The organism is Cohnella herbarum, from assembly GCF_012849095.1.
GTDB classification, from domain to species: domain Bacteria; phylum Bacillota; class Bacilli; order Paenibacillales; family Paenibacillaceae; genus Cohnella; species Cohnella herbarum.
In genome coordinates this window covers 3,713,981-3,771,651 of record NZ_CP051680.1, presented here as the reverse complement: position 1 = coordinate 3,771,651, position 57,671 = coordinate 3,713,981, and the positions used below count along the sequence as shown (strand labels likewise).

At 51.6% G+C, this 57,671-nt stretch carries 32 protein-coding genes (2 of these 32 running past the window's edge); 25 read left to right on the top strand and 7 right to left on the bottom strand.

All coding sequences use genetic code 11. From position 1 onward, the window contains the following. The 4 genes from HH215_RS16515 to HH215_RS16500 all read left to right on the top strand — a co-directional run. On the top strand, nucleotides 1-4,637 hold the 3' portion of the coding sequence (locus tag HH215_RS16515) for a cadherin-like beta sandwich domain-containing protein (protein ID WP_169280906.1). 4,087 nt of this gene lie to the left of the window's left edge; only the last 4,637 of its 8,724 coding nucleotides appear in the window; its start codon lies off the left edge, out of view; its stop codon occupies nucleotides 4,635-4,637. 620 nt (nucleotides 4,638-5,257) lie between these two features. Beyond that, on the top strand, nucleotides 5,258-10,057 hold the full coding sequence (locus HH215_RS16510) for an S-layer homology domain-containing protein (protein WP_169280905.1): 4,800 nt from the start codon (nucleotides 5,258-5,260) through the stop codon (nucleotides 10,055-10,057). Nucleotides 10,058-10,236: 179 nt separating this feature from the next. Continuing rightward, complete coding sequence (locus HH215_RS16505) at nucleotides 10,237-13,347, top strand: ATP-binding protein (RefSeq protein ID WP_169280904.1); 3,111 nt, start codon at nucleotides 10,237-10,239, stop codon at nucleotides 13,345-13,347. Nucleotides 13,348-13,353: 6 nt separating this feature from the next. Beyond that, nucleotides 13,354-14,442, top strand: a complete 1,089-nt coding sequence (locus HH215_RS16500; protein ID WP_169280903.1) for a response regulator — start codon at nucleotides 13,354-13,356, stop codon at nucleotides 14,440-14,442. A gap of 111 nt (nucleotides 14,443-14,553) precedes the next feature. On the opposite strand, the gene HH215_RS16495 is transcribed toward HH215_RS16500, so the two are convergent. Then, on the bottom strand, nucleotides 14,554-16,329 hold the full coding sequence (locus HH215_RS16495) for an ABC transporter ATP-binding protein (protein ID WP_169280902.1): 1,776 nt from the start codon (nucleotides 16,327-16,329) through the stop codon (nucleotides 14,554-14,556). Beyond that, entirely contained in the window at nucleotides 16,316-18,091 is a 1,776-nt protein-coding gene (locus HH215_RS16490) for an ABC transporter ATP-binding protein (RefSeq protein WP_169280901.1), read from the bottom strand. The genes HH215_RS16495 and HH215_RS16490 overlap by 14 nt, the downstream gene beginning before the upstream one ends. Nucleotides 18,092-18,270: 179 nt before the next feature. Between HH215_RS16490 and HH215_RS16485 the strand changes: the two genes are divergently transcribed. Together HH215_RS16485 and HH215_RS16480 are read left to right on the top strand one after the other, a co-directional pair. After that, a complete protein-coding gene (locus HH215_RS16485; RefSeq protein ID WP_169280900.1) occupies nucleotides 18,271-18,687 on the top strand; it encodes an Rrf2 family transcriptional regulator in 417 nt (138 codons plus the stop codon). Nucleotides 18,688-18,780: 93 nt separating this feature from the next. Continuing rightward, a complete protein-coding gene (locus HH215_RS16480) occupies nucleotides 18,781-19,647 on the top strand; it encodes an SDR family oxidoreductase (RefSeq protein ID WP_169280899.1) in 867 nt (288 codons plus the stop codon). Between the two features lie 72 nt (nucleotides 19,648-19,719). Here the strand turns inward: HH215_RS16480 and HH215_RS16475 are convergent, their stop codons facing one another. Then, on the bottom strand, nucleotides 19,720-20,553 hold the full coding sequence (locus HH215_RS16475) for a metallophosphoesterase family protein (protein WP_169280898.1): 834 nt from the start codon (nucleotides 20,551-20,553) through the stop codon (nucleotides 19,720-19,722). A 472-nt stretch (nucleotides 20,554-21,025) separates the two neighbouring features. Here HH215_RS16475 and HH215_RS16470 point away from each other — a divergent pair, with 472 nt between their 5' ends. Next, nucleotides 21,026-25,855 (top strand): endo-1,4-beta-xylanase, encoded by a 4,830-nt coding sequence (locus tag HH215_RS16470; protein WP_169280897.1) that lies wholly within the window; start codon nucleotides 21,026-21,028, stop codon nucleotides 25,853-25,855. A gap of 78 nt (nucleotides 25,856-25,933) precedes the next feature. On the opposite strand, the gene HH215_RS16465 is transcribed toward HH215_RS16470, so the two are convergent. Both HH215_RS16465 and HH215_RS16460 read right to left on the bottom strand, forming a co-directional pair. Continuing rightward, the gene (locus tag HH215_RS16465) at nucleotides 25,934-26,500 is read right to left on the bottom strand and encodes a shikimate kinase (protein ID WP_375140526.1); all 567 of its coding nucleotides are present in this window, start codon (nucleotides 26,498-26,500) and stop codon (nucleotides 25,934-25,936) included. A gap of 56 nt (nucleotides 26,501-26,556) precedes the next feature. Continuing rightward, on the bottom strand, nucleotides 26,557-27,405 hold the full coding sequence (locus HH215_RS16460) for a helix-turn-helix domain-containing protein (protein WP_169280895.1): 849 nt from the start codon (nucleotides 27,403-27,405) through the stop codon (nucleotides 26,557-26,559). A 188-nt stretch (nucleotides 27,406-27,593) separates the two neighbouring features. Between HH215_RS16460 and HH215_RS16455 the strand changes: the two genes are divergently transcribed. The 16 genes from HH215_RS16455 to HH215_RS16385 all read left to right on the top strand — a co-directional run bounded on the left by HH215_RS16455 (nucleotide 27,594) and on the right by HH215_RS16385 (nucleotide 50,965). Beyond that, nucleotides 27,594-28,790 carry a hypothetical protein gene (locus tag HH215_RS16455; RefSeq protein ID WP_169280894.1) on the top strand — a complete coding sequence of 399 codons (1,197 nt, stop codon included), beginning with the start codon at nucleotides 27,594-27,596 and terminating at the stop codon, nucleotides 28,788-28,790. 40 nt (nucleotides 28,791-28,830) lie between these two features. Then, on the top strand, nucleotides 28,831-29,772 hold the full coding sequence (locus HH215_RS16450) for a sugar phosphate isomerase/epimerase family protein (RefSeq protein ID WP_169280893.1): 942 nt from the start codon (nucleotides 28,831-28,833) through the stop codon (nucleotides 29,770-29,772). An 880-nt stretch (nucleotides 29,773-30,652) separates the two neighbouring features. Next, on the top strand, nucleotides 30,653-31,024 hold the full coding sequence (locus HH215_RS16445; RefSeq protein WP_169280892.1) for a GntR family transcriptional regulator: 372 nt from the start codon (nucleotides 30,653-30,655) through the stop codon (nucleotides 31,022-31,024). A gap of 55 nt (nucleotides 31,025-31,079) precedes the next feature. Continuing rightward, a complete protein-coding gene (locus tag HH215_RS16440; RefSeq protein ID WP_169280891.1) occupies nucleotides 31,080-31,853 on the top strand; it encodes a hypothetical protein in 774 nt (257 codons plus the stop codon). Between the two features lie 31 nt (nucleotides 31,854-31,884). Continuing rightward, nucleotides 31,885-33,192 (top strand): hypothetical protein, encoded by a 1,308-nt coding sequence (locus HH215_RS16435; RefSeq protein ID WP_169280890.1) that lies wholly within the window; start codon nucleotides 31,885-31,887, stop codon nucleotides 33,190-33,192. 24 nt (nucleotides 33,193-33,216) lie between these two features. Next, nucleotides 33,217-33,921 (top strand): ATP-binding cassette domain-containing protein, encoded by a 705-nt coding sequence (locus tag HH215_RS16430; protein WP_169280889.1) that lies wholly within the window; start codon nucleotides 33,217-33,219, stop codon nucleotides 33,919-33,921. 347 nt (nucleotides 33,922-34,268) lie between these two features. Beyond that, a complete protein-coding gene (locus HH215_RS16425; protein ID WP_169280888.1) occupies nucleotides 34,269-35,396 on the top strand; it encodes a GntR family transcriptional regulator in 1,128 nt (375 codons plus the stop codon). 2 nt (nucleotides 35,397-35,398) lie between these two features. Then, nucleotides 35,399-37,756, top strand: coding sequence for a helix-turn-helix domain-containing protein (locus HH215_RS16420; protein ID WP_169280887.1), 2,358 nt, complete (start codon nucleotides 35,399-35,401; stop codon nucleotides 37,754-37,756). A 207-nt stretch (nucleotides 37,757-37,963) separates the two neighbouring features. Continuing rightward, complete coding sequence (locus tag HH215_RS16415) at nucleotides 37,964-38,893, top strand: ABC transporter permease (RefSeq protein ID WP_254450511.1); 930 nt, start codon at nucleotides 37,964-37,966, stop codon at nucleotides 38,891-38,893. 15 nt (nucleotides 38,894-38,908) lie between these two features. Then, nucleotides 38,909-39,796: a carbohydrate ABC transporter permease gene (locus HH215_RS16410; RefSeq protein ID WP_169280886.1), complete on the top strand. Its 888-nt coding sequence runs from the start codon at nucleotides 38,909-38,911 to the stop codon at nucleotides 39,794-39,796. A 72-nt stretch (nucleotides 39,797-39,868) separates the two neighbouring features. Further along, the gene (locus HH215_RS16405) at nucleotides 39,869-41,452 is read left to right on the top strand and encodes a DUF3502 domain-containing protein (RefSeq protein WP_169280885.1); all 1,584 of its coding nucleotides are present in this window, start codon (nucleotides 39,869-39,871) and stop codon (nucleotides 41,450-41,452) included. A gap of 79 nt (nucleotides 41,453-41,531) precedes the next feature. Then, nucleotides 41,532-44,183: a glycoside hydrolase family 38 N-terminal domain-containing protein gene (locus HH215_RS16400; RefSeq protein ID WP_169280884.1), complete on the top strand. Its 2,652-nt coding sequence runs from the start codon at nucleotides 41,532-41,534 to the stop codon at nucleotides 44,181-44,183. Between the two features lie 12 nt (nucleotides 44,184-44,195). After that, nucleotides 44,196-44,531, top strand: a complete 336-nt coding sequence (locus HH215_RS36410; protein ID WP_254450510.1) for an acetylxylan esterase — start codon at nucleotides 44,196-44,198, stop codon at nucleotides 44,529-44,531. Next, nucleotides 44,488-44,643, top strand: coding sequence for an acetylxylan esterase (locus tag HH215_RS36405; RefSeq protein WP_310735602.1), 156 nt, complete (start codon nucleotides 44,488-44,490; stop codon nucleotides 44,641-44,643). The genes HH215_RS36410 and HH215_RS36405 overlap by 44 nt, the downstream gene beginning before the upstream one ends. 170 nt (nucleotides 44,644-44,813) lie before the next feature. Next, complete coding sequence (locus tag HH215_RS16390; RefSeq protein ID WP_169280883.1) at nucleotides 44,814-48,635, top strand: beta strand repeat-containing protein; 3,822 nt, start codon at nucleotides 44,814-44,816, stop codon at nucleotides 48,633-48,635. Further along, nucleotides 48,626-50,965, top strand: coding sequence for an SGBP N-terminal domain-containing protein (locus HH215_RS16385; RefSeq protein ID WP_510549641.1), 2,340 nt, complete (start codon nucleotides 48,626-48,628; stop codon nucleotides 50,963-50,965). The genes HH215_RS16390 and HH215_RS16385 overlap by 10 nt, the downstream gene beginning before the upstream one ends. A 699-nt stretch (nucleotides 50,966-51,664) precedes the next feature. On the opposite strand, the gene HH215_RS16380 is transcribed toward HH215_RS16385, so the two are convergent. Together HH215_RS16380 and HH215_RS16375 are read right to left on the bottom strand one after the other, a co-directional pair. Next, entirely contained in the window at nucleotides 51,665-52,951 is a 1,287-nt protein-coding gene (locus HH215_RS16380) for an MFS transporter (protein WP_169280881.1), read from the bottom strand. A 72-nt stretch (nucleotides 52,952-53,023) separates the two neighbouring features. Further along, nucleotides 53,024-54,181, bottom strand: a complete 1,158-nt coding sequence (locus HH215_RS16375) for a winged helix-turn-helix domain-containing protein (RefSeq protein WP_169280880.1) — start codon at nucleotides 54,179-54,181, stop codon at nucleotides 53,024-53,026. Nucleotides 54,182-54,451: 270 nt separating this feature from the next. On the opposite strand from HH215_RS16375, the gene HH215_RS16370 reads away from it, so the two are divergent. Together HH215_RS16370 and HH215_RS16365 are read left to right on the top strand one after the other, a co-directional pair. Further along, the gene (locus HH215_RS16370; protein WP_169280879.1) at nucleotides 54,452-55,156 is read left to right on the top strand and encodes a S1 family peptidase; all 705 of its coding nucleotides are present in this window, start codon (nucleotides 54,452-54,454) and stop codon (nucleotides 55,154-55,156) included. Then, nucleotides 55,146-57,671 carry the 5' portion of a DUF5011/hyalin repeat domain-containing protein gene (locus tag HH215_RS16365; protein WP_169280878.1) on the top strand. The gene runs 2,811 nt beyond the window's last position, so only the first 2,526 of its 5,337 coding nucleotides appear in the window; the start codon lies at nucleotides 55,146-55,148; its stop codon lies off the right edge, out of view. The genes HH215_RS16370 and HH215_RS16365 overlap by 11 nt, the downstream gene beginning before the upstream one ends.

The window sequence follows — 57,671 nt, the reverse complement described above, 5'->3', positions numbered from 1 at the left end:
AAAACGAACCTGGTTGGAATTCCTTCATGGATTCGGGCGATCTGCACGTTCTGCTGGATGCGGTTGAAAGCGGAACATGGCTGATCAGCGCGGACGAGAGTCCGAAGGCGGCGATTAACGATGTGCCGTCGCTGACGACAATGGAACAGTTGCGGCAATGGGTGCAAGACAAGGCCTATCCTACGTATATCGAGATGAGCCGCACGAGCAGCGGTCAAGCCATCGTGGAAATTTACGGCGCGGACGAAGAGACGAAGCTTTACGCGCCTAACGGTGAGTATTACAAATTGCAGCCCGATCCGAATTTGAGCGGGATGAACGTTACGTTCGACGAAGCTCAGAAGAAGATGACCGTGTGGCTCGACAAGGTTGAATTGAATGGACAATGGAAAGCGGTGGGCAGCGCCTTTACGAGCGTCGCGGCTTACAAATTAAACAGGAAGTTCAAGTCCATCAAGCCATTGCTGGACGAAGGACGTTATTCCAAGTACTTCGAATTGGCGGAGAAGGGCGATTATATGCTCTCGGTTAGCGGCGGCAACACCGGTACGGTCGTTCTTGCGCCGAACGGCAAGCCTTATACGCTGAATTTCGCAGATCAGAGCGGCAACGCCTACTTGCAGCCGGCGGCGGATAGGGTGCTTGCCCCTTCTTCCGGAGGAGATCCGTTGGATCAAACGCAGGTCGTGACTCCGAACCCCGTGCAGGATGGACGAGACATGCTTTACGTGTCGTTGCTCAATGCACCTGCGGGCAAATGGCTCGTACAGAACAATACCAAAGTCGATCTGCAAATTCAGAAGCTGATTCCGTCGCCTGACGTCAAAGCTTCCGTCACTTCGCTTGCGGATACGGGCAATCGTATTCAGGTGACGTGGTCGACGGAGAATGCCTCAGCCGACACCGAAGTGGCTATTATGCTGACAGGAAGCAGAGACGCTTACAGCGGAGAAGTGCTTGCGGACGGTTTAACGGCTTCGGGCAGTAAAGTCATGGATATCCCGGAAATGACGATACCCGGCACTTATTATTTGACGGTAGCGGCGACAAGCGCCGACAACGCGTCAACGTATGCGGTTGCTGACAATCAGGTGGAGGTAACGGCTCCATACGCGCTAAATGCGCCTTCTCAGCTTAGCGTTCTGTCCACAGGTAACGGGGAAGTATCGCTGCAGTTTGCTTCCGTAACCGGTCAAGTGGAGCGATATCGGATTTGGGTAGGCGAAGGGGCGGATGCGCAGCCTACGACGCCAATCATGGACTTCGCTCCGCAATCCGGAGCTTCGCAGCAAGCGGTGATCTCCGGCCTGCGGGTTGATGCGGATTATACGATCGCGGTTTCGGCGATCGGCGAGCAAGGAGGACGGCTTGTCTTGAGTCCGCTGTCCGAGAACGTTAACTTGAGGCTCCCGGTACCTCAGCCGGCCGCGCTGACCGTATCGCTCGATGCGGGAGCGAAACCGGTCGTCGAGCGCACTTCGACAGCTTATGACGGAAGCGACGAGAAGCTTTTCCTTACGGCGGCCGAACAGGCAACGCTTGAAGTAACGTCGAATCAGGCGGCTGAGCTGACCCTGACGATTAACGGACGGACTTTCGATAGCGTGCAGGGATCGGCCAACGGGACTCATTCGTTCGATCTGAACGAATTGCTGGACACGAATGCATTAGGAGAGCAAGAATACAAGATGCGGATCGAAGCGGTGAACGCGCGCGGCGACCGTAGCATCGAGTACCGCAAGCTGTTCGTCGATCGCACGGCGCCGCTGCTGGTCGTTTCCGGCGGCAATGATACGGAGGGCAAGTCGATCTCGCTTAACGGTACGGTCGACTTCTCCGGCAAATTGCTAATCGAGGGGCAAACCGAAGCCGGAGCGAAGCTGGATATCGGCGGAGTTATCGTACCGATTGACGATACGGGCCGCTTCGTCTACTATGCTCCGCTCGCTTGGGACAGCAATACGGATCGGATCCTCATTACGATGAAGGCTTCCGACGAGGCTGGCAACGAGACAACGCATGGGTTCGAGGTGTTGAAGGATACTGCGGGAATCGGATTAACCTATCCGGACGACTTGGCTGCGCTGACGACGGGCGATGCGACGATGAGCGCGCCGTATCAATTCGGTACAAGCGATTATCAGGCCATAGCCTATTCAAATAAAGTTCGCGTATATGCGGTACCGATGGTTTCGTCTTCCGCCGTTTCGATTGACGGTACGCCGCTGCCGACAAGCGGGTATGTCGAAGTCGACTTGCCGGAAGGCGGGCGAACCGTACAAATCGGCGTGAAGCCTGCCGGTAATCCGCCGGAGCGGTTTTATACGCTGAGTATCGCAACCGGCTCTAACGCGGCGCTGTTGAACGCGTTGACGCTGAAGACGCAAACGGGCGAAGCGGTTGCCGCTCAACCTTTTACCGGAACGGAAGAAACGTATAACGTATATGTAGAAGACTCGGTGGAAGAGGTAACCTTGACTCCTCACGCCCAGATGGCGGGATCGGAGATTAGGGTCAACGGCCAAGCCGTACAGGGCGGCCAGGCTTCTCAGACGATTCCTTTGGACGCGAACGAGAATCCGATTCCGGTTACCGTCGTCTCGCCGGATGGCACGTCTACGCGCGAGTATCAAGTTGTCGTCTGGCGCATGCCAAGCAACAATGCCGATCTGCAGCAACTGGACATCGCCACGACCGGGGCTGTAATGTCGCCGGGCTTTGACCCGAACGTGCCGACATACCGGGTGCTTGTACCGAGCGCAACTTCTGTCCTAGAACTTCATCCTGTCGCGCAGCAAGCGAATGCCGTCGTTCAAGTTAACGGTCAAGCCGTAACCGGCGGTTCGGTGAACGTTCCGCTCAGCGGAGACAGCACGTCCGTTGTGATCGAGGTCCGTGCGCAGGACGACAGCGAACGTAAGTATACCCTGTCCGTCGTTCGACAGAAGGCGGTTCCTGCACAGGCGCCATTGCTTTCGAGTCTGGAGGCGAGCGCAATCATGGACGGCGACTTCAGTCCTTATCGATTAAGCTATGGCACCAAAGCGAACACCGACAACGGTTGGGCAACGATTACGGCGATCGCGGACGATCCGCAGACAATCGTTACGGTAAAGGGCGTATCGTTGCAGGGCGGAGGCAAATTCGCTCCTAACCTCGAGCTAGGGAAAAATAACATCGTCGTTAAAGTCGAGTCGGCCGATCTGACCGCTTCGCGGACATATTCCGTCAATGTAACCCGCGTGAGCAAGTCCGGTACGGGCAGCCCGGAAGGAACCGTGCGACAATCGACGATTGCCGGCGGCGCGGGGAAGTGGTCGGATCAGATCGAGATCGTCCGGACGATCACGAAAGAGGGAATTGCGCTCGATACCGTGAAATTGGATGCGGATAAGGCGCGAATGATATTGGCCAAATCGAAACAGAACAATGACAGCATCGCTCGAATTTACGTGACGGATATCCCTGGCGATCCTGCGGATGAGCGGATGGTGAATCTCAGCGCTGGTGCCTTGAGCTTGCTCGCGGATGGCGGGTTATCGTTGCAAATCATATTGCCCGAAGCGGTTATCGATTTGTCGGCCGCTTCGCTGCAGCAATTAGGCAAGAAAGGACAAGATGTTTACTTCCGGGTTATTCCGGTAGTGGCGGACGATGAACGGGATAAAGTGAAATCCCGCGTTCTGACCTCTGAACCGGTACGGAAAGCGACAGGAAACAAGTCGGCTTCCGTAATCGGAAATCCGGTCCGGATTGAAACCAACTCCAACGGGTTTAAGGCGGAGCTCCTGTTCCCGCTGGCGAATTCGGGGTTGCCGACGGATGAGGCGGCGGCTAAACAAATGCTGTCCGAATTGAGCGTATATATCGAACACAGCGACGGCGAGAAAGTACTTGCGTCGGGCGAGATTCGTTACGACGAGAACGGCAAAATTGCCGGAATAGCGATCGTCGTCAACAAATTCAGCACGTTTACGATCGTTAGAACGTCCGTTCAAACGAATGAAGAAGCTTCGGTACTGAAGCCTTACATTTTCGGTTACCCGAACGGCACTTTCGGCCCGACGCAATCGATCAAACGCGCGGAATTCGCAGCCATTCTTCATCGTCTTGGCGCGGATGGCTCTACGACAGGCATGTCGTCAACGCAAGCGAAAGGTTATGCGGATGTCGCGGCCAAACATTGGGCTGCGGAGGAAATCGGCTACATGCAACGCTCCGGGCTGATGCTCGGCGATCACAAAGGGCTGTTCCGTCCGGATGTCGCCGTTACCCGCGCGGAGATGGCCAAGATCGTCTCCAGGCTACTGCCATCTGACGCAGGCGATCAAGCATCTGCCGGAACATTCAGCGATACGCAAGGGCATTGGGCTGCCGACGCGATCAAGATGGCCGCGCAAGCGGGTATTCTGCAAGGCTATACGGATGGAACCTTCCGTCCGGATAACAAACTGTCTCGCGCGGAAGCGGTTAAGGTTCTGAATAAATTGTTCCAACGTCCTACCGCCAGCGCCAAGACTTCCAGTTGGCAGGACGTACCGCTAAATAACTGGGCTATCCGGGAGATCGAGTCTGCTTCCGGCACGGTGAAGGTGTTATCCGGTGGCGGCGTTATCGTAGAGCCTGCCAAGCATTAATGGAACACCGCCGCACAAGTCCTATTTGATTTAATCGGAGTTCGGGTTTAACCAAGCAACGCCCTCCTAGCTGAGATTCGATCAGCCTGGGGGCGTTGTTTTTGTTCGCGATTTAGAAAGCATAAATTTGTTTCACTTTTTTGAATCGTCTCCGGCAAAACGAGGGTTATAATTCTAACGGCAGCCAGCGCCGCTATTTCGTCGGAAATGAGCGTTATGAAATTTTAACGGAACTACACGCCTCTATTGATGCTCAAAGGCCAAATTTTCACTAGAAAAAGCACAAATAAGAGCACCCAGTTCCGTTTAAAATTTGAAAAGTGCCTTTTTGAGCAAAATAGCGTCCGCTAGCTCCGTAAGGAAGAAACGTACGTAGTGATTCTCGAATACTAAGCCATTCCTGATGCGATTTCCCTATATCCAATCCGCTATTGACAATACAGACATGTGCAGTTCACTCAGATAGCCAGAAATGGCGCTGATAGAAAAATGGTATAGCCATAAGAGTTTCTTTGTTTATTATTCGTTTATCGTGAATTTGTATAATGATGTTGGTTGTTGTCGAATAAAGGGTTCGGCAATCCTTTTTCGATGATACGTTTCATTAATAGGAGGTCAACATGAATATGAGAGCCCTGAGGAAAATGAGTATCTTCTTTATGAGTTTTACTTTGATTTTTACGTTCTTTCCTATCTTGAAGATGCCCACAAGCTATGCGGCATCGCTCCCTACCTTGGCAAATCCGACCAACAACAATGTCGGCGTTTCAGCATGGATTTTTTTCCAAGGTGATTCGGTAACGTTGACCGCCACTGGCGTTAGACAAACCGCCGATGGCATCACAATCGGAGACGAGCGGTACATTCCGGTGGGATGGGAATCGACAGAACCGGATCAGTCGGGCACGTTCGTTCTGGGCGCAGGCGGATATAAGTCAACCTATACGCCGAGTACTGGCGGAACCTTTACTGTGACGGCTACCTTCCAAAAGCAGATCTGGGACGGAACGGAGTGGGATGAGGTAGACGGGGGGAACGATACGAAGACGCGATATGTCATGGTTGTCTCCGCATCGGAAGCTCTCCCGACACATCGTTACGCAAGGGAAATCGATGAGCACAATGGGTACGTCTATACCGCTCATCGGGGAACGAACGAGATTAGTCGAACATCCGTCGAGGAACGAACCGTTGAAACCGTCGTTAATGGCGTGGCAGATGCGGCGGCCGTCGCTCTAAGCGATAACGGCGATCTTTATTTTACTAAGGATAGCGACTTCAATATTTACAAGCTTCCCGCAAGCTCGTTTGCTTCTCTACCGGTTAGTGCTTCTGTAGCGGAAGTCGTTTACACGGATTCGAGCAGTCCATATCATTATAACCTTGAAGTGAATGCAGACGGGACCATCTACTACACGTCCAAAATTAATGGGAAAACCAATCTTAACAAGCTGGCTAACGGTGAGGCCACAACCGTAATAGAAGACTTCAATCGCGGCATAAGCGGCTTAGCATTTGCGCCAACCGGGGATCTGTACATTTTGGACGGATGGACAGACGTCTATAAGGCGACTCCGGCTCAACTAGCAGGCGGGGATCAATCTCAATTGGAATTCATCATCGATGTGGAAGCCGATACGGCAGGCTTGGCCGTTCTACCGGATGGAAGAATCCTCTATACGGATTATGAGAGAGACCAATTCATTTGGTATGCCGATTCCGTCATCCCGATAGCTCAGAAGGCTAACCCGGAGAACAATCAGGTCATCGTTAAATCGAGCTATATTCCTTTGGGCAGCACGGTCGCTTTGACCGCCGCTGGCGATAGGCAAACCGCCGATGGCACAACAATCGGAGACGAGCGGTACGTTCCGGTGGAATGGGAATCGACAGAACCGGATCAGTCGGGCACGTTCGTTCTGGGCGCAGGCGGATATAAGTCAACCTATACGCCGAGTACTGGCGGAACCTTTACCTTGACGGCGACCTTCCACAAGCAGGTCTGGAACGGAACGGCATGGACCGTCGCAGCCGGGGGGAGCGATACGAAGACGGGGGATGTCACGGTTGTCTCCGCATCGGAAGCTCTCCCGACACATCGCGACGCAATGGAAATCGATGAGCACAATGGGTACGTCTATACCGCTCATAGAGGAATGGGCGAGATCACAAGAACATCCGTTGCGAATTTAACCGTTGAAACCGTAGTAGATGGCGCGGATGATGTTATGAATGTCGCTGTGAGCGATGAGGGCGATCTTTACTTTACAAGGGATAGCGACATGAATATTTACAAGCTTCCCGAAATCTCACTTGCTTCTCTGCCGGTTAATTTCGAGGAAGCGGAAGTCGTATACACGGAACCGACCATCCCAGATAGTAATCAATATCTCAAAAGTCTTGAAGTGGATACGGACGGGGTCATCTACTACGCGTCCAAAGTTAATGGAATAACCAATCTTAACAAGTTGGTTAACGGTCAGGTCACAACCGTAATAGAAGACTTCGATCGCGGCATAATCGGCTTAGCGTTTGCGCCGACCGGAGATCTGTACATTTTGGACGGAGAGACAGACGTCTATAAGGCGACTCCGGCTCAACTAGCAGGCGAGGATCAATCTCAATTGGCACCCGTCGCCGATTTGGATGCCGACCCGGCAGGCTTGGCCGTTCTACCGGATGGAAGAATCCTCTATACGGATTACATGAGAGACCAATTCATCTGGTATGCCGATTACATCATTCCATCAATCAAGAAGGCCAACCCGGAGAACAATCAGGTCATCGTTAAATCGAGCTATATTCCTTTAGGCAGCACGGTCGCTTTGACCGCCGCTGGTGATAGGCAAACCGCCGATGGCACAACAATCGGAGACGAGCGGTACATTCCGGTGGAATGGGAATCGACCGAACCGGACCAGTCGGGCACGTTCGTTCTAGGCGCAGGCGGATATAAGTCAACCTATACGCCGAGTACTGGCGGAACGTTTACCGTGACGGCGACCTTCCAAAAGCAGGTCTGGGACGGAACAGAGTGGGATGAGGTAGAAGGGGGTAGCAATACGAAGACGAGGGATGTCAGGGTTGTCTCCGCATCGGAAGCTCTCCCGACGAATCACTACGCAAGGGAAATCGATGAACACAATGGGTTCGTCTATACCGCTCATCGGTGGACGAACGAGATTAGTCGAACATCCGTTTCGGATTTAACAGTTGAAACCGTCGTTACTGGCGTGGAAAATGCGGCGGCTGTCGCTCTAAGCGCTAACGGCGATCTTTACTTTACAAAGGATAGCGACTACAGAATTTTCAAGCTTCCCGCAGGCTCGTTTGCTTCTCAATCGGTCGATGCCTCTGTGGCGGAAGTCGTATACACGGATCCGAGTAGTCCATATCATTATAACCTTGAAGTGGATGCAGACGGGGCCATCTACTACACGTCCGAAATTAATGAGAAAACCAATCTTAACAAGCTGGCTAACGGTCAGGTCACAACCTTAATAGAAGACTTCGAACACGGCATAAACGGCTTAGCATTTGCGCCGACCGGGGATCTGTACATTTTGAACGGGTGGTCAGACGTCTATAAAGCAACTCCGGCTCAACTAGCAGGCGAGGATCAATCTCCCTTGGCATCCATCACCGAAATAGATGCCGATACGGCAGGCTTGGCCATTCTACCGGATGGAAGCATCCTCTATACGGATAATGACTACGGGAGAGACCAATTCATTTGGTATGCCCATTACGTCATCCCAGTAACGCAGAAGGCCAACCGGGAGAACAATCAGGTCATCGTTAAATCGAGCAGTATCACTTTGGGCGACACGGTCGCTATGACCGCCGCCGGCGACAGGCAAACCGCCGCTGGCACAATAATTGGAGACGAACGTTACATTCCGGTGAGCTGGACCTCGAACGAATCGGGCAAGTCGGGCGCGTTCGTTCTGGACGCAGGCGGATATAAGTCCACCTATACGCCGAGTACTAGCGGAAACTATACGATAACGGCGACTTTCCAGAAGCAAACCTGGAACGGAACGGCATGGATTGTCGCAGTCGGGGCGACCGATTCAAAAACCGCAAATTTACTCGTCAGTTCGAGCGGGACCAGCACTCCATCGCCTGGCTCTGACCCTGGTCCTGCTAAACCGCCAGAAACGCCAAATAACAGTATAGAGGTATTGATTAACGGCGTAGCGGAGAAGGCAGGGACGGCAACCAAGTCGACAAGAGCGGGGCAAACCGTCACCACGATTACGTTGGACCGGCAAAAGCTGGCGGATAAACTGATCGCGGGAGGTCTCCGCACGGTCGTCACGATTCCGGTTCGTAACGGATCCGATATCGTCGTGGGAGAATTGAACGGTCAGATGGTCAAAGACATGGAGAATAAGCAAGCCGTGCTAGTCATCCAGACCGAAAATGCTAATTACACGTTACCGGCTCAGCAGATCAACATCGACGCGATTTCCGAACAGCTCGGAAAGTCGGTGACTCTCGCGGACATTAAGGTGCAGGTGGAAATCGCAACCTCTTCGTCGAGCATTGTAAAGATCGTCGAGGACGCGGCTAAGAAGGGTCAATTCGTTGTTGTTGCCCCGCCTATGGATTTCTCGATCAGAGTCGTTTACGGGGATAAGACCGTTGAGGTGAAGAAGTTTAACGCACCTGTGGAACGTATGATCGCCATACCGGATGGCGTAGATCACAGCAAAATTACGACTGCCGTCGTCGTCGATCCCGATGGTACGGTACGTCATGTCCCTACCAAAATCATCATGGTCGACGGCAAGTATTACGCGCGGATCAACAGCTTGACGAACAGTACGTATTCGTTGGTTTGGCATCCGATGGAATTCCGCGACATGGCCGATCACTGGGCGAAGGCGGTCGTGAACGATTTGGGATCGCGCATGGTATTAAGCGGCGTAGGCAAGGATACCTTCAACCCGGATGCGGATATTACGCGCGCGGAATTCTCGTCCATGCTCGTTAAAGGATTGGGTCTGGCTCCTGAGCGGGGAGCAACCGAATTCTCCGATGTGCCGCAATCCGCATGGTACAACGGTTCGGTACGCACTGCTTATAGCTATGGGCTGATCAAAGGCTTTGATGACGGCTCCTTCCGTCCGAGTAAGAAGATTACGCGAGAAGAGGCGATGGCGATGATCGCCAGAGCAATGGAAATCACGGGATTGCAAGCCAAAGTGGGTTCCAACTCGCCGGAGAAACAACTTAATGCGATTACCGACATGGAGTCGGCATCGGAATGGGCGAAGGCAAGCATCGCCGAGTGCCTGAAGGCAGGAGTCGTTACCGGAAAAGGGAACGGGCTGCTGGAGCCTAAAGCAACCGTCACTAGAGCGGAAGTGGCTGCGATGATCGGTCAATTGCTGCAAAAATCCGAATTGATCTGATCCCTAATTGGATTGTAGTTTCAACATGCAACGTCCCTCAAGCTGATTACCGATTGGCTTGGGGGCGTTATTTGTCGTTATTTGTCGGTTTTTGCAACGGAGGATCTTCTTTTATTTGTTGGAAAAATGTATTATTTCGTTAGGAACGATTTTCTTTTTTAATCAAAGGGGCGCAAACATTGCTGAATAGAGCCTTGATTATCAGTCTATTAGGGTTAATTGCGATTTCGTTAATACCGCTATCTATCTTCATGAATCACAATAGGCAAATAAAAGAATTGACGGTTCGGAGCGGAGCGCTGGATCTCTCGGCATGGAATCCTGAACGCGACAAGAGAATTAAATTGGATGGGGATTGGGAATTTTACTGGGGCCAATTGTTATCTCCGGACCCATTCAATGAACCTGGCGCGGTCAAGGGAGAGCCTGCCGATTTAATGAAAGTCCCTTCGAAGTGGAACGGCAAATTAATCGACGGAAAGCCGTTGCCGGCCCACGGTTACGCCACTTACCGGATGGTACTTCACAATGTACCCCTCAATCAGACATTTGCTTTGAAAAAAACGAATATCCGTTTTTCAAGCGCGGTTTACGTAAACGGGAAAAAATTGTTCCAGGATGGTCAACCTTCAGAGGAGGCATCGGGTTATCGGGCGGGGAACGTTCCTCAAATTGGCTTCTTTTCTTCCGAAAAAGAGGATATTGAAATTATCGTTCATGTCGCCAACTTCGATTATGCGAATTCCGGTATTCCGGCGTCGCTTTATTTCGGAGAGCAATCCGCGATGCTCGCGGCTCAACAAGTGAGCAAAGCCTATGAGCTAAGCACGTTTGCGGTGCTTGCCGCTCTCTCGTTTATTTTCTTCCTGTGCTTCGCGGTTGCCGCTTTGTACCGACAGAAAGACTACACTTTGCTTTTCTTTGGTTTGCTTTGTTCATTTTATGCGCTATATAACGGCTTGGTCGGAGAACGGGTTCTGTTAATGTTCGTGCACGGAATCTCGTTCGAACTGATATTTAAAGTAAAGGATTTATGCTCGCTGGCTTGCCTTGTCATTCTGGCCCTTTATTTTTTCCGGTTGAAAAAAGACATCCTATCGTTAAAGTTTACTCAAGCTATCATCTTCTTATTGGGCAGCTACATGATAATGGTAGTATTCCTTCCCATCTCGACTTATCAAACGATCGAACCGTTCATTATTTTGGCGTACGAGTCGATGATTCTATGGCTTCTATTGAGAACGGCCATTCTTCATATTAAGAGCGTCAGCGGAGAACGACTCAAGTCCTTCCTATTGTTTCTGGCGGTTCTCTTCATCGTTCTTTATTCCGTAGACCTTATTCTCTTTTCCTTTTCCTTGAAAGAAAATCTGTGGCTAGGGCAGGTTTATATCGTCTTATTCAATTTGATTATGCTCTCTCTTGCCGTTCTTCGTTTTTTCGAGGCTTATCGGACGGTAGATTCAATGAAAAACCAGCTCCTGCGATTGGACAAAATCAAAGATGATTTCCTTTCCAATACTTCCCATGAGCTGAAAACGCCTTTAAATGCCATCGTGAATATCGCCGATAGTCTCCTCAAAGGCGTGGAGGGACGGATTTCCGATACGCAAGCGCAAAATCTGGGAATTATCGTGGGAAGCGGAAGGAAATTAACTTACCTGGTTAACGAACTGTTGGATTATTCGAAAATGAAGCACGGAGATATTACGTTGTATAAGAGCGGCATCGATCTGAAAGCGACCGTTGATTCGGTGATGAGAATTCACATGTTTCTTCTGGGAGGCAGACAGATTGAAATCGTAAACGAAGTTCCTGAAGGGTTCCCCGCGTTGTACGCCGACAGCAATCGTCTGATTCAAATTTTGCACAATCTCATCGGCAACGCGATCAAATTCACTGACCGGGGTAAAGTCAGCATTCAAGCTGCGGTAACCGGCGATAGGATAGAAATCCGCGTAACGGATACAGGCATAGGGATCGCGCATTCGTTGCAGGAAAGCATATTCTTGCCCTTTGAACAAGCGGCTATTTCCGGATCTAACGCCGTAGCGGGAACCGGACTCGGCTTAAGTATTACCAAGAAGCTCGTAGAGCTTCACGGTGGAGACATAAGCGTGGAGTCTACCCCTCATCAAGGGTCGATATTTACGTTTACGCTTCCGTTAACGGATTCTCCTTCGGGAATGATGAAGGGTGAGCAGGATCATTCGAGGGGCAATTATAGGGAAATAAGCCTCGTTAATAGTCAATATCCGATGTTTGTCCAAGGAGAGAGAGACGAGCTTATTCTCGTGGTCGACGATGATTCCGCCAATCTCCAAACGATGAGTAACCTGCTGAAGCTGGAAGGGTATTCCTTTATCGTCGTGAATCGAGGGCAATCGGCGTTGGATCGGTTATTGATGTCGCATGACATTGATCTTGTTATTCTAGATATCATGATGCCGGACATGTCCGGATACGAGGTGCTTCAGAAGATAAGGGAGCGGTTCTCCCCATTCGAGCTTCCGGTACTCATGCTGACGGCCAATAATAAGGTAGAGGAGATAAAGTTGTCTATGGACAACGGAGCGAACGATTTCGTCGGGAAGCCGTTCGAATCCGAGGAGCTAATGGCTCGCGTCAGGGGGCTAACCCGATTGAAAGCTTCCGTACAAACGGCCAGGAATGCGGAAATCGCTTTTTTGCGTTCGCAGATCAACCCTCATTTTCTGTACAACACGCTCAATTCCATAGCTGAATTGTGCGTGGAAGAGCCGCACCAGGCAGAGGAATTGACTTTACAGCTGTCGCAGTATTTGAGAAGCAGCATTAATTTCAATCAGTTGGATTCTCTGACGCCGTTGGACAATGAGCTGGAGTTGGTGGAAGCGTACGTCAACATCGAAAAAGCGAGATTCGGAGCCAGATTGCATATGGAGTACGATGTGGATGCCGATCTGGAAATCGAAATCCCCCCGTTAATCCTGCAGCCGCTGGTCGAAAACGCGATCAGGCATGGCTTGATGTCCAACTCACGCGGAGGGCAAGTCAAGCTGTCCGTTCAGAAGAACGAAAGACAAGAAGTCAGCTTCTCCGTAGAGGATAACGGTTGCGGCATGAACATACGGAAGGTGGAGGAATTGCTTAGTCCCGATGGGAGCAAAAGAGGCGTAGGACTGTGGAACATCAGTCAGCGACTTAAGCTTCTATACGGGAAAAGCCTCCATATTGAAAGCGTGGAAGGAAGGGGAACTAAGGTGGTCTTCGACATTCCCTTACGGCCGACAAAGTTGAACGGAGGTTAAGCTGCTATGCTACGGGCTATTATTGTGGACGATGAAGAGCTATCGGTGAAGCGGTTGAAGCGAATCCTGTCCAATACCGGGGACGTCGAGATATGCGGGACGTTTTTCGACCCTAGGGAAGCCTATCAATTCGTTGCTGCGAATCCGATCGATGTCGCGTTTTTGGATATTTCAATGCCGGAAATGAACGGCATGAAGCTGTCTCGCGCGCTGCTTGATCTTCATGCGTCAATCGATATCGTTTTTGTAACCGGTTATGACAATTATGCGGTTCAGGCATTTGATCTAAGCGCGCTCGATTATCTCATGAAGCCCGTAACCGCCGAGCGTCTCGCCCAAACGTTGAATAAGCTCGGCAAGAAGCAGGATGGCTTGGTATCGGTCGAATCCCGGATTGAGCTGCTCCTGTTTGATGGGTTTAACATTAGTCTGCCTAGAGGGGAGTCCTTAAAGCTAAGAAGTCCGAAAACGGAGGAGCTGCTTGCTTTTCTGATTTGCGAGAAGTCGGTCACCCGCGAGAAAATCATCGATACGATGTGGAACGATTTGAGTCCCGATAAGGCATGGAAAAATCTAAATTCCACGTTGTATTATATTCGCAAAGCCATTCAGTCTAGCAATATCGTTCATTTTATCAAGGCCGATAGAAATGAGATTTGGATTGAAGAGACGGGTATTCATTGCGACCTGTACGAATTTGAACGGTTGCTTAGGCAAATTAGCTTGGAGCCCGAGCAAAGCGCCGAATTGTTCAAGCAGGCGGAAGCGCTATATAAGGGGGAATTGTTGCGTGGCAAATCATACGAGTGGGCTAGCGGACAAGCGCGTCGAATGGAGCAGAATTACATCGAGATGCTGGAGTCTGCCGCAAGGTATCATCTTACGCTGAATCAGCCGCAGAAATCGCTGCATTACTTTTGCGAAATTTTGAAATTGGATGGCATTAGAGAAGACATCAATTATGAGGTCATCCGTTTATATATGGAGCTTGGGAGGGAAAATGAGGCGCATCGGCAATATCGCACGCTGGAAAGGCTGCTTCAGCAGGAGCTTGGCACGAAGCCGGGTTCCCGGATTAGAGACATTATCAATTAGTTGTTCCTAATAGGAACGGTGTTAAAAAATGGCTTCGCCATCTCTTGCAGACGATAGACAAAGCCCCCGATTTCAACCCGGATCGGGGGCTTTGTTTGGTACGCTGGAGACTTAAGCCTCCATTTTCTGAGCCGAATACAGCTTGTAATACCGACCTCGTTGCGCCATAAGCTCATCGTGCGAGCCGCTTTCGGCGATGCCTTTGTCGGCCACGTACATGATACGGTCGCAGTTCTTTACCGTAGACAGGCGGTGCGCGATGATGAACGAGGTTCGGCCCTTAAGCAATTCGTTCAAGCCCTTCTGAAGCAGTCGCTCGGTCTGGGCATCGATGGACGAAGTGGCTTCATCCAGAATGAGGATTCGCGGGTCGGCTAGGAGCGTGCGAGCGAACGAGATGAGCTGCCGCTGTCCCTGGGACAGCTTCGAGCCTCGTTCGTTGACTTCCGTCATATAGCCTTTCTCGAACTCGCGGATAAAATCGTCGGCGCACACGGTTTTGGCGGCGGCGATAATCTCTTCCTCGGTAGCATCGAGCTTGCCGTAGCGGATGTTGTCCAGTATCGTGCCGGAGAAGATGAAGCTGTCCTGCAGCATGATGCCCATTTGGCTGCGCAAGGATTTGAGCTTCACCTCGGAAATATCATGGCCGTCGATGAGTATTTTACCGCCCGTGATGTTGTAGAAACGCGAGATCAGGTTGACGACCGTCGTTTTGCCTGCGCCCGTCGGGCCGACGAGCGCGATGCTTTCTCCCGCCTTGACGTCGAAGACAAGGTTTTCCAAGATATTGAGACCCGGATCGTAGGCGAAGGTGACGTCGTCGAAGGTTACGCGGCCTTGGATGGGCGGCAGTTCGCGCGCTTTCGGAACGTCGCTGACCGTTACCGGCTCGTCGAGCGTTTCGAAGATGCGCTCCAAGTAAGCGACGGCGTTGATAAAGCTATTGTACAAGTTCGAAAGGTTGAGAATCGGCTGCCAGAAGCGCGCCGCGTAGCTGCTCATGGCAAGAATGACGCCGAAGGTGACCTCTGCCGGTCCCAGCGCCAGCAATCCGACGAAATAGATGGATGTGGTGACCATCGTCGTCAGGTTGTCTACCGAGAACGGGACCAGAAAGTTGAGATACATGGTCTTCATCCACGCTTTGCGGTAGTTGACGGACAAGCGCGTGAAGATGCCTTCGTTGCGCTCTTCGCGGGTGAAGATTTGCGTGACTCGAATGCCGCTGATACTTTCCTGCAGGTAAGCGTTCAAGTTGGAGCTTTTGTTGGACACCGATTGCCATGCCCGGCGCTGCTTGGTCTTAATCAGCAGCATGATGCCGATGAAGACGGGCAACCCCGCGAGAATGACAAGCGATAGCTTGGCATTGACGGCGAACATGAAGGCCGCGATGAAGAGCAGGTTCATGATTTCCAGAATGAAGTTGATAATGCCGTTGGACAGCACGTCCGATACGGAGTTGACGTAGTTGACGACCCGGATGAGAATTTTGCCTTGGGGACGATCGTCATAATATTGAAACGGCAGCTCCTGCAAGTGTTTGAACAAATCCGTGCGAATATCGAAGATGATATCCTGTCCGACGCGAGTCATGATGCGCGAGCGAATCGTGGCCAGAATGACGCTGACGACGATCGTAGCCAACATGAGCGCCGACCAACCGATTAGAGGTATGGATTCCTTCGCGGGAATGGTCACGTCGACGACATGCTGCATGATGAGCGGAGCGGAGAGCGCAATGCCCGCCGAGAGGGCGCTCAGGACGAAAGCAATGATCATCGGCTTTTTTTGTTTTCTAATGTAGACGAGAGCGCGCCGGAAGTGTCTGATGTTAAACGGAGATTCCAGATTCTCGTCGACGTCGAATTTATTTCTGGCCATCCGCGGTCACCTGCCTTCCAATGCCTTCGTTTTGCAGCATGAATACATCGTAATAGTACCCTCGCTTAGCTAAGAGCTCGGCATGCGTGCCTTCTTCGATCACGCGGCCGTTGTCCAAGATGAGGATGCGGTCGGCCTCTGCGGTCGTGGACACGCGCTGGGCGATAATGATTTTCGTGCAGGAAAACTCCAGCTCCCGCAGGCTCTTCTGGATATGCGCCTCCGTCTCCAGATCGACGGCGGAAGTCGTGTCGTCGAGGATCAGGATAGGAGGTTGAACCGCCATGGCTCTACCCAAAGCTATGCGCTGCTTCTGCCCTCCGGACAGACCGACGCCGCGTTCGCCGACGATCGTATCGTAGCCTTCCGGCATCTTGCGGATGAAGTCGTGGGCGGCGGCGAGCTTGGCAAATTTCATGACGTCCTCTTCCGGCATCTCGGGATCGCCGTAAGCGAGGTTACCGTCGATCGTGTCGGAGAACAGCAGGACGTCCTGGGTCGCGACTCCGATATTGCCGCGCAGCTCGTCGAGCTCCAGCTTGCGTACGTCGGTTCCGTCTACGAGGACGCGGCCTTTAGCCACGTCATAGAAGCGCGGAATCAGGTTGATGAGCGACGTTTTACCCGAGCCCGTCGCTCCCATAATGGCGATGGTTTCGCCGGGCTCGACCGTGAAGCTGATGTTGTCCAGTACGGTGGCGTTGTCGTACTTAAAACTCACTTGGTCGAACTGGATGCGGCCTTCGTAACGTCGCTTAATGGTAGCCATGTGATTGTTGACGATGCCGGGATGGGCATAATAGACTTCGATGATTTTGTGAAGGCTCGCAAAAAAACGCTGAAAATCGTTAATGATGATGCCGATGTTGCGCATCGGGTTGGAGAGACCCCAGATGAGCACGGAAAAGGCGGAAAATTCCCCGAAGGTAATGCGTCCGTTCATGACGAGCAGACCGCCCGCAAGCATCAGGATCACGTTAAACGCCTGGGCGAATATTTCTAGATACGGAAAATAATCCAGCCATACCATAGCCGCAGCCTTATTGGCTTTGGAGTAATTCACGTTCTTCTCGTCGAATTTCCGGATTTCGTACTCCTCGCGCGCGAACGCCTTAACGACGCGATTACCGGCGATATTTTCCTGGGTGGCGGTATTAAGCTGCGATAGGCGCTCCCGGAGGTCGGTATACATGGGACGAACGCGTCTAGCGAATATAAACGCCACGATAAAAATCGGAGGCGATAAAATAAGCAGCCACAAAGTCAGCCCGACGTCGATGAAGAAGAAATATACGACGGCCGCCGCAAAAACCGTCAGCGATTCGATAACCGTCTTAATGATCCACGCCATGGAGTGGCGCACCATATCGAGATCGCCCGTCATCTTAGTCATGAGGTCTCCGGTCCGGTTGTGATCGTAATACTTCATGTCCTGGTTTTGGATTTTGTTGTACAGATAAATCCGAACGCGGAACAGCATGTTCTGCGAGGCGCGTTCGTACAGCATGGTCGAGAAATAGGCCAGACCCGTGCGCAACAAAGAAAAGCCGATCATGCCCAAACAAAGGCCGATCAGCAACGCCCGTTCGTCCGTCAGATTTTGCGCCGCATTGTCGCCGGCAATGAAAGTGTCGACGATGCGTTGACCGATGTACGGATTAATAATCGTGAGCGAGGAGCCTACTACCGAGAGACATAACGCGAAAATGTATCGTACCCGATCTCCTAACAAATTCTGCCACAACCACTTGAGTTGAAACATTCGATCACCGGCTTCTGTAAGTTTCTGGATTATGAGTAACCGCTAGAACCGCCCACGGTCAAAAAGCTATGGAAATTATAGCACGATAACTTGAAATCTAGTGGGATTATTTATCTAAATTATTGGGTTGACATTTGATTTCGTAGTAACTACAATGGTTACAACGGTGGTGATGCTAAGTGAAACAGATTAGTAGCCGATTTTCCATTGCTGTCCACATCCTTTCCCTGATCGCCATCAGCTCCAAAGATTGTACCGGCGACTATATTGCGGGCAGCGTGAATACGAATCCGGTTATCATCCGCAGAATTATGGGGATGCTTAAGAAGGCGGGTTTGGTGGACATTCGTCCCGGCGTAGGTGGCGCTTCGTTGTTGAAGGACCGGGATCAGATCACGCTTCTGGACGTGTATCGCGCCGTGGAAGTGATCGAGGACGGTCGATTGTTTAATTTCCATGACGAGCCGAATCCTCTGTGCCCGGTTGGCCGGAACATTGAAGCAGCTCTTCGCGCCGAAATGGAGGCAGCCCAATCCGCGATGGAACAAAGGTTGGCACAAGTAAACTTAAGCCAGCTGGCAGCCCAGTTTGTTTAATTAAAGCTCTTAGAGCTTTTTTTATATCGCTGTTGTAACCAAAGTCATTATAACGGCGAAGCAGTCATATATTCGAAAAACGGAGGAATTCAGATGAAAATTTTGGTGACGGGCGTAACAGGGAAATTGGGATCGATCGTAATAGAGACGTTATTGGAAACAGTTCCGGCCAAGGATCTAGCCGTCAGCGTTCGCAACCCGGAGAAAGCGGAAAGCCTTCGAGTCCGCGGCGTGGACGTACGGCATGGGGATTTCGACCAACCGGATACGTTGGATACGGCGTTCGCGGGTATCGACCGCCTGTTGATCGTGTCCACGGACGGCGACAACGAAACGCGGATTCGTCAGCATGCCGCTGCCGTATCGGCAGCTCAGCGAGCAAAAGTCGGTTTTATTGCGTATACTAGCCTTGGAAATGCAAGCGAGAATCCGATCTTCCTTGCACCGGTGCATCGCGCCACCGAGGAAGCTATTATTAACACGGGTATTCCGTATTCCTTCCTGCGCAATAACTGGTATTTGGAGAACGAGATCAGCAGCATTCAAGCGGTTGTTGGAGGAGCGCCTTGGTTAACGTCGGCGGGATCCGGCAAAGTAGGTTGGGCGACCCGTCGAGATTACGGGCAAGCAGCCGCGGCGGTACTGGCCGGCGAAGGCCACGAGAATACGATATACGAGTTGTCCGGCAAACCGGCAACGCAAGAACAATTGGTTTCGATCCTTTCCGGAGTCTTGGGTCGCGAAGTTCCCGTTCAACAAGTGGATGACGCCACGTATGCCGGCATCATGAGCAGCGCGGGTGTCCCTGAACCGGTCGTTCCGTTTCTGGTCGGCATTCAGAGCGCGATTCGAGAAGGCGCATTGGATGTCGCGAGCAACGATTTTCAGAAGCTGCTCGGACGTCCGGCCACGCCGCTCGAAGAGGCTCTCCGTCAAATCGTCAACGATATTCAGTCTTAATTAAACGTTCGTAACTATCGAAGAGGTCATTCCGTTTGGTCTAATGCGACCATGGGATGGCCTCTTCTCAGATTAAGATTTTACTTCCTTAACACTGAGGTCAAATTGATTATTATTGAGCGTCAAGACCGCCTCATAATAGCCTCTACCGCATCTAGTGGAATTACATGTACATTGGTACGCGCCCGAACAACCGCACACATAAAATTTAGTCTTCGTAAATCCCGGGTAAATGTTACTTCGTTTTTCGTAGAAGGTGTGAGCATGATGAGTGAAAATGGCTATCACGTTATTTCTCACGTTGGAAGGAATCGCATTGAAAAAATGATTCGTCTCCTCCTGGCTTAAAACATGCGTGGGATCTACCGTAATTCCGCTTACCTTTAAGGGCCAATGGCAATCGATAATATAGAAATGACTAGGATCCAAACTTTTAAGCAAACTTATGCTTGCAAAACTGAATTTTCCAGGCGCATTATCCAGCCAGACATACTTTACTTTACCGCTCGTCCCCGGAAAGCTCATTTGTCCAAGAACGTTCCCTAAATACTTTTTGAATAAGACTCTAGTATTATCTTCCCAATTGCCAATTGAAGCCTTAAAGGGGATGTTCTTCGGTCCCAGAATCCCCGTGGCCACGTCTTTGAATGCTTTATAATCCGTCTCGGCTTGCGTTCCTACCGAACCGTGTTTATTATCCCCTCCAAAAATAACAAACTTTTTGTTACCGTTTTTAACCGCTTTGGATAATAGATTTTTATAAATGCTTAATCCATTTCCATAGCCGACATGGCTATCGCCGATAATGGTAAAGTTGACAATTTGAGCAGCGGTTTTGCGTACCGATTTGGGCTTGAAAGAAGGGCCGGGTTTACTAAGTTGTCGAATTTTTCTTTTTAATATCAATCGAGCTCACCCTTTAACCTTTGATTTGTATAAGAGTATATTTATTCCGAATGAAACTTCTAAGTGTGGGTAATTAGTATTTTAAAAATGGTGCGAGAATTGCAACTAGTTTGAACGGTTTGTTCGAATCTAGTCATTGAACCGCCAACTAGATGTACGTTTTACACTTAGATGTTGCAGTCCCAGAGTTTCGAGGAATCTAAGTGTACATAATGCACCTAGAGTATCGCCATCTAACGAATAAGGGATCCGCTCGATAGAAAAGCGTGCCCCAATCCCTAAGGGACGCTAACATCTAAGTTTTTCAAAGTAACCTCTATGGTTTGTTGGTACCGACTGGCAACGAAACCCGTCATAATAAATGATGCGAAGAAGTGTGAGCGCTTACAATCGGGACGTTCGCGGAATTGTTATCGTTACATATCTATCTTCTCTCGCAGATCAATAAGGATGCTAAAGGGGGAAAACAGTAATGTGGAAAAAGTTAAACGCCGTGTTAGCCATTATCTTAAGTATCGCGATCATTGCGCCTCAGGGTTGGGGAGGATCAACAGCTAATGCCGCTACCGTAGGGGATACTGTTATGAGCAGCAACTTCGATACCGGAACCGATGGTTGGTTCAAAAGAGGATCCGAAACCGTTACGCAAAGCACGCAAACCTTCCAAAGCGGTACCGGCAGCTTGTTGACAACTGGACGTAACGCGACATGGAACGGTCCGGGCATTAACGCAACAGACGCCCTGGAGAAAGGCGCAACCTACGACTTCTCCGTATACGCCAAATTGAAAGAAGGAACGACAGGCGCCGCTACCCTTGAGCTGTCCATTAGCCAAGATGGATTACCGTCCGACGATCCGGTTCGTTATGCAAAAATCAATTCCCAGTCTGTAACGGAATCGGGCTGGGTAGAACTTCAAGGTCGATTTACAGTAGATGATAGAGCTACCGACTATCAAGTGTACGTACAATCCACGGATAGCGCTACGGTTGATTACTACATCGATACCTTTACGGTCAAACTCTCGCCACCTGTTACAGAGCCTGAGACTTTTGTGTTGTCCCAGAGCTTCGAAGATGGCCAAACCGGCGGTTGGGTAAACTTGGATTGGGACGGAAGAGTCGGTACGACGGTTGTTTCTTCGACGTATGCCTCCGAAGGTACCAAATCCTTGAAATTTACCGGACGGGGTTCGAGAGCGAGCAGTCCGATGATCAACTTGACCAGCCTGATGAAATCAGGCCATATGTATGATCTGTCGTTGAAGGTTAGATTGGGCGAGGGAAGCGACACGTTTCATATCGGGTCGAAGGTCGATTCCCCGCTGCTTTCCAACAAATATCCTTGGCTGACCGATAATCTAGCAGTTAATTCGTCCGCTTGGACGACTTTCGAAATTAAGAACTATGAAGTTCCGGCGGATACGGCGGAATTCCTTATTTGGGTGGAGTCCGTAACGACTTCGACTTCCGTAGCGGACATTTACATCGACGAGGTTGTTATTAAGGAGCAATTGGATCAATCGGGTGTTCAGTCCGACTTCGAGGACGGACAAGGAGCGTGGGTACGTCGAAACGGTTCCGGTAATATCAGCATATCAACAAATGACAACCATACGACGGACGGAAGTAACAGCTTGCTGACTACCGTTACCGAGCAATATGACGGTCCGCTGTTGGATGTTATGGGGAAAATGCACAAAAACCACAAGTACAGCTTGTCGGCATGGGTGAAAATGGCTCCCGGCCAGTCTCCTGCCGTTCTGCGACTCTCCGTTCAGAGTGGAGCCGGCTCCTTTACTAACGTATCGCCGAACGTTACGGTTACTTCGGAAGATTGGGTTCAGTTAACCGGTACCTTCACTGTAACTACAACTCCCAGCGAGTTGAACGCCTATGTCGAAGCGGCCAACGGCTATGCGGATGGCAGATCGTTCTATATGGACGATTTCGTATTGTCCTACGTCGGTCCCGTGGCCGGTCCATTGCCTATTCAAACGGACATCGATCACTTGATGGCCGAATATGCCGATTACTTTAAGATCGGTGCCGCCGTTGAACCTGAACAACTCGAAGGCGATGCTCATAAGCTGCTGGACTACCACTACAACTCTATCGTGGCCGAGAACTCCACGAAGCCGGGCTCCTTGAATCCCTCGGAGGGCGTATGGAATTGGACTTCAGCAGACAAAATCGCGCAATATGCGAAGGATCATAGCTTGGACTTCCGGTTGCATACTCTTGTCTGGCATGATCAGGCCGCTACATGGATGTTCAATGATGATAATAACCAGCCTCTTGCGGCAACGTCGGAAAACAAGCAACTGGTGCTTGGCAGATTGACGACTTATATCGAAACCGTATTACGTCACTTCAAGGATATGGGAGTTACGATCAATGCCATTGACGTCGTAAACGAAGTGATCGATCCAGGACAGCCGGACGGGATGAGGAAGAGCGAATGGTACCGACTAACCGGAACGGACTTCATCAAAACGGCGTTTACGGTCGCGCGTCAAGAGCTTCCGGAAGCTAAGCTCTATATCAATGATTACAATACGGAAGATCCTAAGAAACGCGACTTCTTGTTTAATTTGGCTACGAGTTTAAGAGGCGAGGGAGTTCCGATCGATGGCGTGGGCCATCAAACCCACATCAATATCAGCGGGCCTTCCGTTCAACAAATTTCCGATTCGATTCGGAAATTCGCAGAAGCAGGATTTGACAATCAAATTACCGAGCTTGACGTTTCGATCTATACGAGCGGGAACACGAGCTACGATCCGATTCCGGAAGACATTCTTATCAAGCAAGGCTACCGTTTCAAGGAGCTGTTCAAAGAGCTGGTTCGACTAGACACCATGGGCATAACGGTCGATAATCCAGACGGATGGATCAGCAACGTCACGTTGTGGGGCATTGCGGACGATCATACTTGGCTTCATAACAGGGATAATAAGATCCGCCAAGACGCTCCATTCCCGTTCAACAAGCAGCATCAAGCCAAGTACGCTTATTGGGGGATGATCGAGGCGATTAAGACGTTAACGCCTTCCAAGCTACCGTTAACGGCAAAATCGGCCAATACGGCACAGGGGACTCCGGTTATCGATCGTGTCACGGATTCCGTGTGGCATACGGTTCCGGCAATGAAAACCGAGCAATCAGGCACGCTTGAGGCAGACGTGAAAACGCTGTGGGATGCTCAAAACCTCTACGTTCGCGTAGCGGTAAAAGACGCGACGGATACGACAACGGATCAAATCGAGCTGTTCGTCGATAACAATGGCATCCAGAAGCTGACGTTCCCGCGTAACCATACCTCTATAATCGAAGGTACGGGCGGTTATGTACTGGAAACAGCGATTCCCCTGAGTGGAAATATGGGCAAGCAAGTGAAATTCGATGTCAGAATAACCGACAAAGGCATAAACGACGGATCGGAGCAGGGCGGCAACGGAATTATCGTATCTTGGAGCGATCCGCGCGCTGCTCAAGATAGCGATAGCTTAGGCTATGGGGTATTGACTTATATCGAGGCGACTCGGGTAGCAAGCGCTACCTACGGGACGCCTGCAATCGACGGTGAAATGGATGGCGCGTGGGCGAATGCACCTGTATATACTACTGACGTCAAAGTGGAACAGAACAACAACGCGGTCGCCAAAGCTCAATTCCGTACGATGTGGGATGCGCAGAAATTATACGTTTATGCCATTGTAACGGACAGCGCGCTGAGCGATGCCCCCGGTAATCCTTACGAGCAGGACTCGGTAGAAATTTTCGTCGACCAGAACAACGGTAAAACATCTTCCTATCAAGATGATGACGGTCAATACAGGATCAATTTCAAGAACGTTAAGACTGTCGGCGGCCATGCAACGCAAGACAACTACACGTCTGCAACTAAGCTCACCTCCGGAGGTTATATCGTAGAAGCGGCTATCGCGCTGGATATGATTACGCCGGCTGCGGGAACCTTGATCGGATTCGACTTCCAAGTGAATAACGACCAAGATGGCGGCTCCCGCGATAGCGTATTTATATGGAACGATCCTACGGGTCAATCCTACACGAATACTTCGAGGTTAGGCGTATTGGAATTAAAGGGACCTAACCAAAGCTCCAATCCTGGTCCTGGTGGTTCTTCAGGTCCGGGACCTGTAGACGAGGGTACGGTAAAGGTGGATGCCAATGGCAAAGCGACGGTAAAAGTAGGCGAGCAAGCCTTCTCCGAGGCATTGAAAAACGTTAAAGACGGCCTCCTTTCGTTCGATATCAAGTTGCCGACGGAGGCTAAAAGCATCGTGGCTACATTGCCTGTTAATCAGGTGAAGGCTGCGACCGATGCCGGAGTTAAAAGGATTCAGTTGGACTTGGGTTTTGTTAAGCTGGAGCTTCCGAGTTCGTTGTTTACCGGTTCGGATCAGAAAGCGGACATAGAAATAAGCGTAAGCAAAGTAGACCCTTCATCTTTGCCGGGAGGGATTCGAGGCCAAGTCGGAGACAACGCGGTATTCGACTTCAACTTAAGCGTCGGCGGGAAACGAATTAGCGATTTCGGAGCGAACCAAGGGGTTCAAGTTTCGATTCCTTACACTTTGAAGCCGGGAGAGAACCCGGAACAAGTCGTGATCTATTACATTTCGGATAGCGGCAGTCTCGAGGTTATCAAGAACGCTCGTTATAATCCTGTTACTAAAGCGGTTGAATTTACCGCTAAGCATTTCAGCAAATACGCAGCCGCATTCGTTCAGGTGGAATTCACCGATCTCGATCAGTCGGCATGGGCTAAGACCAGCATCGCCGCGCTGGCGGCTCGCGGTATCGTGAAGGGCGTATCGGCTAAATCTTTCGCTCCGAACAAAGAAGTGACGAGGGCGGAATTCGTGCAGATGCTTGTCCAAACCTTAGATCTTCATGCGAAGAATACGGGTAAATCTTTCAGCGATGTTAAGGAAGGCCAATGGTACTACGATGCCATAATGTCGGCTCATCAATTAGGAATCGTCAAAGGCAAGCAAGACGGATCCTTCGGAATCCAAGAGAAGATCAGCCGTCAGGATATGGTGGTCATGACCTACAGAGCGTTATCCGCGGCAGGGCTGAAGTTGCAGCCTATTAAAGAAGCAGCAGCATTCTCGGATGCCAAGGTCATTGCCGGCTATGCGCAAGAATCGGTAGCCGCCATGCAACGTGCCGGTATTGTCGAGGGGATGGCCGACAACAAATTCGCTCCTATGGCTACCGCTAATCGAGCGCAAGCAGCCGTCATTCTTAATCAACTTCTTAGTCTGGAATAGGTTCCCGTGAACAGAAGAACCCGAGAGTCGGACACTTTGCGTAAAGTGCCTCTCTCGGGTTCTTCGCGTTTACATTCGTTATTCGTGGATAGGCACGTTTATTTCATATTCCGACTTTAAGGTGTCAATGATCCGATCGGCAATTTCTTCCGGTTTCAAGCCATCGGTGCATACCCTTGAATGATTGAGGGAATAGGCTTGTAGGCGAGAATGATACAGCTCTTGAATTTCCTCTAATGATTTTTCCTGCAAAACGGGTCTGTTGTCCATGAGGAGATGGATTCGATCTTTCCAAGAATCCCAAGCGAGATCCAAGAAGATGACGATAGAGGAGGACAGACATGCACTTCTGATTTCATCTTGCATAAAAGCTCCCCCGCCGAGCGAAACGACCTTTAACCGAGAGCTATCGCACAATTGGACGATATAGTCCTTTTCCATTTGCCTGAACCGTTGTTCGCCTAAAGTTTTGAAGATCTGCGATATAGGCATTTGATGTTGTTTTTCGATTTCTTGATCGACATCGACGAAATCGCGAAGCAACTTCTTCGCAAGATGCAGTCCGATCGTAGTTTTACCTACTCCCATAAAGCCGATTAAAACGATATTCTTCTCTTCGTTAGGGATAATCATGTTCGTATCTATGGCAGATCACTCATTTCCGGTTGGTATTTCAAGTATAAAGGGAAATAGATGAGGGTTCAATTGGCTTCGCTCTTGCGGAATTGGCTTGGGGACTGCCCGGTTACCTTCTTGAATAAGGTGCTGAAGTAGTTGGCGTTGGAATAACCTACGGTTTCCGTGATTTCTTGAATCGGCATCCGGGTGGTGAGCAATAGCTTCTTCGCTTCGCCGATACGGCGCTGGATTAAGTAATTGATCGGCGAGGTGCCCGTCTCTTCCTTGAAGATATGAGAGAGATAAAACGGACTGATATAGAGACGGTTCGCGATTTCGTTCAAAGGAATATCCCGCGTATAGTTGATGTCGATGTATTCCTTGATCAATAAACCAAGTGACGGGCTAGAAGCGGGAGCGGCTTCCGATTGAGAGTTCAGAATTCGCAGCACGGAGACGATAAGCGAAACAAGTACGTTCTGGCAGACGATTTCGAAGCCGAACACTTGCGACTTTAATTCCTCGAACAGCGTGCTAATGTACCCTTCGACTTGATGGCTATAAGGGCCTGTTGGAATAACGGGTCGGATACCCGGAGAAAAGAGATAATGGTCCCGCAACCCCTCAATCCGCAATTGACCGACACCGCAGAAATAAGTTTTGAGCGGATGATCCGGGTTGGAGCGTTCCTCGTGAAGGACGCCGCCGTTATAAACGAGAATATCGCCCTTGCTAGCCGTATATGTAATATTATCGATGACGAACAGGCCTTCGCCTTCGCTGACGTATAGAATCTCGCACAGATCGTCGTGCTTATGGGGCGGGAAGCTCCAGCTCGGATCATTCGAAATCTGTCCCGCATAGAGCAGGATCGGAGACTGACCATCCTTGAACAAATCGGCTTGGCTTTTATTAAACGGAATTTGGACCATAGAAGGCGCTCCTATCGAAAGACGTTCTTTCATTATAGCATCGGAATCCGAAGAAAGATCACAAGATAACGAAGATAGGAACCTAACCGCAACAAGATCGTTCATTCAACCGGTACGGCTCCTTGAATTATAATGATCTTGCAAACGCTTTACTCAGATCGTTATTATCAAGGAGGTACATATATTCCATGACAATATCAACGCAAATTCGCGATACTTTCGAGAAGGGAGTGGGCATTTTCCGGTTAAAACCGGTCTTCGTCCCTCGCAGGTTCGCTCAAGCCGGCAAACGCTTGCGCTTGCATCCGGACGATTATTACGCTCTCGGAACGAATCGCGGATCGATTAAAGAAAGATGGCTGTCGTCGGTCATTCCGGCGATGAACGGTCCGCTTGCTCCGGAGGACGAAGGACTCAGCTACGTGGCGGTTAACGATGATGCAACCGAGAAGTTCCTGCTGAAGGATGCGGTCGCCGAGCTTGGAGCCGAGCTCATCGGCGAGACGCTGCAGGCGAAATACGGCAATTGGCCGATGTACTCGAAGTTTTTTGATTTCGGCACGCCGTTGTTTCACCATCTGCATCTTAGCGATGAAGACGCCGCGAGGGTCGGGCGTATGGGCAAGCCTGAAGCGTACTATTTTCCGCCGCAACTAAACAACCATCTCGGCCAATTCCCAGTTACTTATTTCGGTTACGATCCCGATGCGACGTACGAAGATGTCCGCGACCGTTTGTTGCAATTCGAGTCGGGGGATAGCCGGATTACGGAATTATCCAGAGCTTACAGGATCGAGTTGGGCACGGGCTGGTATACGCCTCCGGGCGTCGTGCACGCGCCTGGTTCGGTGTTGACGTACGAGCCGCAATGGAACAGCGACGTGAATTCGGTTCACGAGAACGTCGTGGCGGGAGAAGTATACCCTTATGAGTTTTTGACGGAAAACTGTCCTGAAGACAAACAGCGGGATATCGATTACATTATGAGTCTATTGGATTGGGAGAAAAACACCGATCCTCATTATAAGAAAAAGTATTTCCGTCCGCCGATCGTGTGCGCTCATACCGACGAGAAGCACACGGAAAAGTGGATTACTTACGGCAACGAATATTTCGGAGCCAAGGAATTGACGGTGGAGCCTGGACAAACGGTTACGATCCGAGACGAGGCGGCTTATGGTACGGTGCTCATTCAAGGCCACGGCACCTTCGGCGTTCATGAAGCGGAAGCGGCGGTTATGCTCCGTTTCGGCCAGATGAGCGGAGACGAATTTTTCGTCGGCGAGCAAGCGGCGCGCAAGGGCATCGTCGTCACGAATCGCAGCAAGTGGGAGCCTATGGTGTTCCTGAAGCATTTCGGCCCGAACCACCCGGACATGCCATAAACCGATTTACGAAACGAGATACGAAGAGGAGCGATTATTCATGCAAAATTATCAATTGAAAAACGAACGAATCCGTCAGGCTTTCGAGCAGCTTAAGAAAAGCAACCCCGAAGCGTTGCGCCGGCAACGGCTAAATCTCTCGTGGAGCAACTGGGGCTTCGGCATGGAGACGCTTCAGGAAACGGCCGCCCGATTGCAGCGGGCGGGAATCGAATACATCGAGCTTCACGGCAATCATTACGGACCGGATCTGGGCTACAAACCCGCCGAGACCGTCGATATATTGCAATCGTACGGGATTCGCACCGCAGGAATATGCGGCATGTTCTCCATCGACAACGATCTCTCCAGCAACAAAGCGATCCAACGCCAAGCGGCGGTCGATTATTTGAAGAGAGAGATCGAGTTCACCTCGGCCGTCGGAGGCTCGTACATTCTTGTCGTTCCCGGCGCCGTCGGCCGTCCCGATAAGTACGACAATACGGAAATCGAGCGAAGCGTCGAAACGTTGCGACTCGTAGCCGACCGTTTCGTCGACTACAACGTCAAGGGCGCGATCGAACCGATCCGTTCGGCGGAAACGAGTTACGTCCATACGATTAGCGACGCGCAAGCGTTCATTAAAGAGTTGAATCACCCCGGCATCCAGCATATCAATGCGGACGTCTACCATATGCAAGTCGAGGAGTCGCACATCGGCGAAGCGCTGCTTGCGGCAGGAGACCAATTGCTTAACCTTCATATGGCGGATAGCAATCGCGGCGCGCTGGGCGACGGCTCCATGGATCTGGATACGATCATTATGGCTTTGTACGTGCTTGGATTTAACCGCGAAGGGCGTTACGTCACTCCCGAACCGCTTGGTCCCGGCGGAGCTCCGTACCCGGCTATGTACGGCAAGCCGGATAAAGCTTCTCTTGACCGTATGGTCATGCAGACGGCCACCTATTTCCGCGAGCGCGAAGACGCGCTTCTGAAGTAAGGGCGGGCCGCGATATGAAAAAGACGGGTATGTAGAATCAAGATCTATCGAGATTCATAGCGGGCATGGGGCATTATCAGCGCCATGTCTCTAACCGTCAAAGCCATCATTCGCAGCGGGGAATGTACCCCTTATTCCAACATGATGCCCGGCGCGTTAGCGCTGGGCTGAACTGCTTAGGTCTTTATCATGGAAGAACTGCTATGAACTGAACTAGCGGCTGAGTTGCCGGATGTATACCTTGTGTTGGTACGGATCAGGATAACGTTATGGCATCACTCTATCACGAGTCACAAGTCCGGGGGGCTGTCTTATACAGCCGAATTCCGCTCGACATAAACGAGTGCCGCCGCCAAGAAGACGGCGGAGTCGTATTATTTTCGTTTTCAGCGGGAGTATTTCAAGCTAGGTTCATGGATCAGCTTCTAAGTGTAAAAATGACATTTAGATGGGATGTTTTTCTTCAAATAGAAATCTAAGTGTAGAAGTTACATCTATTTCGGGTAGTTTGAGCGATAATGGAAGATCATCCGCTATCTAATTGCACATTTTACACTTAGACTAGAAAGCTGCTGAGCTTAGGGCAATTTAAGTGTACATTGTACACGTAGTGCCTGCTTAGCGAGAGAATTGTGATTGACTCTCTTCAATTGGGTAATCATTGCGCAGAACCGCCAGGGAGAATGATATTTCCCCTAAACGTAAAAGAGAGTGTCGGAAGATCGCTTCCGGCACTCTCTTTCTATATACAGCTCGACTTCTTAAGACGTCGGAAGCCATTTATAAAAGCTGAAGTTTCCTGTTATGACCATCCGACGATTGACAACTCCATTGTATTAGCATGATAATACAATGGAGTGCTAAGGCGGGTGATAATGACGTGTTGAACTTCTATGAGCTGAAATTAAATCATAAGGATCCTGTTTACGTGCAGGCGGCCTTATACGTGAAGCGACAAATTTTATTGCGCAGGGCGGTATCCGGAGATAAGCTGCCATCCAGGCGGGAGATCGCCGCTCAGTTGAGCATTAATCCGAACACGGTCCAGAAGGCGTTTAAGTTAATGGAAGATGAAGGTTACGTGCGTACCAGCAGTACGCTAGGAAGCGTGATTTATGTCGACGAGAATATTTTACGCCAGATTGAAGACGAACTGACCAGAGAGCTTGTCAAATCGTTCGTTGATTCGGCCAAAGAAGTCAATTTGTCGTTCAAGTCCGTTGTTGAACTCATCAGCAAACATTGGGAATAAATTTTTTTGAACTGGTTGTACTACATATATAATACAATCGAGGTGTTGAGAACAAATGAAAGGCTTATACCGGTTGATCAATATCGAGTTCGCCAAGTGGCTCATATTCATTGTGCTTCTATGCTTCGCGGCCATAATAACGCCGTTGATCGTTCTGCATAATCAATTGAAAAATTACAACGCGTATACCGTGAATGCCCGATTCGAGGATCTATATGTTTCATCGGGCAACGCGATGTGGTTTCTGATCTTTGTTGTTTTGGTTTGCGCCTTTTTCTTGAAGACGGTATATGCGGACTATTGGGGCAGCAAGAGCATCTACACCTACTTAACGCTTCCGGTGAAACGAGAAGCGCTGTATTTCAGCAAGCTCTTCGTATTCGCGACTTGTCTGCTTATGCTTCTTGTTTCCCAACTGATTAGTATCCGTCTTGGCTATGCGCTATATGCGGCTAAGGTTGGAAGTTACGGCGACGGTCAGTTCGTTATGCATAACGGATTTTTCCTGGCGATGATTCGTTCCGAGTTGTTCCGTCTGTTATTGCCGTTAAACTTCAGTAGGATCATGTCCACGCTCGGGATGTTCTTGGTCGTCGCAACCGGCATCTTTTACGGGGCTTTATGCGAGCGAAGCAGGAAGTATTACGGATTCGCCGCCATCGTCGCGGCCATCTGGATTACGATGAACGTGATCGGTTATCGGATGAACGAACAGATCCATTATAGCGAGCTTAAAGACTTATACGTCAGCAGCGCTTCTCTCTTTGTTCTTAGCGCCTTTTTCGTCTGGCACAGTCTTCGTATCTTAAAAAAGGGCGCGGTTGCTTAGCTCTAGGCCTTGGGAGGAGGAGAAAACCGAAATGGAAAAATTAAAAAAACATATGGCGATTCCCGCTATGGCCGCGGCCATCGCAGTCCTAATCGTAATGGCTATTTATACGTATCGGTTAAAAGACAACGGAATATTCGAGATTAAGGATTTGGTTGGCAGCCGGGAAGCCATTCAAGACGTTATGATCAGCGGACAACTGCGGGATGGGGTTCACCGGACTATGTTTCGAGTGGAAAAGGGACGGATCAGCGCAAATACGGAATTGTTCAGGCAGCCGAAATGGACCGACATGTACCGCTATGTGAACGGAGGATCCAAGAGGACGGGAGACGGGATGGAGTATAGCGTCGAGAACGCAATCTCCTCTTATACGATTACTGCCCGTAAAATCAAAGATTATTACTCCGTTCCGATCGGTTCCGCCGAGGTCAATCCGTCGATCGCTTACCGAAATCCTGACAGACAGGACAATTCCGTTACTTATGCGAACTCGCCGGAGTACGGATTGGCGAAGGTCGGAGACAAAGTTTACTATACGGTCCCGGTGTCGTCTTATTTTACCGGATCAAGCGGAATCTATGAGGTTAAGTTTCACGAGTGGGGTTTTCCGTCAATCGATTATGGGGATGCCTATACCCCTCGCAAAATCGTCGATATCAACTTGGAAGCGAAGAAGCCGGACGGTCAATCGGGTGTAGAAATTTTGGGTCTTGAGGCCATAGGCCATCGATTGGCGTTATTATCGGTTGAAAATAACTCGCTCTTCATTAGAAGCTACGATAGCGAAAGCGGACGACTGTTAGGAGAAACGTCTGTTCCGGGGTTTTACTTGCCTGCGAGACAGGGCGATAATCGACCTGAGGATGCCGTGGTTTATTATGAAGGATACGATGCTTTTCCGGATCCTGACCGCAATATGCTGACGTTGAACTTTCTTCGCGGTTCCTCGGAGCCGAATCGATTAAATAGGACGATTCTAAGCATCGATTTCACGGATGGAGTAAAGGTAGCGGATACTACGAATGCTGTCTTCGACGACGGGAATGAGGATACCTACAGCGCAATTACGACGATGAGCTACCGGAACGGCAAACTGTACGTCGTTAAGTCCTCCCGGGAAGCGGTGACTGAACAATCCCGCGTAGTGTATGATATTGCGTCTCCGAAGCATATGTACATTTATGCGTATGACCATTCGGAACTGATCTATAAAGGCGAGTTGGTCACCGAACTGAACGAAGATAACATACAGGCGTATAACTTGCCTAGCTCGATGGGTGGATTCGGCTACGATCAGATGGATTACAGGTATTTCTCGAACATTCAAGTGGAATAGCATCGGGATACGGAGGCGAGTTATATGATCGAATTGAAATACGTGGATAAACGGTATCCGACAAGCAACGCCTTACTCTACATTAACGGTTTGACGATCGGCAAAGGTGAAATCGTAGGCATCCTAGGGGAGAACGGTAGCGGGAAAACGACGTTGCTTAAGTCGATTATGGGTATCGGCGAGCTGCAGAACGGCGAAATTACGATCGAAGGCAAGCCTAACACCGATCAATACGAGCGAATGGCCTTTATTACGGAAGAAGGCAGCTTTCTTCCGGATATGACCCCTCGGAACTATGCGCGGTTTCTTGCCGAATTTTTTCCGCGGTTTGACCGGGATTACTATAATAGATTGCTGGAGCTGTACGAGCTGCCTCCGGATCGAAAGATCAAAACGTTCTCCAAAGGACAGAAGATGAAGCTGGAGATTAGCGCGGGCTTATCCAAGAAGGCCGATTACCTCCTCATGGATGAGCCGTTCGTAGGAAAGGATATTTTCTCGCGACGCGACTCCCTTAAGCTGATGATGTCCGGTTTGCAGGGCGACGAGACGTTGCTGATTACGACGCACTTGATCGACGAGATCGAGAACGTCATCGACCGTGCGATCATTCTGCACAAAGGGCTGATCAGAGCCGACTTGTACGTTGACGACATGAGGGAAGAGGGCAAAAGCTTGGCAGATGTCATGCAGGAGGTTAGAAATACGAAGCCTCGATATCATAATTGATCTACTCGATGCATTAGTTCCTCTTCTTATGTGACAAGAACCGCTAATGCTTTACGCCACATAGAATTTTGCTTGATTCTACGGAATCTAGCTCCTGAGCAAAGTACGCATATCCAATTTGCTGTGAGGTTCAGCAGGTATGTGCAGTTCACTCAGGCAACGGGAAAGAGCGGTTGATGATAAAAAGGATTAACGCTAAATGATAAAATCGATATGATTACAGGGGCTTCCCGTCATACCTTAAGGACGGCGGAAGCCTTTTTTGCTTGCTAAATTGACACAGATGATACAGCTGTAATATAGTCGATCTATTCATAGATAGACTAGAAAGGACGAAGCTTTCTTCTATGTCGAATTATCCTTACGTTAGAATTAGAGATGACATTAAGAAGAGAATTCTGGAAGGGGAATGGCTAGGGGAGACCCGTCTGCCTTCTAGCCGCGACTTCGCGAAAACCTATCGATCGAGCGTCAACACGGTAGAGAAAGCGATCAAGGAATTGTGCGCCGACGGGTTGTTGAAGCGCGATAATAGAAGGGGGACGTTCATCAACAACGGCGTCGTCTCCCTTCGCGACGATCGGCGCGCCGGGCTCGTTGCAGCATCCGTGATCGGTATCGAGAATCCGCTCTGGGCGAACGCCCTAAGGGGAATTGAGAACGTACTGAGCCTGCATGGTTTCCAACTGCTTAGCTTCAGCGACGATCGAAGCTTGGATAAGCTGGAGACGTTCGTGGAAAGCGCGATAGCCAAGCGGGTTGACGGCGTTATCCTAAGTCCGATTTTCGACCGACGAGAAGAGGTACGAACTCGCAGGATATACGAAAGGCTGAAGGAGAGCGGCATCGAGGTCGTGTTCCTCGACCGACACCCCTACGACAGCGATATCCCGTTCGTGACTAGCGATAATATCGCCGGAGCCTATAAGCTGACGAAACTGCTGCTCGATCAAGGGCATCGGCGGATTCTGTTTCTGCGCAACGCGGACTTGAGCACGTTCCATGAGCGATTGCTTGGGGTGAAGCAAGCTTATCTGGATGCGGGGATGATGTTCGAGCAGCGCCTGGACGTGCTTATCCCGACCGAATTCGAAGACTTCAAGGATGAATTCGACGCTTTCGCGGACGCCGCGGGAGATAAGATTAAAGAGACGGGCTGCTCGGCCGTCTTCGCCGCGAACGACCAAGTCGCGGAGGCGGTGATCGCCGCGTTCGGGAAGCTCGGCATCCGCGTGCCGGAAGACGTGTCACTCGTCACTTATGATGCGCTAAATCTGAATCGAAGGCTTCAGCTCGACGTGACGGGCGCGAACCAACCTTTTTACGATATGGGAAAAACGGCGGCGAATCTGCTCGTGAACTTGCTCGAAGGCAGAGAACATCTGTCCGTGCCTGGCAGTATTTGCAAAGCCGAGATCAATTTCGGAAGTTCCGTTGGACCTACTGGATACGAAGCTGACATAGGGTGGGGCTGAAGATGCGATTCCCGCGATTATTCCGAGAGAAGAAATATTGGCTGAGAATTTTCCTTTGGATCGCCTGCGTTATATTGTTGATCGTGTGTTCTTTCTCCGCGCTGATCTACTATAGCGTCGAACGCAAAGTGTTCCAAGGCGAATACGAGAACAGCCAGAAGATTTTGTCGCAGATGAAATACAATATCGATTACTTGGATTCGACGATCCGCAATCTGACGTTATCCACTTATAGCAACAACGAGATCAAGGCGCTTATGTATCTCAAGGAAGACGAAACCTACGATCATCTGAGTACAATCAACAAGTTGAACTCCACGATTATCGCGAACAATCCGTTCCTGCATTCTATTTATATTTATAACAACTATAAAAACGTCTATTATTCCACTTTCGGGGATCTGTTTCATAAAGACGCCGAATTGGATCAGGCGTTACGCTCTTATGACAGAATTCCTACATTAAAAGCAATCGTGCGCAAGCTGAAAGTGTCCGACGGAACTGATCCGAATTATATGACTGTCTTGAGCTATATCATGTACGAGAACGTAGACTCCCGGAACGGAATGGACGGCGCCGTCATTCTCAATATTAAGCTGGACTGGCTCGTAAACAACATACGTGCGCTGAACGGAACCGATTCCGGGGCTAGCAGCTTCCTGTATATCTTGGACAGTAGCAAGCGTTTGATCGAGACCGAACCTCCGGGACCGGTCGCTTCAAATCCGTTCGCCGTCCAGATTCGCGAGTCGTATATGCAATCGGTGGCCGGGCAATCCGCGACGGCTGGCGCCGCTTCGGGTTTTCTGACGAAGAAGGTGCAAGGCGAGAAGTATATCATCTCGTACATTCACCTGGAGAATACGGGATGGACGCTGCTCGAAGCGAGACCGTACAAGGAAGCTTACGCCAATCTGAAGCAATTGCTGGATACGATTCTGCTCATTACGGGCGCGGTGTTCATCGGAGCGCTGCTGCTGACGTTATCCGTTACCCGGGGCATCTATTCGCCGGTTCGCAGATTGATGGAACAGACATCGATGGGCGGCTCCGCGCAAGACTTGACGCTTCGTTCCGGCGCTCGCGACGAATTCGCTTATTTAATGGAAGTTTACCGACAGTCCAAGGAGCAGCTGTACGAATATCATCTGGAGAAGAACAACAATACGATTATCATGAAGCTGTATTTCTTGAAAAAATTGCTCGTCGACAGTTTCGGCATGAGCGTAGCCGAAGCCGACGACGTGTTAAAGCAGCTAGGGGATACGCTTTCGAGGAAGAAGCCGTTCATCGTCGGAGTGCTGCGGATCGACGATTACAAGCTGTTCATGCGCAGAAGCTTGGCCGAACGCGAGCTGCTCCGGTTCGCGATCGCGAACGTCACGGCTGAAGTGCTGTCCAAGGCGTTCGTCGCGCAGACCGTCGATATGAAGGACGATTCGTTCACGATCTTGCTCAACTCGGACGATCGCAAGGACGCGGAGCAGCAGGTGGCGCTCTTGCTTGCGGAAGCTCAAGGATATATCCAGCGCCATTACGGAATGACTTTCTCCGCGGCGGTTAGCGAACCCGTCGCCGAATATACGGTGATCGCCGCCGCATACAGCCATGCGTTCGCGAATAGCGCATACAGATACGTGTACGGTCCGATGTCGGTGATGACGCAGTCGATGATCGATGAACGGACGGGCGATGCCGATATCGAACAAACAATGGAAACGGAAAGCCGATTCATCGAAACGTTCAAGAAAGGCGATCCGGCGAAAACGGAGGAGAAGTTCCGCGAGCTGTTCCGCCAAATCCGGCGGCTGGAATACACCGATATTATGCTCGTCGGAATGCAGGTCGTTCATCATCTGAAGAAAGCGATCTACGAGATGAACCGGACCCGCAAGGAGCCAATCAACATTCCGAAACGGTTGCTGAACCGGGAGCTGTACGAGGAAGAGACGATCGAGCGGTTCGAGCAAAATCTGCTGGAGGCGATCGGCGCGATCGGACCCGAAGGAAACGAAGGTGCGATCGAAGGCAATAGGGTAGCGGCGGATACGATTAAAGAGATCATCGACAACAATTACTTCGACTCGGGACTATCGGCGACCGGCATTTCCGATATGCTGAGGCTGTCCGCCTATAAGCTAAGCAAAATCGCCAAGGAGCATTTCGGCATGTCGATTCCGGAATACATCAATCAAGTTCGCCTGGCCAAAGCGGTGGAATGGATGGAAAATTCCAAGCTTAGCATCCAAGACATTATGCGCAGGGTCGGCATCGAGAACGAAAGCTATTTCTACAAGCTGTTCAAAGCGAATTTCGGAATGACGCCAAGAGAATATATAACTAAGAAGAGAGAGCAATAGTTCATCTTTTCGGATAAAAAAGTACCGCCGACCCCGTGTCGGCGGTACTTTTTCGATAAAGTGCAGTCCGATTTCCGAACATTTGCGTTTCGTACAGTGTATTTTTGACCCCTCGAAAATGAGCAGTATTCAGAAGGCCGCCCGATTTCGTATGCTCGGATCACAAACAGAGCGGCGGACGTTATCGCCGAAAGGGGGAACCACGCGGTGAGAATAGGGACGGCGCTACGCAACGAGGGCAAACACTTCTGGAGAGGCAAAAGCTTATTTCTCCTCAGCCTGCCCGCCATCATCATCGTCTTCGTGTTTTACTACTTGCCCATGTACGGCATCGTCATCGCATTCAAAGACATCAATTACGCCAAAGGCATATGGGGCAGCGAATGGACGGGGCTGGACAACTTCAAGTTCTTCTTCCAATCGCAAGACGCGATGCGCATTACGAGGAACACGCTTCTATTAAACGGCATCTTCATCGCGGTCGGCATCTTCTGTTCCGTCGTCATCGGGCTGTTAATGGCGGAGCTCGGGAGAAAATGGGTGAGAATCTTTCAAACGGTGCTGTTCTTTCCTTATTTTCTGTCCTGGGTCGTCATCGGTTTCGTGACTTACATTTTGCTGAACCCGTCCTACGGCGTCATCAATAAAGCACTGGAATGGATGAACGTCGCCCCGGTGGATTGGTACAGCATACCGGGTTATTGGCCGGTTATTCTGACGCTTACGTACTTATGGAAAAACGTCGGTTATACGGCGATCATCTTCTTCACGGGTTTGATCGCGATCGATACGACGTATTACGAAGCCGCTTCGATCGACGGAGCTTCCCGGTTTCAACAGATCCGGAAAATCTCGATTCCGCTTATCGTTCCGCTCATTACGCTGCTCGTCATTTTGAACGTCGGACGGATCTTCTATTCGGACTTCGGGTTGTTCTACTTCATCCCGCGGGATGCCGGCATGCTGTATTCGACGACCGATGTCGTAGATACTTACGTATTCCGCTCGTTGCGAGTGACCGGGGATCTAGGAATGGCTTCCGCGGCCAGCTTGTACCAAGCGATCGTCGGACTGGTGCTCGTCTTCTCGACGAACCTGATCGTTCGCAAATTCAACAAAGAGAACGCGCTGTTCTGACGGAGGCGATAGGCAATGCGCAAATTAAACGCAGAGAAAGCCGGCAATCAGCCGTGGATCATTTTGATTTTCATCTTCCTATCGCTATTGATCGTGTTTCCGCTCCTGTATGTCATCTCGGTATCGATGACGAGCGACGCGGACATTGCGCGATACGGGTATAGGCTTATTCCTAAGGAAGCTTCCTTCCTGGCGTACGACTACATTTTCCAGACACCGAAGGCTCTGCTGCAATCCTATTTGATCACGATCATCGTAACGACGGCGGGAACGGTACTTGCCCTGCTGCTAACGTCATCCATCGCTTACGTCATGACGCGCAAAGATTACCGGTACAGCAGGCTGATGACGTTTTTCGTATTTTTCACCTTATTGTTCAACGCGGGTCTCGTCCCTTCGTACATTGTCGCGACGAACGTGCTGCATATCCAGGACACGCTCTGGGCGCTTATTCTTCCTTACGGCGTTAGCGCATGGTTCACGATGCTGATGAAAGGCTTCATGGACGGGCTGCCGTTCGAGATTATCGAATCCGCTAAGATAGACGGCGCCTCGGAATGGGGGATTTTCGCCCGCATCGTGCTGCCGTTGTCCAAGCCTGCTCTGGCGACCATCGGTCTCTTCTATGCTCTCGCGTACTGGAACGATTGGTGGCTGGCGATGCTGTACATTCAGGATGAGAAGCTCATTCCGCTCCAGTATTACTTGCAGCGAATCATGACGAACATCGAGTTTCTTACCAAGAACATGCAAGCGGGCATCAGCGTCGACATGAGCTCGATCCCGACCGAATCCGCGCGCATGGCGATCGCGATTTTGGCCGCCGGGCCGATGCTGTTCGCCTTCCCTTTCTTCCAGAAATATTTGATCAAAGGGTTGACGGTCGGGTCTATTAAAGGCTAAAAGCAACAAAATTTCACTAGATTATCGGTCCGGTTTCGGATGATAATAAATAGACCATAGGAGGGTTATTCCATGAAAAGAAAAGGGAGCAAGTTTGGAACGGTATCGCTAGCTGTCATGTTATCCGTCGTTATGCTGCTTGGCGCATGCGGAAATGGGAACAACAACGATTCGAAGCCATCGCAAGCGGCAAGTTCGGAAGCGGCAAGCAGTCCCGCCGCAAGCTCGGAAGAGCCGGCCAGCACGGAAGCTAGCCCTGCCGCCGAACTGGAGCCTTATGAGATCACATGGTATTTGCCTCAAAGCGTATTCCCGGACGCTAAGCTCGTTCAAGACGCCATGAGCAAGATCACGAAGGAAAAAATCAACGCTACCCTAGACATTAAACTGGTCGACTGGGGTACTTACGATCAGAAAATGCAAGCGATCGCCGCTTCCGGCGAAAAAGCGGATTTGATCTTCACGTCCAACTGGACGAACGACTACCTGTCGAACGTGAACAAAGGCGCTTTCCTCGACGTAACCGACCTGCTTCAGCAGCACGGTCCGGACATCCTGAAGCAAGTGCCGCCCGCCGCATGGGATGCCGCGAAAGTGAGAGGCAAGCTATACGCCATCATCAATACGCAAGTTCTGGCTAGGACGCCGGGCGTTCTGATCAACAAGGACTATCTGGATAAATACGGCTACACGCCGGATCAATTCAAGACGTTGGCGGACATGACTCCGTTCTTGGAAAAAGTAAAGCAAGGCGAGCCGGAAAAATATCCTTTCAGCTTGAAAGGCGACACGGACGTCATGGGCAACTACGGTACGACGCTCGGTCTGGAGTATTTCGCTCAGAAAAATCCCGGCGTCGTCCGTATCGGAGACGAAGCGAGCCAAGTCGTTAATCTGTACGAAACGCCCGAGTTCATCGGCTTCCTGAAGCAAATGCGCGAATGGTACGAAAAAGGCATTATCCGTAAAGACGCGGCAACGTTGAAAGACACGAACTCCGACGAGCTGGCGGGGAAATACGTCACGTCTACGTTTACGGTTATTAACCCGGATTCGGCTGCCAACCAAGCCGTGAGATTCGGCGGCGGCGACGCCTCGAAAGTCGCTGCGGTCGAGTTCTCCAAGCCCTATATGAGCACGGGCTCCATCATCGCGACGATGACCGCGATCTCGCGTACGTCCAAAGATCCCGAAAGAGCCATGATGTTCTACAACCTGCTCTACGCCGATCAAGAATTGTTCAACCTGATGAGCTACGGAATCGAAGGCACGCACTATACGAAAGTCGGCGACGACTTGATCAAGAAAGTCGACAACGCAGGCTACTGGGTAGATTCCGGCTGGGAATACGGCAACATGTTTAACTCCTACCGTACGAGCGAAACGCAGCCGAAATGGTATCCTGCCGGTCCGGATAAGAACGCGGCGGCGATTCCTTCCAAGCTGCTCGGCTTCTCCTTCGACCCGAGCAACGTGAAGAGCGAGCTGGCGCAAACGGCATCCGTAGTCGACGAATTCTATGCGGGCCTCATTACCGGTATCGCGGATCCCGACGTAATGTTGCCGAAGATGAATGCCAAGCTGAAGAAAGCCGGCATGGATAAGATTATCGCCGAAATGCAAACGCAAATCGATGCTTGGAAAGCTTCTAAATAACGAGATTAAGCACAATGGCCGCTGGCCTTCCGACAAAGAGGGAGTCAGCGGCCATTGTCGCGACATGGGGTGGAAAGCAATGCCGAAAATTAAAGAAGTACTCGTCTTGCACCATAGTCACCTGGATATCGGCTACACGCACGCGCAGCCGATCTTGTTGGAACTGCAAAAAAGATATATCGACGAAGCGTTGCAATTGTGCGAGCTTACGGAACAATGGGAAGAGCGCGACCGGTTCCGTTGGACGTGCGAATCGAGCTATCCGGTATTGTTATGGCTCGAGACGGCCGGCCCGGAACAAGTCGAGCGAATGAAGCGATATTTGAACAACGGACAGTTGAGCTTATCGGCTTCGTTCCTGCATGCGACTCCGCTCTGTACGGCGGAAGAGATGACAAGGATGCTGCAGCCGATCGCCCAGCTTCGCTCTCGTTTCGGAATCGAAATGAAGACGGCGATCCACCATGACGTGAACGGCCAGCCTTGGCCTTACGGGCAACTGTTGCTCGATGCCGGAATCGACTTTTTCATTATGGGAATCAACATCCATTTCGGCGGATTTCCGCTCGCTCGGCCCGGCGCTTTTCAATGGCAAGTGCCGGACGGTCGGAAGCTGCTCGCTTTTAACGGAGAACACTATTCCCTCTTCAGCCAGGTGTGCGACGTCAATGCGACGGATACGGGCATCATGGCGGAGGGGCTTGCGAAATATTTGGCCAAGATCGAAGCGAATCCCGACTATCCGTTCGATTTCGTCTATTTGACCGCGACGAATCTTCCGCTGTACGACAACAATCCGCCCGACCGCGAGCTTGCGGAACTGATTCGCAGGTGGAACGCGGAAGGCAGCGAGCCATCGATAACGTTCGTTACGCCGGAGCTATTGCGGGAGCGGGTGAACGCGAAGAAAGAACTGTTGCAAGAGCACGCGGGAGATTGGACCGACTACTGGAATTTCGGTTCGGGAAGCGCGGCCAAGGAAACGAAGCTGAACCGCAGAACGAAACAAGGGATGAAAGCCGTCGACTTACTGGATTCGTTCGAGAAAATCGACGATGTTTCGTATGATCGGATCAAGAAGCAAGCATGGGAGCAGATCATGCTGTACGACGAGCACACCTGGGGCGTGTTCCATTCGATCAGCGAGCCGAATCATTCCAATACCGACATTCAGTGGATGCATAAAGCGCATTATGCTTACCAAGCGAACAGCTTGACAGGCTTTCTGCTCGGCACTCAGATGGAACGTCTGGCAGGCAATCCGCCCCAATCGGAAGAGCCGGAAGGACTGCTGTTGGCGAACCCTTCTTCCGTTCCGATCGCGTACGACATTCAAATCCCGTCTAGTTTCAGAGCGTCCGGACGGCATTTGGCGGCGGACCGCATGCGGCACGTCTTGATGAACAACGAACGGAATCCTCTGCATACAAGTTATGGGATCGTCGAGCTGCCGCCGTTCAGCTGGCGTAAAATCCCTTTTCGCGATTTAAAGCCTGCAGAACCGTCGGATTGGATTGAAGCGTTCCCGGGCCAAACCGAGATCAACGGGGAAGGACCATGGGAACGCGAAGTCGTCGTAGAGGAAGGCCGGATCGAGACTCCTTTCCACCGCTTACGTTTCAACCTTATAACCGGACGGATCACGAGCTTGTTCGATAAGAAGAACGACTGGGAAACGCTCGATCTCTCCAGTCCGTGGAGTTTGTTTCAATACGTTCAGGAAACCGTGGATCCAACGTTCCATCCGAACGATCGCAACGCGATTTTCCCGCGGGACGTGGCGAAGGGGAACGAAGGAATCAGCGTGTGGAATCACGATTGGAAAGCGAGAAGGCAGACGTATTCACGGCTGATCTCTTGCCGGGTCGAGCGAGGGGCGAATTGCGCTTCGCTATTCCTGAAGTGGGAGGCGCCGGGCGTCGAAGAGTTGGAGCAGCGAATCACGTTATTCGGCGATCGAGGCGATATCGAACTTAAAGCTAGTTTCCTTAAAGAAGATATTACGACGCCGGAAGGAACGTATTTCGCGTTCCCGCTGAACCTTAAGAAGTGGCGCTGCCATTATGATACGGCGGGTCAATTCGCGGAAATGGATGCGCAGCAGCTACCGGGAGTATGCAGGGATTATTTGACGGTGGATAAAAGCGTCTCCGTCGCGGACGAAGAACACGGGGTCACGCTCGTCTGCGTCGATGCGCCGCTCGTGCAGGTCGGAGACTTCCATTTCGGCAAAGAGCAGAAGCACGTGGAACGTCGCGACAATCCGCTGCTGCTGGCGTGGCCGATGAACAACTATTGGGACACGAATTTCCGAGCTCGCCAGCCGGGCTTTAACACTTTTACGTATGTGTTGTCGACGTTCCGCGAGTTCGATCCGGCAGCGACGATGGCGAAGGCCGTGCAGGCCGTCACGCCGGTGATTTCGATTCCGGCGGTCGTATGCGCTCAGGAGGAAGCGGGACGATTCATCGAGTTAAGCGGAGACGAGGGCGTTCAGTTGTTCGACGTCAAGCCTTCCGAGAAAGGCTCCGGCATCTTGATCCGGTTGGGCAATTGCACGGATGGCGAAACGCAAGCCCGGATCGGATTCCCGGGCAGGACGATCGAAGCCGCTTGCCATACGGATGCGCTGGAGCAATTTCGCGCCGGGATAGACGAGATGGACGGGCAGCGTCTGACCGTGAAGCTCGAACCGAAGCAAATGGCGCATCTGCTCGTCGTATTGGCGTAAATCAAGGAGGGAATGGACATCGCGCAGCTATTCGATATGAGTTTGGAGGAAATGCGTCATTATCGGCCACGGTTGACGAAGCCCGACGATTTCGATGTATTCTGGGAGCGCGGGCTGGAAGAGCTGGACCGAACGCCACTGCAGGTGTTGGAGAGAGTGCCCGTGGAGTATCCGAGCGATCGGGTGCGCGTGTTTCGAATCGCGTTCGCCGGTTTCCGCGGCGCGAGGATCGAGGCGCTGCTGGCTTTGCCGGGGGTGGTTACGTACGCGAATTCGTTGTCATACTTGGATCTGCATCGGTTAAGTGGGCACGGTGACGCCGCCGTCCACCGTCTTCGCCGCATATAATCATCTGCAATGCCCGAAGGACATTTCGGTTCATCGCTATCACGGGCACGAGTTTATCCCGAGCGCTCATACGAGGAAGCTGCAAACGCTGCGAGAGCGCTTGAAACCATAAGACGAAGCACTCATTCCGATCAGGGATGGGTGCTTTTTTAATTTGACGGAAGTTTTTCGAATATCGTGTCGGATAATCGGTTTATCGTAGTTTTTTTTGTGTTTTACCGTCGTTTTACCTTGCTTTGATACGGTGGAGTTATCCCTGTACGAATTGGAGGTTTAGAAAAGATGATAAGCAAGAAAAGGCGGTTGTTTCGCGCAACCGTCCTCCTGTTGATAGGAGCGATGGTCGCGGCTTTGTTTCCCGTTAGCGAGATTAAGGCTTCTTCTTCGTTCGCGGGAGGAGACGGAACGCCGGGCAATCCTTATTTGATCGCCGACCCGGAGCAATTCGACGCCATCCGATCGAATCCGTCCGCCGCCTATAAGCTGGTCGCGGATATTGATTTGTCCGTCTATGCTACGGCGGACGGGGGGAGAGGATGGGTTCCGATCCCCAGCTTCGGGGGTTCGCTGGATGGCGATGGGCATCGAATTATCGGACTGGTCGTGAACCGAGGGGACTCGAGCCGAGCCGGATTGTTCGCATACATCGGCGGGGGAAGCGTGTCCCGACTGATTGTTGCGGATGCCCAGGTAACCGGGAACAACGATTCGGGCATTCTGGCCGGAACGATCTATTTCGGAAACATAGACAACGTCTACACTTCCGGGCAAATGAGCGGGGGCGGAATTATCGGAGGATTAGCCGGGGATGTTCAAGATACGTCGGTAAGTTTCTCCGGTTCATCGGTCGTCGTCAGCGGCACCGACACGGTCGGCGGCTTGATCGGGCAGTTCGGCGCCTACAACGTAAGCACGTCTTCGATTACGGACAGCTTCGCGGAAGGAAACGTCCAAGGCACGGGCGACTACGTCGGCGGACTAATCGGCATGACGCTGGGCGGTACGATCGAACGTAGCTACGCCTCCGGAACTGTCGAGGGCGTAGGCTCGATCGGCGGACTGCTGGGAAGAGGCAACGGCTCGATCTTGCGGGATAGCTACGCGGCGGGTTCGGTTAGCGGCGCAAGCGTCGTAGGTGGCCTGATCGGCAGTTTGTACGAGGTGGCCTTCGTCAACTGCTACGCGGTCGGAGCCGTTACCGGAGACGCGACTACGGGGGGATTCGGAGGATACGATTACCAATCGACTTACGAACGCAACTATTGGGATCCGGCTCTCACCGGACAGCAGTACGGATTCGGTTATAGCGCGGATTTCTATGCGGCGACCGCTCTCACGGAGGTCAACCGCTATAACGCGGCAAGCTACTCCGGTTGGGACTTCGGCGGAACGTGGGCCGATCCGGCCGGCACGGGGTATCCGGTCCTGTCGAACAACGCGCCGATGCGGCTTGCCGCATTAACCGCGGTTCCCGATAACGGAACGACGGCCAATCTGACGCCAGCGTTTCAATCGGGGATCCTGCAATACGCGGTCAGCGTTGCGTCCGATGTGGCTTCCCTGACGTTCGCGGCAACGGCCGCGAACGCCGGTTCCGCGATTCAGACGACGGGGGGGACTTCCCTGCTCGTCGGAGATAACGCCGCCTCGGTCACGGTGAGCGACCCGTTGGGTATCCGGACTCCGCGGACTTACGGGATCACGATCCGCAAACTTTCATCCTCCGCGTTGTCATCGGATGCGAGGTTGACGGATTTGAAGGTCGACGGCGTCGCGGTTGCCGGATTCGATAGCGACACGCACGCTTATACGGTTAACGCTCCGTCGACGACGACCTCGGTGAACGTGACGGCGACGACGAGCCATCCGGATTCGACATATACGGTAACCGGAGGCGGCTCCCTCTCTTTTGGTAACAACGCGGTAGTCGTGACGGTTACTTCGTCCGACGGCACCGTGCTTACGTATACCCTTACAGTCGTTCGATCCCCGTTCGCGGGAGGAGACGGCACGGCCGCTTCGCCTTATTTGGTCGAGACGGCTCAGCAATTCGACAAGATCCGGGAGACGGATTATTATCAGAAGGATTTTCGATTGATCGCGGACATCGATCTGTCGTCGTTTGCGAACTGGGATCCGATGTATTTGGAAGGCACCTTGGACGGAGGCGGCCATCGGATTACGGGGTTGAAGATCAATCGGCCGAACCAGGACGACGTCGGATTGTTCAACTATATCTACGATGGCGCAGTCAACGATCTTCGAATCGTAGGAGCCAACGTCGTCGGTCGGGATCAGGTCGGCATCCTTTCGGGGTGGTTGACCAGCTTCTCGGCGTCCGGCATCCACGTGTCCGGTACGGTTAAGGGACGGAATTACGTCGGAGGCGCGTTCGGCCTTTCCTACGGCCCCGTGAGCTCGAGCAGTTCCATCGCCGAAGTGACGGGAAGCGGCAACCAAGTCGGAGGACTCGTCGGGCAGAATTTCGGAATCGTAACGGAAAGCTTCGCGGAAGGTGCCGTCAAAGGAGCAGCTCAGGTAGGAGGCTTGATCGGTTACGATAATGGGGGAACGATTACGAACAGCTTCGCGACGGGAGCGGTCACCGCGACCGGCGCGACGGCCGGGGGATTGATCGGAGACGGCAGTTCGGGAACCTATACGGACAACTACGCTACGGGCAAGGTTCAAGCAAGCAGCGCGGCCGGCGGTTTCACGGGCAAGCGTACGGGCGCGGATTTACAACGAAACTACTGGAATACGACGACCTCCGGTAAAAGCAATGGAGCCGGAACCGGGTCGAGCAGCGGGATGACGGGGTTGACGACTGCCGCGATGAAGCAGCAAAGCAGCTTCGCTTCTTGGGATTTCGCAACGGTATGGACGATCGCGGGTGGTAAAACGACGCCTTACCTGCAATCGAAGAAGCCGCTAGGGCTCACGGACATGACGGTAACGGCGAGTACGGGGGACGCGGTCTCCGTAGCTCCGTCCGTCGATAATCTGAACTCGAGTTATTCGACGACCGTGCCCGGCAGCGCGACAAGCGTAACCGTAACGGGGACTCCTCTGGATTCCGCTGACGCGGTTACCGTGATCGGGGGAACGAATCTGATTTCGGGGAGCAACGCCGTAACGGTAAGATTGACGAGCGCTAACGGAATCGACAAGCGGGACTATGCGCTGGAGGTTATTCGGGCCGATCCGTCCGACGCCGGATTAAGCGCGCTGACGCTTTCCGCGGGCTCGTTGAATCCTGCTTTCGCCAAGGCAACGATAACGTACAATGTTTCCGTCCCTATTGGGACGTCCGTTCTGAAAGTCACTCCGACGGTCAGCGGTGCCGGCTCGACGGTCACAGTGAACGGCGCTGACGTCTCCAGCGGTCAAGCTAGCCAGGACTTAGCGCTGGCCGTGGGGAATACGACCGTGACGATCGTTGTCAATTCCGCGGACGAAACGGCGAGCCGAACGTACACGTTAACGGTGAATCGCCCGGCCGGCAGTTCCAACGCGAACTTGAGCGCGTTGACGACGACGGCGGGATCGCTGAGCCCGACCTTTAGCGGGACGGTGACGTCTTATTCGACGCCAAGCGTCGGAAACAGCACCTCTTCGGTCACAGTGAGGCCAACGGTGGCGGATTCGACCGCCACGATTAAGGTAAGCGTAAACGGCGGTACGGCCGTGAGCGTGAACAGCGGATCGAACAGCTCGAATCTGGCGCTGAAGGTCGGCACCAACAACATCGTCGTTACGGTCACCGCCCAAGACGGAACGACGAAAGATTACGAGATTTCCGTCGTTCGCTCTGTCACGCTGACGGGATTGACGTTATCCTCCGGAACGCTGAATCCCGCGTTCGGCGCCAATACGACGAGTTACGCCGCATCCGTGGGCAATGGCGTCTCCAGTCTGACCGTAAGGCCGACCACGACAAGCGTCGGTGCGACCATATCGGCCAGCGTAAACGGGGGAACCGCCGTCTCCGTCTCCAGCGGTCAGAACAGTTCGCCGCTCCCGTTGAATACGGGCACGAATACGGTCGACGTGATCGTGACTTCGGGGATGGAACGCTTTCCAAAACGTATACGATTACCGTAACCCGGGCGAAGAGCACGGCGAGGGATCTCACGGCTTTTAGTTTCGAGGGTTTATCCCCGGCCGTAACCGGTACGATTAGCGGCGCTTCGATTACAGCTACCGTTCCCTACGGCACGGATGCGAGCGCGCTAGTAGCAACGTTCGAAAGTTCGCCGGCGGCCACGGTGAAAGTAGGGACCGCCGCTCAGACGAGCGGGGTTACGCCGAACGACTTCCGTTCGCCGATTACGTATCGGGTGACCGCGGAAGATGGGACGTCCACGAAAGATTATACGGTAACCGTCGCGATTGCGCCGAACCCGGCGAAAGACCTAACGGCGTTTAGTTTCGAAGGCTTGTCTCCGGCGGTAGTCGCGACGATTAGCGGAACGACGATCTCCGCGACCGTGCCATACGGAACGGACGTGAGCGACTTGGTTGCGACGTTCTCCACGACGGGATCGTCCGTCAAGGTAGGGACTACTCTGCAAGCGAGCGGAATTACGTCGAACGACTTCTCGTCGCCGGTAACGTACACGGTTGAGGCGCAGGATGGAACGACGAAGGCATACACAGTGACGGTGAGTGTTGCGGCAAGCGATGCTAAGGACTTGACGGTGTTTAGTTTCGAAGGCTTGTCTCCGGCGGTAGTCGCGACGATTAGCGGAACGACGATCTCCGCGACCGTGCCATACGGAACGGACGTGAGCGACTTGGTTGCGACGTACGCAACGACAGGCTCGCTAGTGAAGGTAGGTTCGACGCTGCAAGCGAGCGGGGTTACGCCGAACGACTTCTCGTCTCCGGTGACGTACATCGTCGAGGCGCAGGATGGAACGACGAAGGCATACACAGTGACGGTGAGTGTTGCGGCAAGCGATGCCAAGGACATAACGACGTTTAGCTTCGAAAGCTTGACACCTGCGGTCGTCGGAACGATCAGCGGAACGGCGATCTCCGCGACAGTGCCATACGGAACGGACGTAAGCGGCTTGGTGGCGACGTTCGTCACGACCGGTTCGATAGTGAAGGTAGGAACGACGGTTCAAGCGAGCGAAATGACGCCGAACGATTTCTCATCGCCGGTAACGTACACGGTTGAGGCGCAGGACGGATCGACGAAGTCGTATACGGTGACGGTGAGCGTTGCTGCAAGCGATGCAAAGGATCTCACGGCGTTTAGCTTCGAGGGCTTGACACCTGCGGTCGTCGGAACGATTAGCGGAACGACGATCTCCGCGACCGTGCCATACGGAACGGACGTAAGCGGCTTGGTGGCGACGTACGCAACGACAGGCTCGCTAGTGAAGGTAGGTTCGACGCTGCAAGCGAGCGGATTGACGCCGAACGACTTCTCTTTGTCGGTGACCTATACTGTCACGGCGCAGGACGGAACTACAAAGTCGTACACGGTGACGGTGACTGTCGCTGCAAACCCTAACCCAGGCGGTAATCCAAGCCAACCGAGCGGAGGGGGCGGCGGATCCACGATCGACTTAAGCGAAGCGTTTATTCCCGCAGGTCAGAAGGGAGAGGTCGCTCTCGACGACGAGTTCAGGATCCTCGTCCCTTCCGGATCGACGGATCGCGATCTTCGTCTTAAGGTAACGCAGGTGAAGGATACGTCTCGCCTTTTCGAACAGGGAGAGAATTCGGCCAGCTCCGTATTCGAAGCGGTAAAGAGTCTCACGGGCCGTTTCCTCAGTCCCATTACGATCAGTATGAAATTCGACCCGGCACGGATAAAAGGCGAGATGAAGCCTTCGATTTTCTATTATGATGAACAACGGATGAAATGGGTGGAGCTAGGAGGGGTCGTATCCGGTAACCGGATAACGGTCGAAGTCGATCATTTTACCAAATTCGCCGTGTTAGCGGTCGGCAAGTCCGCCGATATCGAGGTCGATACGAATGAGGGCAGCCCCGCCGATCCCGTTGCTTCATTCGTTGATATCCAGAAACATTGGGCGGAAAAAGAGATTCTGCAAGCGATCATCCATAAGTTCGTCGCCGGGTATTCCGACGGAACTTTCCGGCCTAACCAAGCCGTCACGCGGGCCGAGTTCGCAGTTATGCTCGTACGGGCGTTGAACCTACCGAATAAGAAAGCTTCTCTCGCATACAAGGATAACGACCGGATCGGAACGTGGGCACAAGACGCCATTGCACGGGCGGCGGAAGCGGGATTGCTCAGAGGATATTCGGACGGCACCTTCCGGCCGAACGATCGGATAACCCGGGCGGAGATGGCCGTGATGGTCGCGAACGCTCTTCACGCGGGGCCGGACCGGAGGCCAAGCTTGATTTTGCAGACCGCGAAGCGATTCCGAAGTGGGCGAAAGAAGCCGTAGAACGGTTAACGAGCTCGGGTATCATGCAAGGTCGCGGCGGCAACAAATTCGAGCCTGAAGCCATCGCGACGAGAGCGGAGTCCGTATCGGTAATTCTGCGATTAATGGATAACGGAAAATGATTTCTCTTTGTTTCACGAAACGAATTGTGCAAAAGCCGCTCGGCAAAGGCAATGTCATTAAGATAAGGCGCATGGCTAAAATCAAGAGCAAGAGCAGGTTATCGAATAGATAACCCGCTCTTTTTTTGAGCGAATTTTGCTTGATCCTACGGAATTTAGCTCCTGAGCAAAGTACACACATCCAATAAGTTACAGGTTAGTTGTGCAGGTATGTGCAGTTCGCTCAGGTAGTCGGAAAGAGCGTTGATGGAAAAAATGATTAATGATCGCTGTACCGGTGCAAGGCTTCACGCGAGATGATGTGATTACAGTGCCAAGAAGTAACGTTAGGGCGCCGACTCCGAGCACGGATGAAGCCATAGTGCCAAGAAGTAACGCTACAGCACCGACTCCGAGCACGGATGATTCCATAGTGCCAAGAAGTAACGCTACGGCGCCGACTCCGAGCACGGATGAAGCCATAGTGCCAAAAAGTAACGCTACAGCTCCGACTCCGAGCACGGATGAAGCCATAGTGCCAAGAAGTAACGCTACAGCACCGACTCGGAGCACGGATGGGCAATCGTTTTGCCCTCGATCAAAAAGAACTCTGCTCCACGGCGCTATCTCTACTAAACGCTTTTCTAGTCGATGGCCATAACACTTTGCCCAGCACAATGCCGGCTATTCCGATTCCCGTAATCGCAAGGCCCATATTCAGGAACGTACGAGATGGTCCGGCAACTTGCACCAGAAGTCCTCCAAGCAACGGCGCTCCTATCATGACAAACCCCAGAATCGTGCTTTGAATGCCGAAAACGCGGCCGGTCATATGCGAGGGCGTTTCTTTTTGCAGACAATAGTTGAACGTAACGATGAACAACCCGTTGCCGATGCCCAGTACGAAACCCAACGCAAGAACGGGAAGTACCGAAACCCCGGCTGGGAGCAATCCAAGCCCCCCAACGGCTATGCCGATCAGCGCATAACCGCTTCCGAACTTCCAACCATAACCCGCTGCGCGATTCATTTTATTCATGGCGACAATGATGAGTACTGCGCCTGCTCCAGCCGCTGCCACCATCCAACCGAGCAAGGATTCCCGATTCGGCGCCACCGAGCGGAAGAGGCTCGTGAATTGAAAGTCGATCATCTGAATGGCGAGCGACCCGGTTAATCCGAACAGCATCGTAACGAGCAGCAAGCGGCTGTGTAGAATGAAGCCCCAGCCTTCTTGCCACATCTTACGCAATGGAATTCGCTGCTCCTCATCGCCCGCCTTCCTTTCATTTTCCGCCTCGAAATTGTTAACGGTAAGCAGTAGCAGATAAGAAATGACCCTAAAGCAAGCGTTTAGCAAAATACACCAGTGCGGGGACAGGAAAGTTAAGGCGAATCCGCCCAATAGAGGACCGGCGATCTTGGAGCCTTGGTTCACGATTCCGTTAAGCGAAGTGGCTTGAAGCAACTGATCATCTCTCACTAAACGGCGTGTCAGCGCCTGCTGGGCGGGCACGTTTAATGAAGAAATTGACGCCCGCAGCATAAGCAGAGGAAGCAGCCAATACATGTTCGGCGCCAGTAACAATAGCAATGTCAGCGCGGCGGTAAGCAGATCGCAAATCCGCATCAGCTTCAGCTTATTCAAACGGTCGGCAGCGACTCCCGCAAACGATCCTAGCAGGATACTGGGCAGAGCGTTGGCAATCGGAATAAGAGCTAACATAAGCGGGCTCGCCTGCCAGCGATATCCGACAAGCACTTGAATGGCCAACGTGTCGAACCAGTCGCCGAAAGTTGCCGCGGCATATGCGCTATATACGCGCATGTAAATTTTGTTGCGAAGCAGACTTGAACTGGATCTGGATGGGTGTAACGCTTGCATGTCTCATACCTCCACTACAGTAAGATCGTTTAAGGCACGATATTACTGTAACGGAGGAATGTCAGAGCAAGATCAGAGGCGGTACAATTCGTTCATGATCGTAGCTTCCAGCGCCGCTGAAAGCTTGTCGAAGCCGATCCGCAGCCGTTCTTCTTCGAATAGAGTTATGTATTTCCGCAGCCGTTTTTTCTCCAGAGAGACCATATCGAGGTAATGAATAATCCGGTAAAGGGCACCTAGCTTCAGCGGCACAAATCCCGACTTGTCGAGTACCTGTAGTCCCTCATCCAACAGCTTTTCCGCTTCGCGCCATGCTTGGCGCCTTACCGCCCACAGTCCCATGACCACCTTAAAACTTCCGATCTCGCGTAGAAAAGGCTTAGCGCACAGCATTTCGGCTTCGATTGCTCCCGCCATTTTCTCCAGTTCATGCTCTTTCGCTCCTGCAACGAGGTGGACGAACATTTCGGCGATTGCAATGTGCGGAATAAAATTCTCGTAATCCGGATCGGCGATCGCGATGTGACTTATTTTCAAGCGCTCCAGCGCTTTATCTGGTTGTCCCGCCAGCGCGCACAGATCAAGAATGTTGAGAATTTCCATTTCCTTGTGCTGCGGGGGAGACAGCAGTTTCTTCGCTAACACTTGCTCGCAGATAGCCAGCCCCATTGCCGGATTACCTGAAAAAATATAAAACAACAGCAACCAATAAAAGCGTTCGCCAATCGGAGCTTCAACCGTATTCAGTAGCCAATCCAGATCGCCTTGCACGAAATGGACATACACGGCATAAAACGGGTCCAATTCGTAACCAAGAACATCTTGTTGTCGCGCAAGGGTTAGCATCGAACGGCCTTGGCCGTATTGCTGATATTTCTCGAATACATTCCGCATAGTCTCGTGCAGTTCTCGGTCCTGCGTAGTGGGATTCATTGCCCCCGGATGATTGGGATCGCGCAAAGCAAGGCTGTAGCCATATCCCCGGACCGTCTTAATTTCCAGATCGCCGAAAGGGTCTAGCTTCTTGCGCAGTCTGTAGATATGGTCATCCACCGTCCGTTCGACCGGATATTCCAGCGGCCACACGTTATCAAGCAACTGTTCGCGGTTAAACGTACGACCTCTGTTGCGGTAGAGAAATTGCAATAGAGCGAACTCCTTCGGCAACAAATCTATCGTTAAACCGTCGGCTGTCACTTTGAGCTCGCTTTCGTGTAATTCCAGTTGCATCCTGGCAAACCTTCTTTCCCTATGAACCGATTAGATAACCCCAGTATACCAGCCGGATATGAGGAGGTGTTCGATAATTACTGGAATAAACAGGGTTTCCGAGTAAAACGAGGCAAGATCTTTACTAATTTCGGAGATGGAACGGTCTAAGAGGGAACATGCGCGAGGCGACAGTTCTCGTTGGCACTGTTCAGTGTTTGTTAAGCGGATTCTTCTATACTAGCTTGGGATTTATGCAGCCCTTACCCATGCGAACGAGGTGAGTTTTATTTGAAGCAAGCAAGTAAACGTCTTTGGTTATTCGTTGGCCTCGTTTGTTTATTTTTAAGTCAAGTTCCGGTTTCGGGGGCGGAGGATCGCCATACATACGATTCGGAAGGGATTTACGAGCTTGCCCAGCATGCGACATTATACGTCCGAGTATATCGAGCGGATGGAACGATTAAGGATGTCGGCACCGGGTTTATGATCGACAAGGAGGGCAAAGCTCTGACGGCGTATCACGTCGTGGAAGGAGCCGAGCGAATATCCGTTGTCATGAACGACGGCACGGTTGTGGAACCGGTCACCGTCACCGCCGAGAACAAGGAGCAAGATATCGCCGTACTCAAGCTTCCTGCGAGTGGGTCACCCTCCCAAGCGGGATATCGATATTTGAATTTGCGATCCGGCAAAACCAAACACGGCGAACGGATTTTCGCGCTCGGTTACCCGATGAAGGAGACGAAGATCATTACCGAAGGAATCGTAAGCAGCCCGCGGGCGCCGATTAACGGCAGGGATCGTATTCTGATTACCGCGCAGGTGGCCAGCGGGATGTCCGGAGGCCCGGTATTAGATAAGAACGGGGACGTTGTGGGCGTCATTTCAGGTTCGTTGCGAACGATGAACAACATTCATCTTGTCGTCGATATGGATGCCGTTCGTAGCGTTATAAAGCAACATCATTCGAGGAGGGGTTCAGATGAGAAGTAGAGTGCTTAAATATACTTCGATTGCGTTAGTCGTTTCCATGCTGGCAACGCTAAGCATATGGACAGAGGGACGGGAAGTTCAGGCGGCCAATAGTCCGGATTATCGTGATATGTATATACAGCCCGTTGGTATGGATAAAAGGATTAAGATCGTTAACGGCGCAGAGTTGTCCAGTTGGAATCAAACCTCGTTCGAGACGCCGTACGATATGGAACGGGATGATTTTGACGACGGAGACGACGTGCGCATATTTAGAACCGCTTTTGAATGGTTCTATGAAGACTATACTCGCGAGAGCGAAGGAAAATCAGGAATCCAGGGCGTGTATACAGATCAAGAGAATGACATTGGCTTTCATGACAATCACCCGTGGGATTCCGTTTCCGACACAGACGGAACGTTCGTCGGTAAAATCCGCGTTAAAGAAATTCCGGAACTGAAGCAGCTTGCCGAGGGGGGACAGGCGAGATATCTGGTCAAGGTTTATTGGCTCGATGACGCCGAAATTTGGTCTTCTACTAGCACTGGAGGTTCAGGAGAGTGGCACGGTGACAGCGAGGTTGCGCATGAGAATGTCAACTCGGGATGGAGAAGCTTTGGCGTAGATGATGACATTATTATTAGGACATATACCGAAGACGGCACAACCGACGCAGTAGAAGGCATCCGCATCTATTTTGCCGATTGGGAATCGCCGACTATGAAAGATTATACGTTTAAGACCGATGGTGTAGAGCGTCCAAACTCGAATATTCAGCAGCAAGAATTGCTGGTGAAAAAGAACGCGAATTTTCAGCTCGACTACAATTTCAGCGAGGCTGTAAAAGCAAGCAACAGTATGAGCGCAACCACAGGCGATAGCTCATTGATCAGTCATAACTTGTTCACTGTTCCAACTGGCGAAGGTTTGCCGACGGATGGCAATGTTTCAAGCATGGGATTGCCGCCTGAATTGATTCAGGGTTATACCGCTGTTCTTCCTTATACATTTAATGCTACCGAATTCATTCATACGGGTAATAATCCAATCGAAAGTAACGGCGAAATAACGATTAGTAATCCAGTATTAAACAAAATGTCGTTACATCAGAAAATCAGCGAGGCTGGCTTCTATGATGCGGCGGGTAATCCTCTTAATTTAGATAGCGATTTTGACAAAAAAGTCAATTCAGAAAGCATCCCTTATTTGCATGGCAAGACCGTTAATCCGTTCGACTATGCTAACGGCGGCTACCGGATTATCGTTGATGCGGTCCCGCCCCGGTATTCGCTGACGGCCAACGGCATACAGCCGGATATTCTGACGGGCAGCACGCTTAATAAAGGAGATACGATCGACTTTAAGGTGCAGCTTTCAGAGGAAACGATCTTGAATGAAGATATCGCCCGCATGGGCGGAACTTATCAAGGGCTGCACCTCTATTTCAACAATGGGATGAAAGCGAATTACGTTTCCGGACAGAACACCAAAACCTGGTTATTTCGTGCTCCAATAACGGAAGAGATTACGGATGTGGCTTTGCTTAAAGCGATCGCTCTCACTCACGAATCGAAGGGCGATCATTCCGACAAAGGCGTTATTCAGGATTATGCCGGCAACCTGCTTATGGATTCCGCATATGCCGACAAGGTGGTAAACGAAGAAAAACCAGGACTGTCAACGTCGAACACGAAGATCGACTGGGCCAAGCTAGCGATTGATAATACAAAGCCGAGCATTAGCTTCCGTTACGACGCGAGCGGGGCTACCGACACGATTTATAAACGTTCAGGTAAAATGACGATCGATGCGAACGATCCCTCCGTGAAGACAAATGCGCTTGATCCGGATCAGTCGGTTCCGGAGCGGCCGAGCCGGGGAATCTACCGCCCGAATAATATGACAGGTAATCAATCAGGTAATTCTTCCAACGTTGGTCTTGTGTTCTATTACTGGAGTAAGAGTCCGAACAATCCATTAGCCGGTTATGAAGCGGACAACTTCGCGGCTATTAAGCGTTTTTCTCTTGCAGGAAAGCAACCGTATGAAGGCTTGTATCCGACGGGAATGAACGACTTCGAAGTGGATCAGGCAAACAATAAGACGAACGTATTACTGCCTCCCGAAGAAGCGCTGACTGCCGGGGGCAGCGGCAAATGGTATTTGCACACATGGACGGCGGATATGACGTGGGATACAGCACGGGAGCTCATGCAGGATGAGAAGGTAAAAACGTTCAAGGATACTCATGCCGCGAAATATGAGGAATGGATTCAGGAATACAAAACGCAAACTCCCGGCGGATCGGATGTCGATGCCGAAAAGTATGCAATGAATAAAGTGCTTGGTGCTGCCGGGAAATACAGCGACTTATCCGTGTGGCCTCTAAGCGACTTCAAACGCGATGATTCCAACTGGGTCTATAACGTAGGTGAAATCAGCTTAGACAACAAGCTGCCTACGCTTACGATCGGCACAGCGAACGGCAATGAAACCGCTGAAGTTACGGTGCCTATCGTTATTGCCGACTCGCAC

Bases quoted from the DNA above. Each gene is read 5' to 3' on its own strand.
- HH215_RS16460 (WP_169280895.1), bottom strand. From the start codon at position 27,405: ATGGTCCAAATTCCGTTTAATAAAAGCCAAGCCGATTTGTTCAAGGAT.
- HH215_RS16480 (WP_169280899.1), top strand. From the start codon at position 18,781: ATGAAAATTTTGGTGACGGGCGTAACAGGGAAATTGGGATCGATCGTA.
- HH215_RS16490 (WP_169280901.1), bottom strand. From the start codon at position 18,091: ATGTTTCAACTCAAGTGGTTGTGGCAGAATTTGTTAGGAGATCGGGTA.
- HH215_RS16435 (WP_169280890.1), top strand. From the start codon at position 31,885: ATGGAAAAATTAAAAAAACATATGGCGATTCCCGCTATGGCCGCGGCC.
- HH215_RS16425 (WP_169280888.1), top strand. From the start codon at position 34,269: ATGTCGAATTATCCTTACGTTAGAATTAGAGATGACATTAAGAAGAGA.
- HH215_RS16430 (WP_169280889.1), top strand. From the start codon at position 33,217: ATGATCGAATTGAAATACGTGGATAAACGGTATCCGACAAGCAACGCC.
- HH215_RS16455 (WP_169280894.1), top strand. From the start codon at position 27,594: ATGACAATATCAACGCAAATTCGCGATACTTTCGAGAAGGGAGTGGGC.
- HH215_RS16420 (WP_169280887.1), top strand. From the start codon at position 35,399: ATGCGATTCCCGCGATTATTCCGAGAGAAGAAATATTGGCTGAGAATT.
- HH215_RS16405 (WP_169280885.1), top strand. From the start codon at position 39,869: ATGAAAAGAAAAGGGAGCAAGTTTGGAACGGTATCGCTAGCTGTCATG.
- HH215_RS16440 (WP_169280891.1), top strand. From the start codon at position 31,080: ATGAAAGGCTTATACCGGTTGATCAATATCGAGTTCGCCAAGTGGCTC.
- HH215_RS16390 (WP_169280883.1), top strand. From the start codon at position 44,814: ATGATAAGCAAGAAAAGGCGGTTGTTTCGCGCAACCGTCCTCCTGTTG.
- HH215_RS16410 (WP_169280886.1), top strand. From the start codon at position 38,909: ATGCGCAAATTAAACGCAGAGAAAGCCGGCAATCAGCCGTGGATCATT.
- HH215_RS16380 (WP_169280881.1), bottom strand. From the start codon at position 52,951: ATGCAAGCGTTACACCCATCCAGATCCAGTTCAAGTCTGCTTCGCAAC.
- HH215_RS16375 (WP_169280880.1), bottom strand. From the start codon at position 54,181: ATGCAACTGGAATTACACGAAAGCGAGCTCAAAGTGACAGCCGACGGT.
- HH215_RS16495 (WP_169280902.1), bottom strand. From the start codon at position 16,329: ATGGCCAGAAATAAATTCGACGTCGACGAGAATCTGGAATCTCCGTTT.
- HH215_RS36410 (WP_254450510.1), top strand. From the start codon at position 44,196: ATGGACATCGCGCAGCTATTCGATATGAGTTTGGAGGAAATGCGTCAT.
- HH215_RS16500 (WP_169280903.1), top strand. From the start codon at position 13,354: ATGCTACGGGCTATTATTGTGGACGATGAAGAGCTATCGGTGAAGCGG.
- HH215_RS16470 (WP_169280897.1), top strand. From the start codon at position 21,026: ATGTGGAAAAAGTTAAACGCCGTGTTAGCCATTATCTTAAGTATCGCG.
- HH215_RS16400 (WP_169280884.1), top strand. From the start codon at position 41,532: ATGCCGAAAATTAAAGAAGTACTCGTCTTGCACCATAGTCACCTGGAT.
- HH215_RS16510 (WP_169280905.1), top strand. From the start codon at position 5,258: ATGAATATGAGAGCCCTGAGGAAAATGAGTATCTTCTTTATGAGTTTT.
- HH215_RS16450 (WP_169280893.1), top strand. From the start codon at position 28,831: ATGCAAAATTATCAATTGAAAAACGAACGAATCCGTCAGGCTTTCGAG.